Origin of the sequence: Corynebacterium breve (assembly GCF_030252165.1) — a bacterium.
In the GTDB taxonomy this organism is placed as follows: domain Bacteria; phylum Actinomycetota; class Actinomycetes; order Mycobacteriales; family Mycobacteriaceae; genus Corynebacterium; species Corynebacterium breve.
The window spans coordinates 1891559-1949229 of the sequence record NZ_CP126969.1 but is presented as its reverse complement, the minus strand read 5'-3'; the positions used below and the strand labels follow the sequence as shown (position 1 = coordinate 1949229).

Here is a 57671-nt window from a genome sequence, read left to right as displayed (position 1 = left end):
GGATTACTTCGTCGGTTACCAGGTGGAGGTCAACTTCATCGACGAGGTGACCTTTGAGAAAGAGCACACTGGAATGCCACACGGTGGACACGTGATTACTACCGGCGATACTGGCGGCTTCCACCACATGATCGAGTACACCCTTGAACTTGATCGCAACCCAGACTTCACCGGTGCGGTGGCAATTGCGTACGCTCGTGCTGCGGTTCGTCTCCAAGAACAGGCAGCTCACGGGGCTTACACCGTCTTGGAAGTCCCCCCATACTTGATTTCACCTACCCCGCTGGATGAACTCATCGCACGGGATGTGTAATATCTCTTCGAGTGCTGGAGTGGCGCAATTGGCAGCGCAACGCACTTGTAATGCGTCGGTTGCGAGTTCGAGTCTCGTCTCCAGCTCGGAGAAACCCCCTTCACCTGGTCAAACAGGTGGAGGGGGTTTGTTTTTGGGCCGGTGGCGCTGCGGGGAAGACCGTAAGGTGAATTTGATCAGGGCCACTTGCGCCCGCGCACCGCGCTAGTCGAACTTGATCGGCTGGTTGATATCGCCTGAGTCCGCCTGTTCGGTGCGTACCGGGTCGCGGACTGGGATGATCAGGATGGCGCCGATGAGCAACACCATGACGATGCCGATGATGCCGGCGCGGTCGTCGGCACCTGCAATACCGATGAAGGTGGCAAAGAGGAGCGGAGTCAGCCACGACACTGCACGGCCGGTGGTGGTGTACAGGCCGAACATCTCGCCTTCCTTCCCAGGAGGGGACACGCGCGCGATGAAGGAGCGTGAGGAAGACTGTGCAGGGCCAACGAAGAGACACAGGATCAGGCCGAGGACCCAGAAAGAGGCGGGGCCTTCCGCGAAGAGCATGATGAAGCCAGTGACGATCATGCTGATGAGGGACACCATGATGATGATTTTGGGGCCAACGCGATCGTCGAAAAGCCCACCGATGATCGAACCAAGGGCTGCGGCGATGTTCGCCGCGACACCGAACAGGAGGATCTCGTCGGTTGGAACACCGTAGACGGAAACGCCGAGAATCGCTCCGAAGGCGAAAACACCCGAAAGGCCGTCGCGGAAGATCGCAGAGGCGGCGAGGAAGTAGAGGCCGTTCTTATTGGTGGTCCAAAGGACGCGGATGTCGTCGAAAAGCCTTTTGTAAGACTGCACGAAGCTGTCGTTAAACTCCGGGTTGGTCGCCTGCTTCTCTGGGATGCGGAACATGAGGGGGAGGGCAAAGCCGAAGAGCCACAGCGCGGCGAAGATCGCGACTAACCGGATGTTGAAGCCTTCTTCGATCGGTAGGTTGAGAAAGCCTCGCGTATCTCCATCGCCGGCGACGAAACCTGCGTAGCACAGCAGCAACAAGACGATGCCGCCGATGTATCCCGCCGCCCAGCCGAAACCGGAGACGCGACCAACCGTTTCTTTGGTGGAAACCTGGTTGATCATGGCGAAGTAGGACACCTCTCCGAATTGGATCGTGATCGCGCCCATGCCGATGAGGAATGTTCCCAGCCAGAAGTACTCCACGCTGGTATTACGGACGAAAAAGAGGGAAGCCATGATCAGCGCGGTGACGGTGGTCCAGATGACTACCGAGCGCTTGCGGGTGCCCTTTTCGTCGGCGCGATGTCCGATTACTGGAGTGACCAGCGCGATGGCGACTCCGGCTGCAGCCATGGTTGCGGAGTACCACTGCGATGCCGTGAATGGTCCGGAAACGTGGAGTCCGACGGAATCGACTAGGTAAACGGAGAAGATGAAGGTAACTAGAACTGCGTGAAAAGCAGCGGAGCCACAATCCCACAGCGCCCACGAAAAGACCGATACTGGGTCGGTGCGCTGCTGTGTGGACGACTCTGGTGTGTGATCGGCCATGCGTTGATAGTAATCATTGCTGATCAACCCTGCTGAGTAGCGGGGTCGTGGTGCCCCGTAATAGTGCCCCCGGTAAGTCAAATATCACTTACAGCTAACGTTCAGCAAACGTACAGTGGAGGGGAGTTGACTAGTCTGAACGCAACAAGAAGGTGGAATCAAAACTCATGCCAGAAACCCAGAACCCACAAGGTTTGAAAATCCTCGTTGTCGATGATGAACCTAACATCGTCGAACTTTTGACGGTCTCCCTGAAATTCCAAGGCTTTGAAGTCGAAAGTGCAAGCTCCGGGCAGGAAGCGCTGCGCATCGCACGCGACTTCGCCCCAGACGCCTACATTCTCGATGTCATGATGCCGGGCATGGACGGGTTCGAGCTGCTGGGCAAACTCCGCGCAGGAAGCCTCGACGGCCCAGTCCTGTTTCTGACCGCGAAGGATGCCGTGGAAGACCGCATCCACGGCCTGACCATCGGTGCCGACGACTATGTGACCAAGCCGTTCTCTCTCGAAGAGGTCATTACTCGTCTGCGCGTTATCTTGCGCCGTGGCAACGTCACCGAAGGCGATCGCGAAGACTCAACGATCCGCTACGCTGACCTCACGCTGAACGACGAAACCCACGAGGTAACCAAGGCAGGCGAGATCATCGATCTTTCCCCAACCGAGTTCAACCTGCTGCGCTACCTCATGCTCAACGCTGAGGTTGTGCTGTCCAAGTCGAAGATTCTGGACAACGTGTGGCACTACGACTTCGGCGGTGACGGAAACGTTGTAGAGTCCTACATCTCCTACCTGCGTCGTAAGATCGACACCGGCGATGTGCCACTTATCCACACCGTGCGTGGCGTCGGCTACGTTTTGCGTACCCCGCGCCAGTAAAAGCGCGCGGATAAAATCACGCGGAATTCTTTCAGCAAAGTTTAGGCAGTTTCATGGCAGACAAGGGCACCGACGAGGTCGCCGCAGACATCACAGACGGAGCCGCGAAGAAGGGCAAGTCAAAGCTCTCAACTCCGCCGTCACGCGCGCTTCCCATGCGCACGTGGCTGGTTGTGCTTACGGTGATGATCTCCGCGTTTGGTCTCGTCGGCAGCTCCGTGGCCGTGCATGTTTTGATGCGTGAGGTGCTGTTCTCGCGTGTCGACGAAGACCTCGCGATGGGCATCGACACATGGGCGCGGTCAGTCCAACTCAACCGCGGCTCGTCGGTCACGCCGATGCCATCGGAGTTCTGCCAGATCACGATCAGCCCGACCGGCTCGATCCGCACCGTCAACGATCAAGGCAGCCCGCCCGATTTCCACCAAATCACAGAGCTGGGCACACCGGTGACCATCGAGTCAACAGCAAATTCACTCGAGGAGCGCGATTGGCGCGCCATCGCTATCCAGGGTGATGACGGAACTACCACCATTGTCGCGCGCTCCTTGGAGCCGGAACAACAACTCATGGCTGGCCTCGGCGCGATCCAGGCGATCATCGCAGCCATCGTCTTGATCTTGATGGGCCTTGCGTCCTACTACTTCGTGCGCCGCGCGATGGCGCCGCTGCGCGAGGTCGAATCCACAGCACTGGCCATCGCTGAGGGCGACCTCGACCGACGCGTTCCCGAGTGGTCGCGCGAAACCGAGGTCGGGCAACTGTCCTACGTGCTGAACAAGATGCTCGGGGAGCTGCAAGACTCCCTGGAAGAAGCCCAATCCAAAGAGGAGCAGATGCGTCGCTTCGTCGGTGATGCTTCCCACGAGCTGCGTACGCCGTTGACCAGTCTGCGTGGCTACACCGAGCTGTACCGCCAGGGCGCAACCGATGATGTCGACTTCGTCTTGACCAAGATCGACGACGAGTCCAAGCGCATGAAACTCCTCGTTGAGGACCTTCTTGCCCTGACCCGAGCCGAAGGTACACGGCTTTCGATGAAGCCGGTCGATTTGCTCGAACTCACCTTATCGGTGGCAAGTTCCGCCCGCGCTGCATTCCCGGGCCGCGCCATCGAGGTTGATAACTCCACCGCGGCGATCCCTGTGGTCTCCGGCGACGCAGACCGACTCCACCAAGTCCTTTTGAATCTCGTGGTCAACGGCCTAAAACATGGCGGCGAAGAAGCAACCGTGCACATCGAACTGCGCTATGACGAAGACAACGTCATCGTTGTCGTAGCCGATGATGGCGAGGGCATGAGCCCCGAAGCGGCGCAGCATATCTTCGAACGCTTCTACCGCGCAGATACCTCGCGCTCCCGCGGCAGCGGCGGCTCGGGTTTGGGCCTTGCCATCACAAAGACGCTTGTCGAGCAACACGGAGGCACAATTTCCGTGGTCAGTGAGGTGGGCGTTGGCTCGGTATTTACCATCGTCTTGCCGCGCCTGAAAGAGGCAGAGCTTCCGAGCCAGGCAGATGACGAGTAATGTACTTGACCTTTCCCCTGCGGCAAGCTCCAAGCTATAGGGCATGACCGAATCTACTGAGTACTCCATCGGCGAAGCTGCCCAAGCCCTCGGCGTTACAACCAAAGCTTTGCGCCACTGGGACGACATCGGCTTGCTGAGTCCGACCTGGCGCACCTGGTCTGATTACCGGCTCTATACCGACCGTGATCTTGAGCGCGGCGCAGCAATCGTCCTCTACCGCAACGCTGGAATGAAGCTGGCAGATATTCGCACACTTGTCGACGACCCATCGTCGTCGACAATTACCCGTGCGTTGAAATGCCATCACGCCGAACTTCTGCGACAAAAGAGAAGCGTGATGCAGCAGCTGGAAGCGGTCACCGAACTCATCGGCAAAGCAGAAAAAGGAATGGAAATCATGGACGACATGACAAAGTATCTTGGCGGAAACATGCCTGCATACCAAGAAGAAGCACGTCAACGCTGGGGTGATTCCCCGGAGTGGGCACAGTCGCAAGCCAAGATGGAAACGATGAAAGAGGCCGACTGGGCCAACGTGAAGGCCGAGCAGCAAGCCTTCGCCGCTGATCTAGCGCGGGCGAAGGTCCGTGGAGTGGCGCCGGGATCACCGGAGGCGCTGGTGCTCGTCGACAAGCACCGCGAGATGATCGGGCAATGGTACAAGGTGACGCGTTCGCGCCAACTCATTCTCGCGCGCATGTACACGCAGGATGCGCGTTTTAGCGCTGCCTACGGTGGTGCAGAAGGTTACCTGCTTGAGCTCGTCGACACGCAAGCGAAACTAGAGGGGATCGACGAGCCGAGCTGGGACTAAATGATGTAGCCGTTGTCGTCGGTGCCCAGGATGGCGCGCAACTTCGCTGCGGCTTCGTCCATCTTGGCTGGGTCGGTGGCATCGGCGCGCATGGCGGTGGAGAGGTCGTAGCCACCCATGTCGTTTGCCGGGAAGATGTGGATATGAGCGTGTGGAACCTCGAAACCAGCGATGAGGTACGCGGCGCGCTGTGAACCGAAGGCCTCGATGCAAGCGCGACCGACGTTTTGGGCTACCTCGTTCATTTGCTTCCAGGTGGATGGGCCGATGTCTGTCCACTTGTCGATCTCTTCGACAGGAATAACAAGGGTGTGTCCGTAGGCGACAGGCTCGATTGACAAGAAGGCAGCCACCTTGTCATCGCGATAGACGAACCGGCCAGGAAGTTCTCCGTTGATGATCTTGGTGAATACGCTAGACATAGGAACAATGCTACCTGGCATAACGCTATTATGAGTGACATGCGCATCCTAGTGATTGGCTCCGGCGGCCGCGAACACGCTCTGATTAAAGGCCTTTCCGGCCACGAACTTTTTGTTGCCCCAGGTAACGCAGGCATCGCCCAGCACGCGACATGTCTCCCGTGCGAAGTGGACGATCCCTCCAGCGTGGTCGGCGTGGCACGCCACATTGAGGCAGACCTAGTCGTCATCGGCCCGGAGATTCCGCTCGTCGCAGGCGTTGCAGATGCCCTGCGTGAAGCAGGTTTTGCGGTCTTCGGCCCCAACCAAGAAGCAGCAGCCTTGGAAGGGTCCAAAGCGTTTGCCAAAGAGGTGATGGCCGCAGCGGGCGTGAAGACCGCCCATGCACAGCGCATCACCGATCCAGACCAGATCGCAGAGGTTCTCGACCAGTTCGGCCCACAGTTCGTGGTCAAAGATGATGGCCTCGCGGGCGGCAAGGGCGTTGTGGTCACAACCGATCGTGCGGTGGCAGAAGAACACGCGCGCGCAGTGATTGCCGCAGGTAATCCCGTGCTGGTTGAGTCCTTCCTCGACGGTCCTGAGGTCAGCTTGTTCTGCCTAGTAGACGGCGAAACTGTCGTCCCCCTGCTGCCAGCACAGGATCACAAGCGTGCGTACGACAACGACGAAGGCCCGAACACAGGTGGCATGGGTGCGTACGCGCCTTTGCCGTGGCTACCGGAAGACGGCGTGCAGCGCATTGTCGACGAAGTAGTAAAACCTGTGGCGAAAGAAATGGTCAGTCGGGGAATCCCTTATTCCGGCTTGCTCTACGCGGGTCTGGCATGGGGTGCGGAAGGCCCCGCCGTAATCGAGTTCAACGCCCGCTTCGGAGACCCCGAAACCCAAGCAGTACTTGCGCTTCTTGAAACCCCATTGGCCGATGTTCTCAATGCCACCGCCACTGGTACCCTTGCCCAGTTGCCTGCACTCACGTGGCGCGACGGCGCGGCGGTCACTGTCGTCCTGGCTGCCGAGAACTACCCGGCATCGCCACGCACGGGAGACGTGATCACTGGTGACATCGTGGACGATGTTATCCATGCCGGCACCAAGCGCGACGGCGAAGGGAACTACATCTGTGCAGGTGGCCGCGTACTCAACGTCGTTGGTGTGGGTAAAGATCTTGCTCAAGCCCGTGAGGATGCCTACCGTCAGATCGAACAGATCAACCTCGAAGGCTCGTTCTACCGCCGTGACATCGGACAGCGTGCATTAGACGGTCAGATCACGGTTTAAGCTAGAACCTATGAAGGTTTCACAACGAGGTCAGGCCCAACCATTCCGAGTCATGCAAATGCTCGACCTTGTCCAGCGCCGCAAGCGTGAGGGCAAGGACACCATCATGTTGTGCGCTGGCCAGCCATCTACTGGCGCGCCTTCGCAGGCGCTTGATGCTGTCTCGCAGGTGCTTTACGACGACACCCTCGGCTACACCGAAGTTGTCGGCGATCGGGAACTCCGCGAGATCATCGCAACGTGGCACTCCGACACTTATGGGGTGGATACAAAGGCTGACAACGTCATTATCACCACGGGTTCCTCGGGCGGTTTTGTTAACGCCTTCATCGCCTGCTTGGATGCCGGTGACACCGTGGCGATCTCGCGACCCGGTTATCCGGCGTACCGCAATATCCTCGAAGCGCTGGGTGCCAACATCGTCGACATGGTCTGCGATCAGTCCACACGGTTTCAGCCCACCGCAGACATGTTGGACGAGCTGCAGCCCAATGCCGTCATGATCACCAGTCCAGGCAACCCGACCGGCACGATCATCGACCCAGAGGAGCTAGAGCGCATCGCTAGCTGGTGCGACGCGAACAACGCGTGGCTGATTTCGGACGAGGACTACCACGGCATGAGCTTCGGGCGCCCCGAGGCAACCGCGCGGCAGTTTTCTAGCAATGCCATTGTCGTCGGCACGCTGTCGAAGTATTACTCCATGACCGGCTGGCGCGTCGGCTGGCTGATCCTGCCCGATGCGCTGCTGGAATCCGTGGAGAACCTGCAAGCTTCGCTCGCGCTGTGTGCACCGGCGGTGTCGCAGGTGGCAGCGAAAGGGGCGTTTACCGACGAGGCTCGGACAACACTTGATGCATACGTGGATGACTACCGCGCAGTGCGCGAGGTGTTCATTAACGAGCTGCCAAAGATCGGCCTAGGAACCTTTGCCGATCCCGACGGTGGCTTGTATCTCTGGCTCGACGTTTCTGAGTACACCCAGGATTCCGAGGCTTGGTGCCACAAGCTGGTCGAAGACATCGGTGTGGCGTTTGCGCCGGGTGTCGATTTTGACCCGGTTAATGGAAACACCTGGGTACGCTTGAGCCTGTGTTCCACCCCGGAGCTAGCGCGTGAAGCGTGCGCCCGCCTAGACGAATACCTGAACAACTAACAGAAAGAACTGATCCCCCGTGGCCGAAAAACCTGTGATCGCTAACGTTTTGTCCTCCCGCTACGCATCGCCGACGATGTCCACGCTGTGGAGCCCGGAACACAAGATTGTCCTTGAACGCCAGCTGTGGATCGCGGTGATGCGTGCGCAGAAGGATTTGGGCATCGATATTCCAGAAGATGCGATCCAGGCCTACGAAGCTGTTATTGATCGTGTTGATTTGGCATCCATCGCGGAGCGTGAGAAAGTCACCCGCCACGATGTGAAGGCACGCATCGAAGAATTCAACGCATTAGCTGGTCATGAGCACATTCACAAGGGCATGACCAGCCGCGACCTCACAGAGAATGTCGAACAGCTGCAGATCTATCGTTCGTTGGAAATCGCACGCGACAAGGCTATCGCGATGCTCAAGGCCATCGGTGAGCGCGCTGCCCAGTACCAGACCATGGTCATGGCGGGCCGCTCCCACAATGTCGCGGCGCAGGCCACCACCATGGGCAAGCGCTTTGCTACTGCCGCCGACGAGATCTTGGTCGCAGTGCGTCGCATCGAGAACCTCCTAGAGCGCTACCCACTGCGCGGCATCAAGGGCCCGATGGGCACCTCCCAGGACATGTTGGACCTGATGGGTGGCGACGAGGCCAAGCTGCAGTCGTTGGAAACCTCCATCGCTGACTACCTGGGCTTTTCCAACATCTTCGATTCCGTCGGGCAGGTGTACCCGCGCTCCCTCGACCTTGACGCCGTGTCTGCTTTGGTGCAGCTTGGTGCCGGCCCGTCCTCACTTGCGACGACCATCCGCCTTATGGCTGGCAACGAGACCGTGACGGAGGGCTTCAAGGAGGGCCAAGTTGGCTCCTCCGCGATGCCGCACAAGATGAATGCACGCTCGTGTGAGCGCGTCGGCGGTTTCCAGGTCATCCTGCGTGGCTACCTCACCATGGTCGCTGATCTCTCCGGCCAACAGTGGAATGAAGGCGACGTGTTCTGCTCGGTAGTTCGTCGAGTTGCATTGCCGGATGCTTTCTTCGCCATCGACGGCATGATGGAGACTTTCCTCACCGTCCTCGACGAGTTCGGAGCTTTCCCCGCGATGATTAACCGCGAGCTCGATCGTTACCTGCCGTTCCTAGCAACCACGCGCATTCTGATGGCTGCGGTGCGCAAGGGCGTGGGACGCGAAACCGCCCACGAAGTAATCAAGGAAAATGCCGTGGCGATGGCGTTGGACATGCGCGAGAACGGAGCCGAGCAAAATCTCATCGAGCGCCTTGCCGCCGACGAGCGACTGCCAATGACCGTCGACGAGCTGGAGGCGGTCATGGAAGACCGCCACGCCTTCATCGGCGCGGCGGAATCCCAGGTGGATAGTGTGCTTCGTCGCATCCAGGATCTGGTCAACGCGTACCCGGATGCCGCGAATTACAAGCCAGGTGAAATCCTCTAGTAGAAGTACAGGCGGGTCTCCTCAAAATCGGTGTTGTGGTCGCCCCCGGTTACTTCAACACCGTCTGCGTCTAGACCGCCAGAGACTGCGACCCACGACAGGGCTGCAGTTTTGTACTCGGTTCCTTCCTTGAGGTCGTCGAAGCCGGTGGGGACCACCTCGCTGTCGTGGATGCCGCAGGCGGTTTCTTCCGGCAGCATCGAGATGCGATTGGCGCTTTGGCCCTGTTTGCTCACCGGTTTGACATCCGGCGCAGCAGAGATTGTGGCATCGCTTTCACCCGCGCCGAGGTACTTCAGCGTGACTTCGTGGCAGACGAATTCTTTGATCTCCTCGGGGTTTTCTACTGTGCCGTTGGCATCGGTTTCGAGTTCTTCCAACGTCAGGGTCTGGGGTTCGGCCACGTTGACCTCCCAGAACTGTGGCTTGCCGGATTTGAAGTCGGTGGTCACGATGTAACCGGTGTCGCCGAACGAGAGTTGTTCACCGTCCGCTGAGGGAGTGAATCCGGCCGGCAATTGGTCGGAGCTTGGGTTTTCAGGAGCCTTGGTGCTCGACGGGGATTCGGACTTCTCGGAGGTTTCCGCGGGGGCAGGGGCGTTGGTGGTTTCTTCTGCTTGGACATCGACTGGCTCTTCGTCCTGTCCGAGAAACGGCAGGTCTAGGCTGGTGCAGCCGGTGAGTCCGAGGGCAGGAAGGGAGATGGTCAGGGCAAGCGCGGCGCGCAGAATCTTGGTCTGTGTCAGAGTGTGTTTCATGCCTTTTGAATGATGGATGGGGCCGAAGTGTTCCCGCCAGGCTGGAATCTCCATCGAAAGTTTCAATCTTGCGGATTGAATTACCCAACCCGTGGTGCTGGGTCTACACTGTGATTTCATGCGACCAGAGCTGTCAGACTACACCCACCTTTCTGCAGGTAAAGTACGTGAGATCTACGAGATCGACGACGAAACCCTGCTCATGGTGGCAACAGACCGTATTTCTGCTTACGACATCTCCCTCGAGCCTGAGATCCCCGACAAGGGGCGCGTGCTCACCGCCACGAGTGTGTTCTTCTTCAACCAGATCGATTTCCCGAACCACTTGGCCGGCGACATCGATGACGAACGAATTCCAGAGGAAGTTCTTGGACGTGCGCTCGTCGTCAAGCGGTTGAAGATGCTGCCTTTCGAGTGCGTTGCGCGTGGCTACCTCACTGGATCGGGGCTGAAGGAATACAAGGAATCCGGCACAGTCTGTGGCATCAAGCTGCCGGAAGGGCTCACTGAGGCATCGAAGCTGCCTGAGCCGATCTTCACCCCGGCGACGAAGGCGGAGCAGGGCGACCATGATGAAAACGTGTCGTATGAGGTCGTCGTCGACAAGCTTGGTGAGGCTCGAGCAAGCCAACTGCGCGACGCGACACTGCAGATTTACTCGCAGGCTGCTCGCATCGCCGAGGAGCGCGGTATCATCCTGGCCGACACCAAGTTTGAGTTCGGTTTAGACACAGATGGCACGCTCGTGCTTGCTGACGAAGTCCTGACCCCGGATTCCTCCCGCTACTGGCCAGCGGACTCCTACGAGGAAGGAAAAGTGCAGCCGAGCTTTGATAAGCAGTACGTGCGCAACTGGCTGACCAGCCCGAAGTCCGGCTGGGAACCAGGTGGCACTGTAGCCCCTCCAGAGCTGCCGGGCTCGGTAGTCGAGGCCACCCGCGAGCGCTATGTCGAGGCGTATGAGCGTTTGAGCGGCGAGAAGTTCTGCGAATGGCTGGGCACCTGCGTCTAATCGACGCTGATGTGCAACACAGGGTTAGGATGGGCGGTTATGAATACCGTCCAGCCTGACCCTGCTCAGCTTTCTGCACCAGTTGCTCCGATCCACCCGACCAACCGCGAATTTCACGGGCGCACCTTTGTCGATGACTACGAATGGATGCGCAACAAGGAGTCCCAAGAGACCTTGGACTACCTAGAGGCGGAGAACGCGTACACGAAGCAGCAGACGGCTAAAAACGAATGGCTCCAGGACTCGATCTTCCAAGAAATTAAGTCCCGCACCAAAGAGACTGACATGTCGATCCCACAGCGCGCGGGCGATTTTTGGTACTACGGCCGCACCATCGAGGGCAAGAGCTACGGCGTGAGCTGCCGCGTGCCCGTGGCTGAAGGCGAGGATCCATGGACCCCGCCCGTGGTTCCTGAGGACGGATCCGGATTGCCAAACGAGCAGATCATCCTCGATCTGAACGAGCTCGCCGAGGGCCACGAGTTCTTCTCCCTCGGTGCGTCGAGCGTAACCGTGTCTGGTCGTTACCTCGCGTACTCCGTAGACACCGAGGGCGATGAGCGTTTCACCATGCACGTTAAGGACCTCGAGACGGGGGAGCTTCTCGACGATCGCCTAGACGACGTCTTCTACGGCGCCACCTGGGCTGGCGAGGACTACCTCTTCTACCAGCGTGTTGATGAGGCTTGGCGACCAGATTCCGTCTGGCGCCACAAGATCGGCACCCCAGCGGCGGACGACGTGCTGGTCTACCGCGAGGACGACGAGCGTTTCAATGTCGGCGTTGGTGCTGAGCGATCTGAGCGATTCCTCATGATCGAGTCCGGCTCCAAGATCACTACAGAGACGCGCGTGTTGGACATTACCAATCCGGAAGGGGAGTTTGAGGTGCTCTGGCCACGCGAACAGGGCGTGGAGTACGGAGTGGACTATGCCTTGGTCGCCGGCCGTGAGCACTGGGTGGTTACCCACAACGCGCTGGGACCGAACTTCTCGGTGGGGCACTGCGAGATCGGCAATCTGCCACCGCTTCGCGAACTAACCGAGCTTGTCCCACACGATGACAAGGTACGCATCGAAGGCATTGACACCTACCGCGACTTTATGGCCATGGGATACCGGCGTGGCGGCATTGGCCAAGTCGCATTCATGCAGTTCACAGAGGCAGGGTTCACCCAGTTCGAGGAGCTTTCCTTCGAGGAGGAGGTCTACACCGTCGGCGTCGGAGGCAACCCCGAGTGGGACGCCCCAGTTGTTCGCCTGAGCTACGTGTCTTTTACTCAGCCGGCGAAACTGTTCAACTACACCGTTGCCACCGGGGAGCGCACCCTGCTGAAAGAGCAGGAAGTCCTGGGCGGATATGACCCGCAGGAATACAAGGCGTATCGCATGTGGGCCACCGCGGAGGACGGGGTGCAGATTCCAGTTTCGGTGGTGCACCGTGCCGATTTGGTCGTCGATAAGCCAAATCCGACGCTGCTTTACGCCTACGGTTCCTACGAGCACAGCATCGACCCGGGCTTTTCCATCGCACGGTTGAGTCTGATGGACCGCGGCATGATCTTCGCAGTCGCGCACGTGCGCGGCGGCGGCGAGATGGGGCGCACCTGGTACGAGGACGGCAAACTACTGCGCAAGAAGAACACGTTTACCGATTTCATCGCGGCCGCTGACATGCTTATCGACGAAGGCCTGACCACCCCGGCGCAGCTCGTCGCCGAGGGAGGATCCGCTGGTGGCATGCTGATGGGCGCGATTGCGAACATGGCTCCCGAGAAATTCGCGGGTATCCAGGCGATTGTGCCATTTGTGGACCCGCTGACATCGATCCTCATGCCGGAACTGCCCCTGACCGTGACCGAGTGGGATGAGTGGGGCGACCCGTACCACGACCCTGAGGTGTACGACTACATGGCCAGCTACGCTCCATATGAAAACATCGAGCCGAAACGGTACCCGAATATCCTGGCCGTGACCAGCTTGAACGACACCCGCGTGCTGTATGTCGAGCCTGCGAAATGGATCGCGAAGCTGCGCAAGATGGCCACAGGAGGCGAATTCCTCCTCAAGTGCGAGATGTCCGCGGGCCACGGTGGCGTTTCGGGACGCTACGACCGCTGGAAGCAGACCGCTTTTGAATATGCGTGGACACTGGCTACGGCCGGGGCAGTGAAATAGTTCGCAGCCTCTCAGCCCCGGCGGGCGCGGGCGTCGCTCCTGTGAGATAATCACTCCCATGAATGGCCACCTCCTTGTCTCGATTTCAAGCATTTTCGACGAGACCCGTAAGGACGTGGCCAAGCTCATTTCTCACCTCGACCGAGAAGAGATTCCCGTATCCCTGCTGGTTGCGCCCCATATTGACGGCAACTGGCACCTAGTCAAGGACTCAGCGACCAAAGAGTGGCTCCTTGAGCAGAAGTCGGCAGGCCGCACCATCATTCTGAATGGGTTCGATCAAGCGGTGCAGGGGCGTCGCGCAGAATTCGCTACGTTGGATTCGCACGAGGCGCGGTTGCGCTTGAAAGGTGCTACTCGACAGATGGAATCCATCGGTTTTGCTACCGACATCTTCGCCCCTCCACGCTGGCGACTTTCCGACGGCACTCTCGCTGTCTTACCAGAGTTTGGATTCAAAATCGCAGCCTCCACCAAGGGGTTGTACCAGTTAGATACCGGTGAATTCCTGGCAGCGCGAAACCTCTCTGTCGGCGAGGGTTTCGGTGCTGCGAAATGGTGGCGACGAAACATTATCCGCGCAGCGCAGCGCGGTGCATCGAAGGGAAACTCAATCCGCCTTTCGGTGTCCGGGCGCAATTTGGCAGACAAGAAAGTTGCGCGTGATTTCGTCGCGGCGGCTATTGCGGCTGTAGAACAAGGTGCGACTCCGGGGCACTACGAGTTGCTTCGTCGGTAACCTGGATGTCATGACACTTCGTGATACCGAAATAACACTCAACGACGGAACAACGACCACTCTCAACGAGATCGCGGGAGATAAGCTCATTCTCTTAGTGAACACCGCCTCTCAATGCGGTCTCACCCCGCAGTACCAGGGGCTTCAGAATTTGCAGGACACTTACCAAGATCGCGGTATGACCGTGATTGGTGCGCCGTGCAACCAGTTCAACGGCCAGGAACCGGGCACCGACGAGGAAATCGCCGAGTTTTGCGCTGCCAAGTTCGATGTCACCTTCCCACTGCTGTCTAAGCTCGAGGTCAACGGTGAGGGGGCTCACCCGATTTATCGGGAGCTCACCCAGGTTGCGGATGAAGACGGTGAAGCCGGTGATGTGCAATGGAACTTTGAGAAGTTCCTCATTTCACCCGAAGGCAAGGTAGTAAAGCGCATTCGTCCTCGCACAGAACCAGACGATCCGCTGGTCATCGCCACAATCGAAGACAATCTTCCAGCCTAAAAAGCTTAACGACGACCAAGTCGCCGCGAGTATCAGCAAAAGCGTCTGGAAAACCAGACGGATTTGTGGAAGGTAGAAAAAGCGACCTTCCACAAACCCGTACCATGGGCGGTACGCTTCTGCGGAAGGAAGAAAAAACCACCGTCCCGGTAGCATTCCGGGGCGGTGGTTTCGTCGTTAAGCGAAGGTTTAGCGGCTAGAACCGGAGCTGAATGCGCCCGGCAGCTTGACCCCAAATGCTGGGAAGAAAAGCTTGACTAGGCGGTAGATCGCGGTGCCCAAGCCTGCAACACCGAACAGGGTGCTAAAGAGCTCGGCGAAATTCGAGGTGCCACTGCCTGGAGTGGTTGGCTCTTCGGTTTCTTCGGGATCGGTTGGTGTGACTGGAGCCTCTCCGTCAGTCGATTCGGAACCGAGTGTGAATCCGACCTTGATTGGGTCATGGTCGGAGGAGCGGAACGGAGTCTCATCGTGGAAATCGATCGTGTTGTAATTGCGACGGGAGTATTCGAAAGCGATCGACTCGTCGGCGTTGATGTTCCACACTGCTGCGTCGACAACGCGGGTCATCGCGGCTTCATTGCCCAGTGCGTGATCGAGCGAGCCCACCATGCCACCGAATTGATAGGTCGGGGTGGAGCCAGCGTGGGACTCGTTGATGTTGGTGAATCCCTGCTGCTCAAAGGCGCGGACCGCGTCCTCTTGGGAGTACGCGTTCAGGTCGCCGATGACGAAGACCGGTGCATCTGCCCAGTCATCTTGTGCGTCGAGGTGCTCGATCAGTGCAGCGGCCTGCGCCGCGCGCAAATTGGCGTTGTTGCCCTGGCCGTCGCCGGTGTCAGCATCACCGTTTGCTACAGAACCCTTGGACTTGAAATGGTTGACCACTGCGACGAAGGATTCGCCGCCACCTGCTGGGCGGAATTCCTGAGCCAGCGGCTGGCGGGCAGTGCCGGTGTAGACTGCGTCGTCGAAAATGCGCGACTCGCCAACGGTTTCAATCTTCGCTGGCTGGTAAATGAAGGCGGTGCGGATGAAATCCTCATCCGTGCCCAGCTTGGTCGGGGACTCAACGTATGCCCACTTGGTTTCACCTGCTGCTGCGTTGAGAGCCTCGACAAGCGCTGCGAGGGATTCGTCGCGGCGGGTGACATCGCCGGTGACGGTCGCGGTGTTCTCGATCTCCTCTAGACCTACGACGTCGGCATCGAGCTGATTGATCGCGTTGACGATCTTCACCTGCTGGTCAGCGAATGCCTCAACGGAGTACGCGCCGCGCACGTTGCAGTAGTTCGTAGCCACAGGATTGCCGTACATATCCTCGTAGTAGCGACACCCAGCCTCATCCTGGCCCAGCGAGGTGAAGTAGTTCAGCACGTTGAAAGATGCAACAGTGTATTCACCTTGCACTGAGCCAGGAACCGCGAGCTCGGCGGTGCGGGATTCTTCCCACGAGATTGGCAGCTCAGCCTGCAGGTTCGCACCGGTAATTGGCGTCTGCGGCTGGAAGCGCCACATGTCGTGGCTGTAGTGAACAACGACCGGGTTGTCGAAAGCTACTCCATCACCCGTGCGGATCGGCTTGATGCCTCCATCTTCAGTGTGAAGATACGGAAGTGGGGTTGTTTTGTCGGAGTTCATGTAGTTGCGGGTGCGACCGTCGTCCAGTGTGACCAACAGAGCGTCGATCTCAGCCTGCAGCGCGATGGCCTCCTGTCCAGGAAGCACAACATCGGTCGGCTGGCGGAAAGCCTCAGTGCCCGGAGCCAGTCCGATCTCGCCGAAGGTGTTGAGGGCGTAGTTGTTCGTCACGGTGTACGCGTCGGTAGGGATAACGAGCATGGACTCGTATGCCTCACGAGCCTCCTCACCTGCAGGGAGGTGGTCGATGGCAACAGGGGTGACCGGCTGCAGTGGCTCGTCGAGAAGCTTTACAGTTGCGTTTGCGATCTGGGTCACTTCGAAATACTCGGTAGCGGTACCGCTGACTTCGACGGAGTCGCCGATCTGTGGGTACGTTGCGCTAGCGCCCAAGTAAACGAAAACGCCGTGCGATGCGTCGGTAGCAGCCTGCAAGTCGCCGCCGGTGCCTTCGGTTTGAATGTAGAAGCCGTCGCGGCCGCCTTCGTCGTACACGCCAGTGACAACGCCTTGGGTGGTCACGGCCTGTCCCTCAAGTGGGGTAGCAGGGCCTGCGCCTTGAATATCGGCGATAGGGGTAATTTCGCCAGCAGGATCAACAGGGTCTACAGGGTCTACAGGGTCAACTGGATCAACCGTGCCACCGGAGTTCTGCGGGGTCGGCGCATCCACGGTGAAGTCGGTCGCGTTGTTGTCGGTGTCTACGCCGACCTCGACGCGCTGGATCGAGGTGGAGTTCGAGGTTCCGCCTGCGGGAGCACCCTCGAACGCGCTGGCGCCGCCCCAGCCGACGAGATCGATGATGGTGGAGGATTCGTCGACAAGCTCGGCGATCGCGCCGGTTCCAGAAAAGTTGAATGAGCCGGTTCCGTCAGCGGTGGGCAAAACGCCAGTGTCATTGGTGCCCTTGAACCCCTCGACGAGGAAGTAGGACTTCGCAGGTACTGCGCCAGACAGTGTCGCTGTGCCACCGACGCCCCCTCTGGTGGACTTCTGGACGATCTTCCATCCGGTCACGTCGATAGGCGTGTCGGTTGGGTTGTACAGCTCGACGAAGTCGTTGGAGTAGACGGATCCGTTGTTACCGCCTCCACCGTAGACCTCATTGATAACGATGTTGCTGCCATCCGGTGCGGCGTTTGCAGTTGGTGCGACTACAGACACAGCACCAGCTGCCAGGGCGATGGCAAAGGCTGTAGCGCTGCGGGCGCGCGAAAACGTAAACATGAAAATCCTTCTGGGAAAAAGGGGAATATAGTGTGCCCTTTTACTCATAGCTCATTTCCAGGTTGTTTTACGGTGCAATTTACAAACTCAACTGCACGTTTAAAGTGAGGTAATCAAGAATTCATTTTGCATTCAGAGCGAAGTAAGACGCATTTTGCTTGTCGACGATCCCTGTGCGCCGCCCACTCACCGACTAGCGGGGTACGTGGGGTGCGGGGTCGTCGAAAAGCCTAGCGTTGCGCGTCAACCTACTTAGGCGTAAGTTACGTGACCGAAGGTTGCTTTACGACGAAAGGCCTAAGCGGTGCGACAGCTCGAAAGAACAATCACATACGTAGACAGGGGCCAACGCCCAAAGGTTCGCGGATGGTTCCACTTTGTCGCGGCGTTTTTGGCGATCATCTCGGGCAGCGTGCTCGCGACATTCTCCTGGATGACTTTGAACTGGTGGCAAGCGCTCGGAGTCACGGTCTACGCCGTCGGATTCTTCCTGTTATTCGCGATTTCCGGGCTGTACCACCGCGGTCGCTGGCGCACGGCTGATCAAGTGCAGTTGTGGCGTCGCGCCGACCATTCCACGATCGCAATCTTTATCGCATCGACCTACACGCCGCTTGCCCTGATTGTTTTGGAATCGCGACAAGCCTTGTGGCTCCTGCTCGTGGCCTGGGTAGGTGCACTGGCTAGTGTCGTCATGAACCTGGTGTGGATCAACCATCCGCGGTGGCTGTCCGTACTGATCTACCTCGTCCTCGGCTGGCTGGTCGTGCCATTGATCCCACAGTTGTGGCAGTCGGCTGGCCCTGCCGTGGTGTGGCTGCTCTTCGCTGGTGGGGTGATTTATTCTCTCGGGGCGCTGGTTTACGGCTTTCGCTGGCCGGGTAAGAACGCCCAATTCTATGGCTACCATGAGCATTTCCACACCGCGGTCCTCGTAGCCGCGATCGTGCATTTGGTCGCGGTGTGGATGGTCGTGGTCTAACTTCAGGTCTAACTTCAGGTCTAACTTCAGGTCCAGCCGATGAACTAATCTGTGATCTGTTTTGCAGCCTGAAGTGGAGTGAGGGGCAGCGGGGCATACTCGGCACGCAATTCCTTGAGTGTGAGTGCGTGCTGGGCTAGGCGCTTGTCCTCCGCGGTGGCAGGGATGAACTGGCGCGCGCCGATCGGGTCGCCGTCCACGCTGATGCCGATGTAGGTAAACGTCGCGTGGATGGCGTTCTTAAGGTTCTCGCGACCGCCTCGAGGGTCGCCCGAGCGGACGTGGACAGAGATATGCATGCTGCGGGCATCGGTACGAGTCATGCGGGCATCCACCTCGATGAGGTCGCCGATAGAAATCGGTGTGTAGAAGCGAATGCCGCCAGCGTACACAGCCACGGTGCGCTCGCCCGACCACTCCATGGAGCAGGCCAAGCCGGCCTCATCGATCCATTCCATTGCGGTGCCACCGTGGACCTTGCCTCCCCAGTTCACGTCGGTCGGCTTGGCCAAGAAGCGGTGGATCACTCGTGGTGCCTCAGACTCGCCGTCGTAGGTCTGGTGCAGCATTTCCTCCTCGATCGCCTTGCGCAGCTCGATGCGAGACTTTGCAGCTTCCTCAACGCGCTTTTCCTCGTCGGTAGTCGGCGTGAATTCAGGTACCGGGGTGGATTTGCCGGTTGCAGGGTCCTTAGCGACGAAAATGACCAAGCAATCGCAGGCGCGGGTGAACACTCCTTCACGTGGGTCTGCGGACAGGACCTCGTTCACGATGTGCATCGAGCTGCGCCCGGTCATCGCGATACGAGATCGAACCTCAACCATGTGCCCCGACGGAATCGGGCGAGTGAAGTGGATATGTCCCACGTAAGCGGTAACGCAGTACGTCGATGACCACTGCACCGCGCAAGCGTAAGCTGCCTTATCGATCCATTCCAGGACGCGACCGCCAGAGACACCATGGGCGCCGGCAACGATGACGTCGGTCGGCGCAGCCATGAAGCGCAGGGTGACGGAAGGCGATTTGGTCGTCGGCACTGGAGTGTTCGGCATGCGGGCTACCTATGTCTTTCTCTTAACGGCGTGAGGTCTAAAGATACGTTCTACAGTTGTGTTCCTAGAATAGTGACTATGGTCTCAAAACATGATCCCGCCGAGACGCGTCGGGCCGTCGAAGCGGTGAAGGACTGGATTCTAGCGCCGGAAAACACTGAACGACCAGCGCGTGGGCTGCTTGCCAACGCGGTGCGTCGCACAGTGCGTGCCGTAGAGGCAGAACTGCCAGGGCATACTGTAGAACTTCGAGTACCCCCGTTTGTGGCGATTCAATGTGTTGAAGGCCCCCGACATACGCGTGGCACACCCCCGAACGTTGTGGAAATGGACCCCCAGACTTGGCTGCGCGTGGCAACCGGGCAAGTGAGCTTTGAAGATGCCCTTCACGCTGGGAAAATCGATGCTTCGGGCAGTCGTGCTGCAGAAATCACGCAGGCTTTGCCGGTGATTAGTTTCTGAGTGGGCATTAATCCACTAAGGTAAAGAACGTGCACAACACCGATGTCATGGCTAGTGGTGCCCCTTTGAACGATCAACCTGAATCAGAACCACGCGAAGAATGCGGCGTGTTCGGTGTTTGGGCCCCGGGCGAAGAGGTTGCCAAACTCACGTACTTTGGGCTTTTCGCCCTCCAACATCGCGGACAGGAAGGCGCCGGCATCGCAGCCGGTGACGGCGACCGCATCGTTGTTTTCAAAGACACAGGATTGGTTTCGCAGGTTTTCGACGAGCCAACCCTGGGCGCTTTGCAAGGCAACGTAGCAATCGGCCATACCCGTTACTCCACGGCAGGTTCCACCAGCTGGGAAAACGTTCAGCCGATTTTCCGCTCCGCAGTCGACGGCACCGATATCGCCCTCGGCCACAACGGCAACCTCACCAACTACGTTGAGCTTCGCGACGAAGCCATCGAGCGGAAGCTGCTGCGCGACACAGGTGTCGATGGGCAGGGCTCATCGTCGGATAGTACGGTGCTCTCGGCGCTCCTCGCGGCCGACATTGACCACGACAAGACGCTTTTCGACGCCGCCCGCAGCCTGCTCCCGCGCCTGCGCGGCGCGTACTGCCTAGTCATGACCGACGGCCACACCCTTTACGCCGCCCGAGACCCGCACGGCGTGCGTCCGTTGAGTCTGGGCAAGTTGGAGAACGGCTGGGTCGTCGCTAGTGAGACCGCAGCGTTGGATATTGTTGGTGCCTCTTTCGTCCGCGATATCGAACCGGGCGAGCTCGTTGCAATCGACGAGGCGGGGGTGCGCTCGGAGAAATTCGCCGACCCAACCCCTGCAACGTGTGTTTTCGAGTACGTTTATCTGGCTCGTCCAGACTCGGTTATCGCTGACCAATCGGTCAATGCCACCCGCATCAACATTGGTCGTCGTCTAGCGCGCAGCCATCCTGCCGAAGGTGACCTTGTCATGCCCGTCCCGGAGTCAGGAACCCCGGCGGCTGTGGGATACGCCCGCGAATCCGGCATTCCATTTGGCCAAGGCCTGATGAAAAACGCGTACGTGGGTCGCACATTCATTCAGCCATCGCAGACGTTGCGACAGCTAGGCATCCGACTAAAGCTGAACCCAGTCCGCGCCGTGATTGAAGGAAAGCGCCTCATTGTTGTCGATGACTCCATCGTGCGTGGCAACACTCAGCGCGCGCTGATCCGCATGCTGCGAGAGGCGGGCGCTGCCGAGGTTCACGTTCGTATCGCATCCCCGCCTGTGAAGTGGCCGTGCTTCTACGGCATCGACTTTGCAAGCCCAGGTGAGCTCATCGCGAATAATGGCGACGCCACCGATGAAGAATCGATGATTGAATCCATCCGCCACGCGATCGGCGCGGATTCACTCGGCTTTGTCTCCTCCGAGGACATGATCGCTTCCACCAATCAACCAGGCGATTCTTTCTGCTCCGCTTGCTTTGATGGCCACTACCCGCTGGGCCTTCCAACGGGCAACCCAAATGCTGACGCAGTCCGCAGGATCAAGAAAGGCAACTAGTCTCAATGACCACTCCTAAAAACTCCGATCAGGGCGCTTCCTACGCAGCAGCCGGTGTGTCTATCGAAGAAGGCGACCGTGCAGTCGAGCTGCTCGCGCAGCACGCGAAGCGCGCAACTCGTCCCGAGGTTCGCGGCGGCATTGGCGGTTTCGCCGGCCTCTTCGCACTTGGAAAGTACCGCGAGCCACTACTGGCTGCGGGTTCCGATGGCGTGGGTACCAAGTTGGTCGTGGCCCAAGCAATGGATAAGCACGACACCATCGGCATCGACTTGGTGGCAATGTGCGTGGACGATTTGGTAGTTTGTGGCGCCGAACCGCTGTTCCTGCAGGATTACATCGCGATCGGCAAGGTTGTCCCTGAGAAGATCGCAGAGATCGTCTCGGGCGTGGCCGAGGGCTGCGTCCAGGCTGGTTGTGCACTCCTCGGCGGCGAGACCGCCGAGCACCCTGGCGTAATGGGCGAGGACGACTACGACATCTCTGCAACCGCGGTCGGCGTGGTGGAAGCTGACGAACTGCTCGGCCCAGACAAGGTCCGAGTTGGCGACATCATTATCGGCATGGGCTCGTCCGGACTGCACTCCAACGGTTATTCACTGGCCCGCCACGTTCTGTTCGACCAGGCTGGTCTTCCGGTGGATGCATACATGGATGAACTCGGCCGTACCCTCGGTGAAGAGCTGCTCGAGCCGACCCGCATCTACGCCCAGGACTGTCTCGCCTTGGTTGCCGAGTGCGAGGTGCGTACTTTCTGCCACGTCACCGGCGGTGGCTTGGTCGGCAACATGGAGCGCATCATCCCAGAGGGAATGGTCGCCGAGATGAACCGCGCAAGCTGGACCCCACAGCAGATCTTCCGCACCATTGAATCGCTGGGCAAGGTCGAACAGCTGGAGATGGAAAAGACCTTCAATATGGGCGTCGGCATGGTTGCTGTTGTCTCGCCGAAGGATCGCGACCGCGCACTGGCGATGCTTACTGCGCGCCACGTTGAGTGCTGGGAGCTGGGCCAGGTCCGCTCTGCCGAAGAGGGCGAGGACTTCCGAGCCATCCTCACCGGGCAGCACCCGAAGTACTAAAAGCGAAAGAAAGCACTTCACCCCGCCTCCCAGGAACGGGAGAGGCGGGGTGAGCTATTTTCAGGTACTAGCAGCTAGCGACGACCAGTGTCGTCTTGATCGGGGTCCCAATCCGCATAGTCTGCGTATTGTTCATCAACCCCGTACTCCTCTTGGTCGTCATCATCGTCCCAAGAACGAGCCGGTGCTTTACCGGCAAGCTCGCGTTGGAGCGAGTCTAGGTCCATCTCGGGTGTGTTGTACTTTAGCTGGCGTGCAACCTTGGTCTGCTTTGCTTTGGCGCGTCCGCGGCCCATGGCGTGACCCCCTTGAGGTGTGTGAGGGCGCGCCAGGGAATTCGGGGCGCCCCATCTGCTATCAATTCAGTGTGTATTCCTGTCACTTACAATAGCGTGAAACGTAAAAAAATTCCTCCCCCACCCTTGAACAGCGGAAATGGGTTTAGTTCTGACCTCTCAGCTTAGCGATAGCGTCTCTTCCGGCTTTTGTTGATTCTTCATCAGGCAGAAAGTCGGCATCGACCTTCGCTGATACTGGAGATTCCCCACTAATTGCCAGTTCATCGGCCTCAATCGCCGAACGCTTCAACAATGCCAACGCGATCGGACCGTAGTCACAATCGTGTACGACAGTCCCCAGACGACCTATACGGCGACCCCCATAAGTAACGTCCGATCCCGGCGCTGGATCTTCCGGCGCAGACCCATCAAGCTGCAACAACACCAGCAGCCGAGGGGAGCGACCCAGGTTTTCCACCCGAGCCACAGTTTCTTGTCCGCGGTAGCACCCCTTTTCGAGGTGGACCGCCCTCGTTTTCTCTCCACGATTAATCCAGCGCGGAATCTCGTGTGGGATAGACCGCTCATCCAAATCGGCGCGCAGCTCCGGTTCGCCCGCTCGCACTCGCTCGGCTGTAAACGCCATCAGGCCAGCCAGCTTCGCGCCACGCTGTATAAGCTTGTCGACGACCGCGTCGAGGTCACCGCGCGCCACAGCGAGATCGATGCGCGCCACTCCGTCCCAATCGACCACGCGGGAGTATGCGGCGGGAAGGTCGTCGATAAGCGGACGCTCGGTGCCTAACAAGGTGAGGATTCCTAGATCTTTCTCTGTGATGTCAACCTGGGACCAGAAAATCATCTTCTGTAGAAAGTCCACGAAAGGCTCGAAGATGTAGGAGGGCATATCTAGATAGAAAGTGTCGCCCGCGCGAGTCACGGAGCACTGGTGCAGGATATGACCCTGGATATTGAGATCGAGCGCATCAGCGGAGAATCCGTCGGCGGCATTGTCGAGCTTTTGGGTGAGCAGGTTGTTCAGGAAAGTAGCGGCGTCGTCGCCGGTAATGGCGACAACGCGTCGGTGTGACCGGTCGATGACTGCCGCTCCACCGTCGATTGCGCGCTGTTCACCCAGGGGATCGCCATAGTGCCAGGCGACACCCTGGGAATCGACGAGGGAGTCGTCGGCAAGCGGGGCGGCTCCTGGTCGCTTCAAAAGGGGAGATGTATAGGACGGGGTTTGAGAGATCGAGTTGGTCACAGGTTCGATCGTAGCCCGAACAAACTAGGAAGAACTAGGCATAATAGGGGGTCATGGGCATAAGTCAGCTTCCTCCGCAGCCAGTCATCTACATCATTGAGCCTTTCGGGGGATCCGTGCGCAGGCAAAACGCCAACCTGCCTCATATCTTCTGGGACGATGCCGCGGTGACTCGGGGCGACGGTGTATTCGAGACCGTGCTCGTCCGAGGTGGACGCCCCGCAAATCTAGACGCGCATTTTAAACGGTTCGCCCGGTCGGCCCGGTTGCTCGACTTGCCGGAGCCGAAAAAAGAACAGTGGATCGATGCCACTCGGGAAGCGATCAATGATTTCATCCACGACCGTGGGATCTCCCAAGGAAAGGAACTGCCTGATGCAAAATGTACGTGGACGTACACGCGCGGTCGGCAATCGACCGGTGTGCCCACTGCCTGGCTGACGCTTCGCGACATTGATGCGGAGGTTATCGATCAGCGCAAACGCGGAGTCAAAGTGATGACAGCTCCTCGGGGATATTCGATCACGCAGGATGTCTCCGAGGCGGGGAAGTCGTCGGAAAGCGCTCCCTGGATGGCCGTGGGAGCCAAGACTTTGAACTATGCGGCAAACATGGCCGCGCTGCGGTGGGCAAAGCAGCATGATTTTGATGATGTGATCTACATCGACCCGAAAACGAGCCAAGTCCTTGAGGGTGCGACGTCGACGGTGATCGTGGTGAAAAAGGGCGAACGGCTACGCACTCCAACTGCAGGGGGCCAAGTGCTTCAAGGTACAACTCAGAAAGCGATCTTTGACTACGCCACTGAAAAGGGCTGGCGCTGCAAGATGCGCGACGTGTACTTGGATGACCTACTCAAAGCAGAGTCGGTGTGGTTGGTCAGCTCGGTGCGCATGGCGGTGCGGATGACGCGGATCGACGATGAAAAAATGCCCGCACCCAGCAATGAAGCAGAGATACGAGCACTGATCAATGCCGCTATGGACGCGAAGCTGTCCTAGGCGCCATCCAGCCTAGCCCGCGATGCGTTTGAGTTGGGCAGACATATATGGGGTGAGCTCGCCGTCGACTACGCGCTCGTCGACCCAGCCGAGGCTGTTATCTGGCATCAAGCCGTAGAGTCGCTTGCCAGGGCCGTGGGCTTCGGGGCCGGACGCTGTCACAATGGTGGAAGCGCTCTCGAGCTGCCAGGCGCGCTCATTCATCGGCTCGCCGTAGAGGATCTCGACTAGACCGCGAGTGTTAGTCAAGGTGACCTCGATTTCATCTTTGAGGTTGATGCGCCAGAATCCGGTTTCGCGCTGGTCGGCACCGGTGGAGGCGCCGTTATCGTCCATCCGCCAAATGCGGGAATCGAAGCGCAAATAGTTCTCACCGTCGTGGGCGATCACAAGTTGCTGGCCAAAGGAGTAGTCCTTGCCGTCTTCGTTGCCCTGACCGGTACCTTGCCATACGCCTACGAGCGGAAGGAGGGCTAAAAGGCCGTCATGCAGGCTCGGGCCTTGGCGGAGGTTTGCAGTGTCGTCGTGCAATGGAAGCTCGTCGAGACCCAGTGCGGGGATGTTGCGATGTGCAGTGCCCTGGGATTGCTCGGCGGCGAGGTTGACGGCGTCATTTCCATTCAAGGGTTGGGATTCGTCAGAAGTATTGCTTGTTGTTCCATCACTCATGTTCACTAGCGTAGTCGGTGAACTCAGAATGCCCAGTTTCCACCGGCGTTAAATCGCTCGATTGCAATGTGACGTTGCGTCGCTCTGCTTCAAATTTAATGGAGCCTCCTGAAAGCTCGACTAAGCTTGCCTTTGTGGCCAATGGAAGCTCACGGGTATCGAACTCCAGCGTGTAGCCCTTCTGTACTAAGCTGGCGGGCTCTTCAGACTCGACGATTTCTACCGGCTCCATCCTGAACTTTGAGCCATCGAGACGCAGCGTCACGATGACTGTTGACTTCGTGTTGGTGCCCGGCAGCGTACCCGCTAGTTGTGCCTCGCTAGCAACGCCACCACCTGGGGAAATATCGTACGGATTGGAGATATCCAAGTCTGTCATACCCAGAAATTGACCCATAGCCACCCCATCGAGGCTAATTGTGCGTTTGATCAGCTCCGCCTGGCGTCCGACGATATCGCCAGCGTATGCCTTGGAAGCGGGGATGTCCACGTTATAGATCGAGGTAGAGGCATTGACGATTCCCAAGTCCTTAATATCAACGTCCAGCGCATCGACGCTAATATTCGGGATCTTGTTCGTCAGCAGCACCTGGGCAAAGGGGTGCCCGCCCACATAGACCTTGGGCGTGGCTACCAGCTGCGAATCCTCTACGACGGACTTGGCCAGGCGAGACTCCACTCGAGCAGCTGTCACACTATCGACGAGCCACAGCGCGCACACTACGACTACTACGGTCAAGAGGGTTCCGTAGAAGCGCGCTGATCGACGAAGGAATGTTTCTGGCTTCACTCTTCTATTTGTACCGTAACCTGGGTGCATGACGAATTCCGAGATCCTTTCCCTTCAGCTTCCGCAGCATGCAGATCAGCGTCAGCGGGCTCTCGCGCTCATTGAACGGGCGGAGTGCCACGATAAGGTTGCGCCCTTTTCCGAGGCGTTTTTGCGCGGGCTTGGCGACGAAGCGTTGGCCCACCAGCACCTTGTGGTAGAAGACAAGGCCGTGGCGGCCCTCGCACCGGATGGGGGAGTGGAGCTGGTAGTCGCGCCTGATGCTCGTCGTCAAGGCCTAGCGAGTGAGATCCTTAGTCGGGTGCTGGAACAGCGTTCCGATGCTTCGGTCTGGGCGCACGGCAATTTGCCGGCTGCTGCGGCGACTGCTCGTAAGCATGGGCTCGAAGTGGCACGACGATTGCTGGTTATGGCAGTTGACGGCCCCGCATTCGACGCGGCAGCAGAGATGCCCGGACTGTCCGATGGTTTTGAAGCGCTTGACTATCCCGCGGCAGTCAAACGGTGGGGCGTGGAGGCCGTGGATAATGCCTGGTTGAATACGAACAACGAGGCATTCTCGTGGCACCCGGAACAAGGTGGCTGGGATATCGCGCGCCTGCACCAAGGGATGGACACTGACTGGTTTGATCCTCACGGTGTCCTCTTCCTCTATCAGGGTAGCGAGTTAGCGGGATTCCACTGGACAAAGCAGCATCCAGGTGGTGTCGGTGAGGTGTACGTTGTGGGATTGTCCAGCGCCTTTCGGGGGAAAGGGCTCGGGGATCCGCTGTTGCGAATGGGCTTGAGTCATCTTAAAAAGGATGGGGCAACGCGAGTGATTCTCTATGTTGAGGCCGACAACGCTCCGGCGGTCGCGCGCTATGAAGACTTAGGCTTCAAGATTGCGGAAGACCATGTGGCGTATCAACTAAATGCGTAACAATTTCCACACTAGTAACCAAATGCCCCCGAAAATCACCCCCAAAACCTATGAATAATATGTGAAAATAGGGGCGGGGGGCGCTTTCGCCACTTCGGTTACCTACCGTGCTTCGGGTGTGCAAGCTGGCTTTTCGGTGACACTGCAAAAAAGTTAACCAGTTGTTAACCTCCTTGGACACGTACGGTTCATGTCGCTCCCGTAGCTTTGCCCATTGTGAGCAATCGGACGGTTGTGTCTGTGGCCTGAGCGGGCGATAGCAAGACCTCCTCCCGAGCTGGGAACCGATGCTCAGACTTTAATCTGACAACTGCACCGGAAAGGTTTCCCGTGATCCGTAATTTCAAGCGTTCTTTCGCAATCCTTGGCGTCGTAGCCGCTACCTCCGCAACCCTGGTTGCTTGTGGCGACTCTGGCAATGAAGAAGGCACCACCACCGAGGGTGGCGACAACGGCGCAGTCGCAACCGACGGTCTGTCTGGCACCGCTGGCGAGCTCGTCGGCGAGGGTGCATCCTCCCAGAAGAACGCAATGGAGTTCTTCGGCCAGCAGTACTCTGCAAACGTAGATGGCGCATCCCTGGCATACACCTCCTCTGGTTCCGGCTCCGGCCGCAAGAACTTCATTGCAGGTCAGGTTGACTTTGCAGGTTCTGACTCCCCACTGTCCGACGATCAGGTTGAGCCAGCTAAGGAGCGTTGCGAGGGCAACGACGCATGGCACCTTCCATTCGTCATCGGCCCAGTTGCAATCGCTTACAACCTTGAGGGCGTAGACGAGATCAACCTCTCCGTTGACTCCGTCGTCAAGATCTTCAAGGGCGAGATTACCAACTGGAACGACGAGCAGATCGCTTCCGAGAACGAGGGCGTAGAGCTTCCAGACCAGGAGATCGGTGTTGTTTACCGCTCCGACGAGTCCGGTACCTCCGACAACTTCCAGAAGTTCCTTGCAGCTGCTTCTGAGGGCGCTTGGGAGACCGAGGGCCAGCAGTTCCCACGCGAGGTTGGCGAGGGTGCTGAGGGTTCCGGTGGCGTTTCCACCCAGGTTTCCAACGTTCCTGGTGGCATCACCTACGTTGAGGCTGGCTACGCAGATCAGCAGGGTCTGGGCATTGCAAACATCGACTTCGGTGCAGGCCCAACCGAGCTTTCCAAGGAGACCGTTGGTGCAGCACTGGACGCACTCGAGTTCACCTCTGAGGGCCACGACATGGTTGTCGACGCTGACGCACTGTTCTCCCAGAACCAGGAAGGTTCTTACCCACTGATCCTCACCACCTACGAGATCGTTTGCTCCGCAGGTTACGACGAGGAGACCAAGAACCAGGTTAAGGACTTCCTGAGCGTTGCTCTGGATTCCCAGAACGAAACCCTTGAGGGCCTCGGCTTCATCCCAGTCGAAGGCACCCACGCTGAGCGTCTGAAGGAAGCTGTCGACGCAATCGCGTAAGCACTCCACCCAGTGTAAGTAGCTGCCCCCGAAAGTCTTGCAGATTGTCGGGGGCGCTCTTATGCACCGGCGCACTTTTGCGCTGTCAAGCAGTAGCGCCACTTAGCGCTAACCCGCTTCCGGGCACCATCATCTTCAAAATCACTAAGGATTCGTGAAATGGCTAGCAACAACTTGCCTGACGCAGAGCAGGAACAGCTCCACGCAGGGGTAACCACGACATCCGATGCACCTGAACCTTCTTCTGCGGGCATCCCAGTTTCCGCGGGTGATGATAAGGCAACTGCGACAACGACACCAGCAAAGGGCGCCGGCGTAAAGCGTCCGGGCGACCGTGTCTTCGAGTTCCTTTCCGTTGCATCGGCGACTTTGATCACCATTCTGATTGCTGCGATCGGTATCTTCCTTCTGATCCAGGCAACCCCACCGTTGATGCGTAACGAAAACGGCATCCTCGGCTTCTTCACTTACCGTGGCCCATGGCAGACCAACGACTTGGAGAACATGAAGTTCGGTATTCCGAACATGTTCATGTCCACTCTGACCATCTCGCTGATCGCTTTGATCATCGCGATGCCGATCGCTCTGGGTATTGCAATCTTCCTGTCCAACTACGCACCGAAGCAGCTCGTCCGCCCGCTGGGCACCCTGGTCGATATGCTCGCCGCGGTTCCTTCGATCGTTTACGGTCTGTGGGGTTGGCAGGTTCTGGGTCCATTCCTTTCGCCACTGTACGAGTGGATTCACTCTTGGGCTGGAAACTTCTTCCTGTTCGCGACCTTCTCCAACACCCCTTCGTTTGCAACCGGCCGTAACATGCTCACCGGTGGCATCGTGCTTGCAGTGATGATTCTCCCGGTTATCGCCGCTACCGCACGCGAGGTTTTCGTGCAGACTCCTCCGGGACAGATCGAGTCCGCTCTGGCGCTCGGCGCAACCCGTTGGGAAGTTGTTCGTATGACCGTTTTGCCGTTCGGTCTTTCCGGTTACATCTCCGGTTCCATGCTCGGTCTTGGCCGTGCGCTGGGTGAGACCATGGCACTGTACATGGTTGTATCGCCTTCCTCGGCGTTCCGTGGATCCCTGTTCGACGGTGGTACCACCTTCGCAACGGCGATTGCTTCCGCGGCCGCAGAGTTTAACAACCCAATCTCAGCAGGTGCCTACATCGCTGCAGGTCTGGTTCTGTTCTTGCTCACATTCATCGTCAACTCGATCGCTCGTGCGATCGTGAACAAGAAGTAAGGGGAAGGAGCGAACAATGACTACTGTTACCCCTACTAACGAAAAGGTCTCCGGCGCAGGCGAGCCGATCTTCACTCACATCTCCGGAAGCCGCAAGACCACCAACACCGTCATGTCGGTTCTCATGTGGACCTGCATGATCGTGGCAATGATTCCACTTGTCTGGGTTCTCTGGACAGTAATTTCCCGAGGAATCGGTCCAGTCCTGTCTCCTGAATGGTGGACCATGGACCAGTCTTCCACCATCGCACTGCTTCCTGGCGGTGGCGCCGCACACGCCATCATCGGTACGTTGATGCAGACCCTGGTTGCATCCATCATCTCGATCCCGGTGGGTATCTTCACCGCCATCTACTTGGTTGAGTATGCACACGGCTCCAAGTTGGGCAAGATGACCACCTTCATGGTTGACATCCTTTCCGGTGTTCCTTCCATCGTTGCTGCACTGTTCATCTACGCACTGTGGATCACCATCCTCGGCCAGGGCCGTTCCGGTCTTGCCGTGGCATTGTCCCTGATCCTTCTGATGATCCCGATCGTTGTTCGTAACACCGAGGAAATGCTCCGCGTTGTTCCGATGGATCTTCGTGAGGCGTCATATGCACTTGGCGTTCCTAAGTGGAAGACCATTGCACGAATCGTTCTGCCAACCGCCCTTTCCGGTATCGTCACCGGCATCATGCTGGCAGTTGCTCGTGTCATGGGTGAATCCGCACCGGTACTGATCCTGGTGGGCTCCACTTCTTCTGTGAACTGGGACCCAACCGGTGGACCACAGTCCTCCCTTCCTTTGATGATGCTGGACATGTACAAGTCCGGTACCGCACAGCCAATTATGGACAAGCTGTGGGGCGCTGCTCTCACTCTGGTGATCCTGGTTGTCGTCATCAACCTTGTAGCTCGTCTCATCTCTGCCCGCTTCGCGATTAAGAAGTAAGTCGCCACACCTACTCACTCTGAGGAGAATCTAATGTCTAAGCTCGTACTCAACGACGTTGATATTTACTACGGCGACTTCCACGCCGTTCAAAGCGTTAACCTTGACATCCCAGCACAGGCTGTGACCGCATTCATCGGTCCATCCGGCTGTGGTAAGTCCACCGTTCTTCGTACCCTGAACCGCATGCACGAGGTCATCCCTGGTGCTTCCGTCAAGGGCGAGATCCTGCTCGACGGCAAAAACATCTACGACCGCGACGTCGATCCAGTGTCGGTTCGCAATACCATCGGCATGGTTTTCCAAAAGGCAAACCCATTCCCAACCATGTCCATCGAGGACAACGTTGTTGCAGGCCTGAAGCTCTCCGGCGAGAAGAACAAGAAGAAGCTCAAGGAAGTTGCAGAGAAGTCCCTCCGCGGCGCAAACCTCTGGGAAGAGGTCAAGGACCGTCTGGACAAGCCAGGTGGCGGCCTCTCCGGTGGTCAGCAGCAGCGTCTGTGCATCGCTCGTGCGATCGCAGTTGAGCCAGAAGTTCTGCTCATGGACGAGCCTTGCTCCGCTCTTGACCCAATTTCCACCCTTGCAGTCGAGGACCTGATCCACGAGCTGAAGGAAGAGTTCACCATCGTTATCGTGACCCACAACATGCAGCAGGCTGCACGTGTGTCCGATAAGACCGCGTTCTACTCCCTCGAGGCAACCGGCAAGCCGGGTCAGCTCATCGAGTTCAACGACACCCAGAAGATCTTCGAGAACCCTGACAAGAAGGAAACCGAAGACTACATCGCGGGTCGATTCGGCTAAACGCCATTTTCAACGAATCCTTAAGTTGGCCCCCTCGCTGCAAGGTGAGGGGGCCAACTTCCTGCCTTGGCAAGAAGCCTTCTGGCATTGACGACGAAGCCTCACCACAGGGAAACCCAGTGGTGAGGCTTATCGGTGTCTCCAACGCCTGCTATTCGGGGCGGAAACCTCGGCGGAACTGCCGTTCCAATGCCTCGAAACGCTTCGCGAGCTCAGCCTCCTCACGATCAGACTCGCGCTTTCGCAGGTACTCCTCCGGCTGTAAGCCAGTGGTGAGGTACACGATTCGAGCAGCCACGTTGACACAGTGGTCTGCGTAGCGCTCGTAGAAACGAGTGAGTCCAGCAAGATCTACCGCCTGGCGGATCGAGTGCTTCCACTCGCGCTGAGTCATCAACTCAAGAAGGAAACTGTTGAGGTCGTCAACGGCATCGTCATCCTCATTCAGAATCATGGCTACGTCAGCGTCAGGGTCGACAAGGAGATCGTGAGTCTTCTCGCCCATTTCCTGAACCAAGCGAGCCATCTCCTCGACGTACCCCACCATGTCATCAGACAGGACTGGATCTGGGTGACGGCGTCGCGCCGTATTCGCAACGTGCATCGCCAGGGCAGCCATGCGGTTGAAATCCTCAACGATATAAATCGACGAGACAACCTGGCGCAAATCAGATGCCACAGGGTTTTCTAGCGCCAATAATTGGACAGCGCGCTCTTCGCAACGCACACGGATTTCCTCGAGTGGGTCAGCCAAGGACAAGGCATCCTCGGCTTTCTCCAACGAAGTGGTGAGAAGGGCTTCGGATGCCTTATCCATGATCGATCGGACGGAGTCGCACATGACCAACAGATCGTGCGCGAAAGCGTCAAGATGTTCACGGTAGACAGTTCGCATGCGAGCAATCATAGGGCACGGACAAGAAAATTGCGCAACATGTGAAACTACAATGGCCAAACAAATGGTTAACGTGAAGGAAACTAGCCGCCGTTATTCTCTATCTCTGCACCTACTGGAACGGTCTCATCTTCAGGGTCGTCGAGCCAGCCGTCGGGGAGTGCCACTTTCGACGAAGAACCCTGGCGGCCCCGGGCCCCGTCCGAGTCGTCCGCCAAAACCTCAGAGTCTTCCCAAGGCGCCAGTTCGTCGGCAAGCTGCTTGAGAGTTGACACCTTTGCTAAACGCGCACGGAGCTCGCCGCCTACTGGGAAGCCGCGCAGGTACCAACCAGTGTGTTTGCGAAGTTCGCGGCATGCCCGGTCCTCGCCGTCGTGCTCTGCGAGCAATTCGGCGTGACGGTAGATGATGCGGGTGACCTGCCCAAAAGTAGGCTCGGGAGGCACCGCCTCACCACGCAGCTGCGCGCCGATTTCCGCGAAGAGCCATGGCCGGCCGAGGCAGCCACGCCCCACCTGCACGCCTGCGCACCCTGTCTGTTCCATCATTGCTTGGGCATCAGATGCTGCAAAGATGTCGCCATTTCCCAATACTGGGATGCCGGAGCCATCCATGTGCTCGACGAGGCGAGTGATCTCATCCCAGTGAGCCTCGCCGGAGTAGCGTTCGGCAGCGGTCCTCGCATGCAGCGTAACGGCGGAAGCTCCCTCTTCGGCAGCAATCCGGCCGGCATCGAGATGGGTGTGGTTGTCGTCGTCAATGCCGATGCGGAACTTCACCGTGATCGGAATGCCGGAACCTTCCGCGGCGCGCACGGCGGCAGCAACGATGTTTGCGTAGAGGCGGCGCTTGTAGGGGATCGCTGAACCGCCTCCGCGACGAGTCACCTTGGGTACTGGGCAGCCGAAGTTCATGTCGACGTGGTCTGCCTTGTTTTCATCGACGATCATTTTGACGGCTTTATATGTGTACTCGGGGTCCACAGTATAAAGCTGCATCGAGCGCGGGTTTTCAGACTCGGCGAAGGTAGTCATGTGGAGAGTTTTCTCGTTGCCTTCGACAAGTGCGCGGGCGGTGATCATCTCACACACGTAGAGCCCGGAGGTTGTGCCCGTTAGCTCCTGTTCAATCTCGCGACACAAAACGCGAAACGGCATGTTTGTTACGCCAGCCATGGGGGCGAGGATGACTGGCGAGGAAAGATCCATGTTGCCGATGCGTAGACGAGGTTGATTCACGCACGCCATTGTCCCAGTAGGAGTAAAGAACTCCAAAAAATGAACGGTTCACGTGACGGGGGTGACTGGAGGGGGTGAAAGTACAGGCCCCTAGATTGGGGTTTGTGGAGGTAGTGAACGCAGGACTGTCTGATTTAACCTGCAAAATTAACATCGTTGCGAAGATCGTCCCCAAGGACCGTGAATCTTGTGGCGTGCAATAGATTTTTGGGCCACAATATGCTGGAACACACATTTATTGTCCTACGTAATAGAAGGTGAATGAAAGCATGAGCGAGCGCATCGCAAAAGCTGACCTGAAATCCAAGGTTATGACCGCGGCAGAGGCCGCTGAGTTTGTAAACAACGGCGACAAGGTCGGCGTTTCCGGCTTTACCGGCTCGGGCTACCCAAAGGCACTGCCAACCGCCATCGCTGAAAAGGCGAAGGCTGCTCACGCTCGCGGCGAAGAGTTCGCAATCGATGTGTTCTCCGGCGCATCCACCGCTCCTGACTGCGATGGCGTCCTCGCCGAGGCGGATGCAATCCGCTACCGCATGCCATACCAGTCCGATCCGACCATGCGTAACAAGATCAACGCTGGCGAGATGAAGTACCAGGACATTCACCTTTCCCAGTCCGGTCTCTACGTTGAGCAGGGTTTCTTCGGCAAGGTCAACGTTGCAATCGTCGAGGCGATTCGTATCGACGAAAATGGCAACATCGTGCCGTCCTCCTCCGTGGGTAACTCCGTCGAGTACATCAACGCGGCTGACAAGGTCATCGTTGAGATCAACAACTGGCAGTCCCTGGATCTTGAAGGCATGCACGACATCTGGTCTGTGCCGGCGCTGCCGAACCGCGTTGCCGTGCCGATCAATAAGCCTGGTGATCGCATCGGTGTCGGGTACATCGAGGTTGACCCAGCAAAGATCGTCGCAATCGTCGAGACCGATGAGGCAGACCGCAACGCACCGTTCAAGGAGCCAGACGAGGTTTCCAAGCAGATTGCTGCCAACTTCCTCCAGTTCCTCGAAGACGAGGTTGCTGCTGGTCGCTTGAGCTACGACGGCTACATCATGCAGTCCGGTGTGGGCAACGTTCCAAACGCAGTGATGGCCGGTCTGCTGGACTCCAAGTTTGAGAACATCCAGGCATACACCGAGGTTATCCAGGACGGCATGGTCGACCTGATCGATGCCGGCAAGATGACTGTGGCTTCTGCAACCGCGTTCTCGCTGTCTCCTGAGTATGCAGAAAAGATGAACGACGAGGCGAAGCGTTACCGCGAGCACATCATCCTCCGTCCACAGCAGATCTCGAACCACCCAGAGGTCATTCGCCGCGTGGGTCTGATCGCGACCAATGGCATGATCGAGGCCGACATCTACGGCAACATCAACTCCACTCACGTCAACGGCACCCGCGTGATGAACGGCATCGGCGGTTCTGGCGATTTCACCCGTAACGCCTTCGTCTCATCCTTCATCTCCGGTTCGGAGGCTAAGGGCGGCGCGATCTCCACCATCGTTCCTTTCGCTTCCCACATTGACCACACCGAGCACGACGCAATGGTCATCATCACCGAGCGTGGCTACGCCGACCTCCGCGGCCTTGCTCCACGCGACCGCGTGGCGAAGATGATCGAGATCGCTCACCCGAACTACCAGCCAGCTCTGCAGGAGTACTTTGAGCGTGCACAGTCGGTACAGCCGCATCTGTCCACTCCTCATGATCTGAAGACCGCGTTCGACTTCCACGTTCGCATGCTGGAAAACGGCTCCATGATGCCATAGAAGCGGTTTTTCGCTTAACGACGAACTCTCTGCCCCAGTTTCAGACTGGGGAAGGGGAGTCAAGGGCCCGGCCCCGATATTCCATCGGGGCCGGGCCCTTTTTGTTGTCTTTGGATACGGAGATCGGACATGCGTAATTCCGTAAGACGGAATCATGCTAGTCGCCACATTCCGCAAAAGGCCCATTGTGGAAGTAAACGGGCATCCAATTTTGAAACTTTGCAATCATTATGAATGTTTATAAAAGGCGATGTGACCAGCGCCATTGTGGGGCTGCGGGGAGTGGAAGGGGTGTTAATGGCTGTTAATGGTCAGATTTCCGCCCCTGTTGGGGGGTAATTCTCTGCGGAAACGTCTAAACCATTTGTTTGTAGTCTGGCTCACGTATAGCGTCCATCTTGTAACGCCGAACACAACTCGGCGCTAAAGGCGTATTAGGACACGAATCCCCAAGGAAGGGGCGGACGCAATGACAAGCACTGTTAACGACATGATTAACCAGGTCAACGAGGCTGGCCAGGTTAATGAACCAAACGCGGCGGAATCCAAGTGCCCATACCTCAACGGTGAGAACACCTCTCTCACCCGCGAAGAGGCTCTCGAGATTTTCGGCACCCCGGGCGAAGGCGCAGACGCGAACTTCGACTTCTTGGGCCAAGAGTTCGTAGATGATCCATGGAAGCACTCCGAGTGGGCATTCGAACACCAGCCCGTGTTCTACTCTCACAAGTCCGGCTACTGGGTAGTTACCCGCTACGAAGACTGCCTAGCTGTTTTCAAGGACCAGGAGAACTTCACCGCTCATACCGCTTTGGAGAAGGCAGTTCCAATGTCCCCTGAGAACCAGAAGGTTCTCGACGACTACGGCTACGACTTCCGCGACACCATCGTCAACACCGATGAGCCAATCCACAACCCACGTCGCCGTGCACTCGAGCAGCCATTCATGGTTGACGAGCTGCGCAAGCTGGAAGGCACCGTCCGCGACACCGTAGATTCATACATCGACAAGTTCATCGATAAGGGCGAAGTAGACATCTTCCGCGAGCTGCTCTACATCTCCCCGCTGACCGTCGCGCTGCAGTTCATGGGTGTTCCAGCGGACGACATGGAAAAGATCCACCAGTTCTCCATGGGCCACGCAACCGCTACCTGGGGCAAGACTACCCCTGAGACCCAGGCGAAGGTCGCCGAGACCAACGGTAAGTTCTGGCAGCACTCCCAGCGCGTTCTGAACAAGCTAATGATGGCTGAAGAGACCGAGCCAGGTACTGGTTGGGTACCTCACTCCATCCGCGCGCACCGCGAAGACCCAGAGTCCGTCCCGATGTACTACCTGCGCTCTAAGACCATGTCTGCGGTGACCGCAGCGCACGACACCACAGCGAACTCGGTATCCAACCTGTTCATCTACCTGTTCACCGAGCGTCCAGACATCTGGAACCTGCTCAAGGACAAGCCAGAGCTCATTCCGAACGCAATCGAAGAGTCCTTCCGTCTTAATGGTGGCTCCCACGCATGGCGTCGTCGCACGCTTAACGACGTAGAAATTCGCGGCGTGAAGATCCCAGCTGGCGAGCGCGTTCTTTTGGTCACCTCCGCTGCTAACCGCGACCCAGAGGTGTTCCCGGATCCACACACCTTCGACCTGTACCGCGATAACGTCACCAAGCACCTGCTTTTCGGCTACGGCATCCACCAGTGCATGGGCCGTAACCTCGCTCGTCTGCAAATGCAGATGATCTTGCAGCAGCTGCTTAAGCGTCTGCCACACATGGAGATGGACAAGACTCAGGACTTCGGTCGTCTGCCTTCCGTTTCCTTCCGCGGCCCTCAGACCATCAAGGTCACCTGGGACCCAGAGAAGAACCCTGAGCGTCTTGGCGAGCTGCCAAAGGACAACCCAGAGATCATCTACAACGGCCCATCCCGTGAGCTGAAGACCCGTCAGATGAAGGTTGTTACCGCTGAGAAGGTCACCGACAAGGTTATGAAGATCGTCCTCGAGCCAGTCGAAGACATCGACCTGCCACAGGCTTTCGCAGGTGCCCACATCGAGATCAGCGCCGGCGACCTGAACCGCCAGTACTCCCTGGTCCGCATGACCCCACGTTCCTGGGAAATCGCAGTCCAGCTCGAAGACGAGTCCCGTGGTGGCTCCAAGTGGATCCACGACAACGTCCACGAAGGCGCAATTATCGATGTGCGTGGCCCTCGCAACAACTTCCGCTTTGACAAGGATGCAAAGAAGCTCATCCTGGTCGGCGCAGGTATCGGTATCACCCCGATGCTCGCAATGGCGGACGAAGCCAAGCGCGAAGGCATCGACTACGAGCTGCATTACTCCGGTTCTTCTAAGACCAAGATGAGCTACCTGGAAGAGATCGTGCAAAACCACGGTGCCAATGCTCACCTGTACATTTCCGACGAGAAGAACCGCATGGATATCTCCCAGTTCGCGGATCGTTACGAAGAAGGCGTGCAGCTGCTCACCTGTGGTCCAGACCGCTTCACCAACGAAGTTCTCGAGGTCACCAAGGATTGGCCAGAAGACACCGTTCGCCGTGAGTCCTTCACCGCGTCCACTCTGCTTGACCCATCCAAGAACGATGAGTTCAAGGTGAAGCTCAACTCCACCGGCGTTGAGTACGACGTTCCTGCAACCATGACTCTGCTAGAGACCCTGGAAAACGCTGGCGTTGACCTCTACGCCGAGTGCCGCGAAGGTCTTTGTGGCACCTGTGAGGTTGGCATCATCGAGGGCGAAGCGGAGCACCGCGACCAGGTTCTCACCGCCAAGGAAAAGAAGGCACAGACCTCGATGATGGCGTGTGTCTCCCGTGGCTGCAAGGGCCAGACCCTGGTTCTTGACGTCTAAGAACCGTCCCACTACATCTACTTAAAGGAGCACCACACCATGGCACACGTTGATCTCTGGGACATCTTCAAGGACGTTCCACAGGAGAAGCTCGTCGGTCACTTCAAGACCTACATGGCTGATCAGCCAGACAACAACCTCATCGAGAACAAGTCCACCGAGGAGCTCGCTGAGCTTCTAGTCACCGCTTCCACAGGTGCTGAGGACGACTTCTGCGTCACCAAGGTCTTTGACTACGCGATGAAGTTCATCCGACACGACGGCTAACCTCATCCTGTTCAATTGCCCCCGCCGAGCACGCTAGGCGGGGGCAATCGTCGTTAAGCGCGGCTTGCAACACCTACTGAACCTCGTAGCCCACAGGCCCATCAGTATGAGACACGACGATGATAGTGCGCTCCGGCTTCGGGCCTGGCAAGGGGGCGTGCAAAAGCATGTTCAGGATCTCGTCGGCGGCATCGGGGGAGAGGTGTTCGGTGGGTTCGTCGAGAAGCAGCACGTCGGCATCGCTGCAGAGCGCTCGGGCGAGCAGTAATCGGCGGCGCTGCCCCGACGAGAGCGAGTCGGCACCGTCGGCCAAGAGGAAATCGAGGTCGAAATCAAACCCGACCGCTTGGAGCACCTGGTGCATCATCTCGTCGGTGGCGCAGGGTGATGCGACCCGGATGTTCTCCCGCACTGTAGTGGAAAACAGCCAGGCATCCTCGGCGAAGTAACGCGCACCTTCAGGCATGGTCACCTCACCTGCTGCAGGCGGAAGCAAGCCCGCGACGGTGGCCAACATCGTCGACTTTCCGCATCCAGATGGCCCGCGCACGACCATGCGCTCGCCAGGTGCTAGATCGAAATCCCACACGGTATCACCGTAGATGGTGTGCAGGTTATTCGCACGCACCCGAGTTGTTTGCTCGCGATGAGGTGCAGCCTCTTTTGGCTTATCGACGATTTCGCGTAGCCTCCGCGCGGCTAGCTTCGCATCTTCTGCGTGGATTGCGGCGGTGGACAGCGGTCCGTGGGCCTCAAAAGCTGCCAGCGGGATCATGATGAGCATACCCAGCCAGACAGGATTGCCGGTGTAGTTGGTCACCGCGATCCAGGTAACAAACAGTGCGGTGAGACCGGTGGCCCAGGCCTGGATCCCCTCGGCGAGGGCTTCTGGGCGCTGGGCCAGGATGCTCGCGCGGGTGGAGCGGGCAGAGGCATCGATGGTGCGGCGGATGTGATCGTCGTGAAGCCCTGCGGACTGGAATTCTGCGCGGTGCTCCAGGACTGCATCGAGTCGAGTTTGGAACTCGTCGGTCGCTTCGACGTGGCCGGTGTCGCGGTTGGCACGGACGGACAACCGGGGGATCACGATGCCGGTGAGGAGAAATCCGCCGGCCAAAACCACCGCCGCCAAGGGATGGAGTAGTGCCGCAAAGACCAGCGCGGCAATAGACAGCACGACTGCAACACCGGCGGGGACGACGGTGCGCACGATGAGGTCTGTGACGCGCTCGGTGTCTGAAACGAGCCGGACGTGGCCCTCGCCCCGGGAGACCGGCGAGGAAGAGAAAGCCATCGCGTCGTAGACGCGGGCGCGCAGCGTTGTAAGCGCGGTGAAGGCCAGTTTGTGCGAAATCAGGCGGTCAAGGTAGCGAAATACGGCGCGGGAGATACCCAAAGCGCGCACGCCTGTGATGGCTACGGAGAGGTCGAGGACCGGTGGCATCTGCCAAGCGCGGGTGATCAGCCAGCCAGACAGGATTGTGAGCGTCAGTGCCGAAAGCAACGTGATCGAGCCAGCGGTGACCGCCCAGACGATGTCGCGGGTGCGCACGCCGGCAAGCTGCAGCAGATAACGAAGATCTCTCACAGGTGAATCACCTCGTCGGCGATGTCGTAAATACGGCGATCATGAGAGGCAATAACCACGGTGTGGCCAGCGTCAGCCAGCGCAGAGAGCGTGCGCAACGACTGCTCGGTGAGCTCGGGGGAGAGATGGGCGGTGGGTTCGTCGAGAAGCAAAATGTCTTCGTTGGCTGCGATCGTGCGGGCAAGCCCGATACGTTGCAGCTGACCTGCGGACACGCCGGTTCCTGCCGGGCCTACGGCATGATCGAGGGGAACGTCGAGGCCAACGGCAGCGATCGCCCGTGGCGATGCCGCGGCACCGAGAAGTTCCACGTTGTCCTGGACCGTCCCAGGGGTGGTTGCGGGGCGCGCCGGGAGGTAGGCCACCGAACCTCCGACGGCGATAGTCCCGGTGACATCCTTGTCGGGCAGCACCCCGAGGGCCGCAAGAAAGACCGTCGACTTGCCGGAACCATTGGGACCTGCAAGAACAGTGATACGGCCGGGTTGGGCGGTGAAGGTGAGATTGTGGGGGCGGACTCCGTCACGGCCTTGGACCGAGAGGCTCACGGCCTGAATACCCGCTGAAGAACTACGCAGATAAGCGCCGGTGGTGTGGGGAGGATCTTCGAGAAGCTCGAAGATGGTCTCGGCAGATTCGAGACCATCGACCGCCGCATGGAAATTCGTGCCCACCTGGCGCACGGGGTTGAACACCTCCGGGACGATGATCAGCACGACGAGGCCGGCGAGGAGATCCATGTCACCGTAGACCAAGCGCAGGCCAATGTTTACCGCGACAAGGGCCACCGACAAGGTGGCAAGGAACTCCAACGCAAAGGACGACAAAAACGCCAGCCGAAGGACACCCATCGTGGCTTTTTGGTGGCGGGTTCCGGTTTCACGTACTTGGCGCGCGGGCTGCTCGGTGGCGCGTAGTGCCCGCAAGGTCGGCGCGCCTGCCAGGAGGTCAGCGAGCTGATTGCCAAGCCCGGAAGTCACGCGCAGGCGTCGCTCGGTGTGGGCTGCGGTGAGCTTACCGATCAAGATCATAAATGCGGGGATCAACGGCAGCGTGACCAAGGCGAAAATGCCGGAAATCCAGTCGAACACGAAGATGGTGATCAAAGCGGCCGGCGTGGCGATACACAGCGCGACCAAAGATGGCAAAAACTCTGACAGGTAGGGGCGGAAGTCTTCTAGTCCCTTGGTCAAGACGTGGCGCCACGTCGCGGATTGCTCCTGAACCTGGCGCGGGTCGCGTTGCGATAAAGCACGCAAAGACTTTTCACGCAGCGTTTCGATGGTGGCCCCAACGGAGTCGTCGGAAAGCCTTTGCGCAGCCCAAGAAACCGCACCATGCGTGACGACGACCACCGCGAGCGCTACCAACAACCAGGCGTACGGTACATCGCGGCCCTCGACGGCGCTGGCGCCGAGAATACCAATGAGCACTCCGCGGGCGATGAGCAGAGCAGTGGTCAGTCCTTGCGCAACGCCGGTGCGCACAATAAGCGTGCGGACCGGCGGGACGAGCTTGATCAAACGCGGATCAATAGGGGAAGCCAATAGTTAGACTTTCACCCTCTTGCGGAACGACCAGTACGTCCAGCCCTGCGTGATTAGCACGGCTGGGAGGAAGATAACCGCAGCCCACGTCATGACCTTCAAGGTGTACGGGCTGGACGATGCGTTGTAGATATCCCAGCCAGCAAAGGCCGTGCTTGTCGACGGCATCACGTCTGGGAACAGCGAGCCAAACAGGAGCAGGCCAACGCCGAGGATCGTGAAGGCGGTGAGCGCGAATGCCCAGCCGTCGTGTTCCTTGAAAAGCGCGACGATCGCGGCGAGCAAGAACACAACGGTGAGTGCAAGCACGACCCAGGTCCACCCTGCACCCAGTGTTAGCTGTACCCAGATCAGGTACACGGCACCGACAAGGACAGTAGGGACGACCAGCCACTTCTTGGCAAACGCGTGCATGTGGCTGCGCAGTGGATCTTCTGACTTGAAGCCTAGGAACAGCGCGCCGTGCAGCATAAACACGAGCATGAAGGCGAACCCACCCAAGAGGCCGAGTGGGTTGAGCAGGCCGATGAAGCCGTCGGTGAAGGAGTTGATGCGACCGTCCTCGTTCATCGGAACACCAGCAACGATATTGGTAAACGCCACTCCCCAGAGGATCGCGGGGAGGTAGGAACCGAATACGGTGCCGATGTCTAGTTTCTTGCGCCACGCCACGGTATCGACTTTGACGCGCCACTCAATGGACACACCGCGAACAATCAGTGCGATCAGAATCAAAACTAGCGGCAGGTAGAAGCCGGAGAAGAGGGTGGCGTACCACTCAGGAAATGCTGCGAAAATAGCCGCTCCGCCCGTGATCAGCCAGACCTCGTTACCGTCCCAGATCGGACCAATTGTCTTGATGGACGCGGTGCGACGACGGTCATTCGCCTCGGCGTTCTCGCCACCAACGAAAGGAAGCAACATGCCGACGCCAAAGTCGAAGCCTTCCAGGATGAAGTAGCCCACGAAGAAAAAGGCAATAACGAAAAACCAAAGAATGTTCAGATCCATTTACTTGCCCTCTTCTTCGTCGTCAAGCGAAGCAACCTTCGTCTCAGTTTTCACTGCCGTAGTGCCCGTTGCGCTGGCATCGTCGCTAAAAGAGAGCGGGGCAAGCTCGGTGTCTTCGTCCGGGCCGTAAGTGACTTCAGCAACGTTGTCGGCATCGCCTCGCTGGATACCTGGCTGGTCCAGTCCGTGGAGGACGTAGCGGCGCATGAGCCAGAACCAAATCACGGCAAGGATGCCGTAGAGCAGGGTAAACAGCACCATGCTGAGTAGGACTTGCCACGCGGCGTGGTCGGAGACGCCGAAGTCCACGAGCATGTGGATGTTTTGCTCCCCACCTGGTGACTCCGTGCCCTGGTGCGCAGGATTCGGGTGCACAATCCAGGGCTGGCGACCCATCTCGGTGAAGATCCAGCCCGAGAAGTTGGAAATCCACGGCGCGGGCAATGCCAAGAGGGCACCGATGCCGAGCCACTTGTTCGTCGGCACGCGCTTTTTGCGGGTGACCCACAGGGCGACAACAGCCATGATCATTGGGACAACCATGAAACCGATCATGAGACGGAATGCCCAATAGGTGACGAACAAATTCGGGGTGTAGTTGCCGGGGCCATAGAGCAACTCATACTGCGCGTTGAGCTCCATGGCGCCCTGCAACTCGACTCCGGTGAACTTGCCCTCGGCGAGGAACGGCAAAACGTAAGGCACACCGATGAGCTGCACGGCACTTTCACAGTCGTTCATCGTAGAGATGGAAAGGACAGAAAACTTCGGATCCATCTCCGTGTGACAGAGGGCCTCCGCCGAGGCCATCTTCATTGGCTGCTGGACGAACATCAGCTTGGCCAGGAAGTCACCGGTCAGAGACACACCCACCGTAGCCACGAGGATGACCCATGAACCGAAGCGTGTGCACGTACGCCAAATGGTCGCCGCCTCGCCGTTCGGATCGCCCTTGCGGTTCTCGCGGATCATCCACCAGCCTGCAATACCGGCGACGAACGTGCCAGCGAGCATCCACGAGCCGAAGACAGCGTGCGGGAATGCCTGCAGTGCGGTTGGATTAGTGAGCAGTGCCCAGAAATCGACCAGCTCGGCGCGGTCAGTTTCGGGGTTGTACACGGCACCTACTGGGTGTTGCATAAACGAGTTGGCCACGATGATGAAGTACGCGGACAAATTAACCGCCACGCTGACTATCCAGATAGATGCGAGGTGCGCCCACTTGGGGACGCGCCCCCAACCAAAAATCCACACCCCGAGGAAGATGGATTCGAAGAAGAATGCGGCTAAGCCCTCGAAAGCGAGAGGGGCGCCAAACACATCGCCGACAAAACTGGAGTATTCAGACCAGTTCATACCGAACTGGAACTCCTGCACGATGCCGGTAACCACGCCTGTGGCGAAGTTGATCAGAAACAGATTTCCAAAGAACCTGGTTGCACGATACCAGCGTTCATCATTGGTTTTGTGCCACATGGTTTGCATGATCGCAACCATGGGCGCCAAACCAATCGTCATTGGGACGAAAATATAGTGGTAGACGGTTGTGATGCCGAACTGCCACCTTGATAGGTCGACTAAGTCGAGCTCCATGAGAAAGCTCCTCAAACTCTCAAAACCGGATTGCACGGCCCTGGATCGAAAGTAGGACAATAAAAAGTATGCCCTCTCTATCCTTAGTCGGAAGTGGATGAATAAAAGTTCCCCCGACATGAAACGCCCTCAAAAGGGGTGACGAAAGTCCGATTTTTAGTCTGGCGGACATTAGCGCTACGATATTGCGCACGGGCCTTTAGCTCAGTTGGTAGAGCTACGGACTTTTAATCCGCAGGTCGCGGGTTCGATCCCCGCAGGGCCCACAATTTACCCCGCTTACTTAATGTAAGCGGGGTTTTCTTTTTCTCGACGAGGCGTGGAATCTACGGCTGGAGGAAACAATTGCTGCTGCTGCGGCCTTTCACATATAAGGAAAGGCGGTTGTGTTGAATAACTTGGCAACATTAAAACTGCAGTTGCAGGCGCTAGGGGAGGTGAATCTTCATCTAGGGATCCGGTGGGCAGCAGAAATGCTCTTGATCGCTGTGTTTGGTTGCGGAAGTCTGGCATTTGGCGGGGCGATGGCGTGGAATGGAATCTTGGGTAATCTTCCTCAAGACGCGCCGAACCAAGAGGGAGGTTTCGGAATGGCTGAGCGTCCGATGATGGTTCTGATGGGTGCCTTCTTCTTCCTTCTTGGTGTCTTGATGATTTTGGGTTTGGCCCCAAGTCTTCGGCCCTCGTATCTGCGTGCTCATTGGCTGAAGGTGAACTGGACAGGGATTTACATGGCCGGGGTGTTAGTTCCTTGGCAAATGATTCGTGAAATCGATCTCTATCGCGTTTCCCACGGAAGGCTGGATAAGTTGCACATGCAGTTCGTTCTCGCGTCGTCTGAAGAGGGAGTGCAAGCAGTGTGGCCCGACGATACAAGGTACGGGCGAGTCTTAGCGCAAGCAGTTAACGAAAAACGAACTCTGTTTCTGTATACCCACAGTCTCAATGTGCGACCCAAGGTGCTTCTGGCCTTCTTGCTGTGGGTGCAAGAGGCTGTTGGGGATCGCTCAGGGCCCCACGCCTCAGATTCCACGCCGCTATCATGACACCATGAGTGAAAAACCTTCGTCTATCGTCCGGTTTGCTCTCGGGGTTCTACTAATTGTCACCGCCGGAGTCATCGTCTACCTCGGAGAAATCGACGATTCGCCAGGACTCGGAGGGATCGGCCTGATTCTCGGCCTCGTTGCCGCAGCAATGTGTGTCAAGGCAGTGCTTGCTTATCGACGAGCGCACCGTTCCGAACAGTAATCTACGATTTGACCATGCGCTTCACGGCGGCCATCGCTTCGGTGATCTTGTCGTCGGCAAGCTCGCCCCCATCTGCCACTGCATCTGCAACGCAGTGGTGAAGGTGGTCTTCAAGCAGTGCAAGCCCAACGTTTTCCAGTGCTGATGTAATCGCGGAGATTTGGGTAAGAATATCGATGCAATACTGATCCTCATCGATCATGCGGTGCACTCCGCCGACCTGGCCGGCGATGCGGTTCAGTCTGGTGAGGTAGCGAGCCTTGTCGGAGCTGTAGCCGTACGGACCGTGGCAATCGGGCAATGCGTGTGAAGAAGCTTCGTCTGACATGCTTTCATAGTATACCCATTGGGGGTATCACTGATAGAAGATGCGTCGCTTCAAAAGGCGCTGTCTTCCAGCCGTTTTGCCAAAGTGATGGTTGGTCGTATACCTTTAACAAAGTCGCCAGCCTGCTTCGGTAGTCGGGAAGACACGTTCTAGCTCCCATCGTCTAGAGGCCTAGGACTCCGCCCTTTCACGGCGGCAACACGGGTTCGAATCCCGTTGGGAGTACGAAGAGTTTTGCTCTTTCAATCGAATACGGCCCTGTGGCGCAGTTGGTTAGCGCGCCGCCCTGTCACGGCGGAGGTCGCGGGTTCAAGTCCCGTCAGGGTCGCCACGTATTCCTTAGCACCGGTGTTGTTACGCCGGTGCTTTTTCTATTGGTTGGTCTGCTTTTACGTGCCTTGCGCTCAACGGACTTAAGACAAAGTCGATGGGTTGTTGAAGAGCCAGTGCGCAGCAGCAGGGCGCGAAGATGAGAAAGGCGCCACCTTCCCAAGTGCTAGGAAAGTGGCGCCAAGACCCGCGAGAACTATTTGCCAGCCACGTAGCTCACGGCGTTAGCAAAGATGTCCTGCACCGTGACACCCGGGATATTGCGCATGAGACCTTCCCGGAAGCGCTCTGGGTGGCCCATCTTGCCCAAGATGCGTCCGCAAGGAGAGATCACGCCCTCAATTGCATACGACGAACCATTCGGGTTCGCTGGTGCGGCCATGGTCGGCGCGCCGGTTTCATCGACATATTGGAACGCAACCTGGCCCGCCTCAAACAGTGCCCTTGCATCGTCCTCGGAGACGACGAAGCGTCCCTCCCCGTGTGAGACCGGTACCAAGTGGGTCTCTCCCGGCTCGAACGTAGCAAGCCAAGGGGAAGCTGCAGGGCTCGTCGCCATGCGGGTGGTGGCGATGCGTGAAACGTGGCGCAGCTGGCGGTTGTGCGTCAGGGTAGGGGACTCATCGGTCACCTTGGCGGGGTCGCCGTAAGGGAGGAAACCGGCCTTCACCAAGGCCTGGAAGCCGTTGCAGATGCCCAGTACCAGCCCGTCGCGAGCAGTAAACGCCTTGATCGCTTCGGCCACCTCGGCGGAGCTCAAAAACGCCGCCATAAACTTTGCAGAGCCGTCGGGTTCGTCGCCAAGCGAGAAACCACCGGAGAACGCAAGGATCGACGTTGCAGGATCATTGAGCTTATCGACGAACGCCTGCGTATCTTCCTCCAGCATCTCCGGCGTAAGGTTGCGCAGCAGATGGAACTCAGTGGTAGCTCCTGCGGCTTGGAAGGCCTCGGCCATGTCGTACTCGGAGTTGGTGCCCGGGAAGACCGGGAGCAGAACGTGGACCCCGGACACCCCGGCCGCTTCTGTGACCTGCTTGGTCACTGCCTCTCCGGTAGGAAGCGCGGTAGCGAAATCCGGTAGGGACTCAGCCTCTGCGATATTCAGCGGGTACACAGCGCGGTAGCCCGACTCCAGTGCTTCAAGCGCTTCTGCGACTGTGAAGGATTCGAAGCCGAAATCCAACACCGCCGTTTCATTCGTCGTGCCCAGTAGTACGCCACCGTCTACTACTGTGCCTGGCTCAACAGCGACCAAAACAGTACCGATTGAAGCGTCGAACGAATCCTGCGCTGCTGTAGCGGTGAACCCAACTACGTTGCCAAGCGCCATATTCACCAGCGCTGCCGGCAGACCCGACTCGGTCACCGCAGTGGCAGCAATGATCGATTCCGCCGCAGCCATGGCGCGTACGGTCGCGAAATTAGCGTTGAGCTGCTCGTAGTTTGGCTCGCCGGAATCCAGCGGTGTGTGCGCGATGCTGTAGATCTCAAAGGTGCCTGCTGGAAGCGCGGCACTGATGGTCTCGCGGGCATCCATCGCGGCCACGGCGAAAGTGACCAGGGTTGGTGGCACGTGCAGATCGTCTCCGTAGGTGCCGCTCATGGAGTCCTTGCCGCCAATCGCAGCAACTTGGAATCCGTTCTGCGCCTCCAGCAAACCAAGAAGCGCCTGGGTAACCTCGCCCCACAGCTGTGGATTCTGATCGAGTCGCTGGAAATACTCCTGCACGGAGAGCCACGCCCCGCGTGGGTCCGCACCCGTGGCGGTCAGGCGGGCGAGCGCCTCCACTACGGAATAGGCACCCATGAGGTAGGGGGATTCGTCGGCAAGCTGTGGCGAGTAGCCGTAGGACATGACCGAGGCGGTGTTGGTGCCACCGGGTACGGGAAGGGTCTGTACCGATGCGACTTCGTCAGTCTTTTGGGTGCGGCCACCATAGGGCATGAGCACGGTGGAACGGCCGACAGTGGAGTCGAATTGCTCGACCATGCCTTCCTGGGAACCCGCACGTGCATGGGCAAGGGCTTCCAAAATTGAGGCAGGAGCAGCAGGCGCTGCTGCGGCAGGCGCAGCCACCATTTCTACTTCTTGTGCGCGATCGGCACCGTTGGTGTCGATGAACTCGCGAGAGAGGTCGAACACCAGCTCGTCGCCGAGGAACATGCGCATCCGGCCGGTGTCGGTGATCTCAGCGAGTTCGACGGCCTCGATATTCTCGGTCGCGGCGGCATCGATGAACGCCTGTGCGTCAGCATGTCGCACCACAACAGCCATGCGCTCTTGGGACTCGGAGATGGCGATCTCGCGGGCGTTGAGACCGGAGTACTTGAGCGGCACGCGATCCAGGTGGATATCAATGGAATCAGCAAGTTCACCAACCGCAACTGAGACGCCACCGGCACCGAAATCGTTGCAGCGCACGATCATCTGCGCGACCTCGGGGCGGCGGAATAGGCGCTGGATCTTGCGCTCATTGACAGGGTTGCCTTTTTGTACCTCTGCTCCAGACCGTGCCACGGATTCCTCGTCGTGAGCCTTAGAGGACCCGGTAGCCCCGCCAACACCATCGCGGCCGGTGCGGCCGCCCAAGATAATGACTACGTCGCCTGCTTCAGGCTCGAGGCGTTTCACGTTCTCTACCGGCGCGGCTGCTACTACGGCTCCCAGCTCCATGCGCTTTGCAACATAGCCCGGGTGGAAAAGCTCGCGAACGCCGGTTGTAGCCAAGCCGATCTGGTTGCCGTAAGAGGAATACCCTTCGGCGGCTCGGGTGGAAATATCCGCCTGAGGTAGCTTGCCCTCTAGGGTTTCCGAGCGGGGAGTGTTGATATCGCCAGCACCGGATAGGCGCATTGCCTGGTAAACCCAGGAACGACCCGAAAGAGGGTCACGGATTGCTCCACCAAGACACGTAGACGCCCCACCGAAGGGCTCGATTTCGGTTGGGTGGTTGTGAGTCTCGTTTTTGAACATGAGCAACCATTGCTCTTCGCCACCCTTCGCTGGGGTATCCACGTCGACGTACACAGAGCAGGCGTTGATCTCCTCGGATACTTCCTGATCATCCATGACCCCGGTGCGGCGTAGTTCGCGGCCCATGATCGTACCCATGTCCATGAGGCTGCGTGGCTTAGCGGTTCGGCCGTTGGCTTCTCGGAGCTCCTCGTACAACTCCAATGCGCGGTCCAGCTGCGCGCCGAAACGTGGTTCCGAATTTTTGATCGATGTCAGCTCGGTATTAAACGTGGTGTGGCGGCAGTGGTCAGACCAGTAGGTATCCAAAGCGGACAGTTCGACCTCGGTGGGAGTGCGTCCCTCGGCGATGAAGTACTCCTGTGTCACCTTCAGATCGCCCAGGCTCATGGCCATACCGTCGCGCGCGATCATGGCGGCGAGGCCTTCGTCGTCAAGCTCGAGGAAGTCTGGGTACTGCTTGAGTGGTTCGGCTTGGCCGACAGCCGGCTGGCGCAGCACTGCAAGGTCCTTCTCGCAGGACTCCACGGGGTTAATCAGATAGCCACGGATCGCAGCAAGCGCCTCGGTGCTCTGGGACGGCTCAAAGAGATATGCCTGTCCGGTGTAAATTGCGGCCTTAGACTCTGGGCGAAGCAAACGAAGCGCTTGCTCAGCCGCGTCGGCGCGCTGGTCATACTGGCCCGGCAACGGCTCTACGCCCAACGTCGACGACGCCTGTGAGACCACGGCGTCGAGCTCGTCGTGGGTGAGCATGTCGTCGACACGCGCGTCTGCGATGACAGAGGAAGTAAGGGCCCGTGTGTCCTCGTCGGTGGCGTCGAAAACATCGTAGAGATTAATAATCGCGATGGAGTCCACTGCGACGCCATCGAGATTATTAAGGGTATCGCGTAACGCGGTCTCCTCATTGCGGAACTGAAGCTTGCGACGAACGCCGTGACGTGTGTCCATGAAGTTGGTGGACCTTCCTCGAACTAGTGGGACAGAATGCGACGCGAAAAACATGAGCTCCGAAATTACCGTGGTGCTCGTATTGACCCGCGCTGGATTTCCTTGCTAAGTCTATTGCATTCACCCAGCGTTTCCATTTCCGCAAACTTTGCTGGTGTCTAGTAAGCGTCGCGGCACGGCAGCGCTTGGGGTGCGCCGTGAATTGCGCTCGAATCTGAGGCCACGTTATCCGGCAGGAAACACCGCTTGAGGTTGTGATTTGTCGTTCAACGTCCCCTCTGTGTAAGGTATTAATTCGTGCGAAAGACAGCCCGCAAGGGAAGTCCGGAGCATGAGGATAAATCAATAAGGCCCTGTGGCGCAGTTGGTTAGCGCGCCGCCCTGTCACGGCGGAGGTCGCGGGTTCAAGTCCCGTCAGGGTCGCAGAAGCACTGAAAAGCGCTTCTTGGCCAGATAGCTCAGTCGGTAGAGCACACGCCTGAAAAGTGTGGGGTCGCCAGTTCGATCCTGGCTCTGGCCACATCCTCGTAGAACCCCCTTACCCCCGGTAAGGGGGTTCTACACTTTTACACAGGCATCGTTGGAATACTTGGTGACATTCCGAATTCACTCTCACAACCCCCGCAATCGCTGTGGTTGCGGGCGACACCAGGAATGGAGGAGTCGATGTCGGGGAACACTGAAATTGACCACCAGCCAGAGAAGTTGCGTTACATCATCAAGGTCGACGGTCGCGAGGCCGGCTATGCCGAATACGTGCCACTTGGCGACGAAGTCCTGGACTTCAACCACACCGTCATCGACCAGGCGTACCGTGGCCACGGTCTGTCGAGCATTTTGCTGACGGAGGTGCTCACGGATGTCCGTCGCGCGGGCAAAAAAGTACGCCCAACCTGCAGTGCGGTTGAGCGCTTCTTCGAGAAGAACGAGGCCTTCCAGGACCTGCGAGAGCAGTAGCTAGATCTTGTAGTTGCCGGGGTCGACGAGGGGTTCGTTCTCCTCTTTGAGGCGAGGACGGTTCTTCGCCGGGATCCCCATGGCGATGTGATGCGCCGGGACATCCTTGGTCACGACCGCATTCGCGCCCACCGCGGAGCCTTCGCCGATCACGACTGGCCCGAGAATCTTGGCACCCGCCCCGATCGTGACGTTGTCCTCGATCGTCGGGTGGCGCTTCGTCTGGGTGAGCACCTGCCCGCCGAGGGTGACTCCGTGGTAAAGCATGACCCCGTCGCCGATTTCGGTGGTTTCGCCGATGACGATGCCCATTCCATGGTCGATGAAGAACCTTCGGCCAATTTTCGCACCTGGGTGGATTTCGATGCCGGTCAGTGCGCGGTTAATCTGGGCGAGGATGCGCGCGGGGCCCTTGAGCCCTCGGTTCCACAGCGCGTGACACCCGCGATGCAGCCAGATGGCGTGCAGTCCGGAATAGACAAGAGCGTTTTCCAGATCGCCACGTGCGGCGGGGTCGTGCGTCTTGGCGTTGGCCAGATCCTCGCGGATCATCTTCACCAGTTTGATCATGGTGCCAAAGTCTAGCAGCGCTCTTTGGTTTAACCTTTGACAGTTCTGATTTTCATGCGATGTCTCGCTTAACGACGACAAAACCGCCCCTTCCCACGACATTTCTGTGTGGGAAGGGGCGGTCGTCGTTAAGCCTGCGATTAGTCGCGGATGTCCTCGTAGAGGATGGTGGAGACGTAGCGCTCGCCGAAGTCAGGAATGATAACGACGATGGTCTTGCCGTTGTTTTCCTCACGGTTGGCCAGCTCGAGAGCCGCCTTGACGTTTGCGCCGGCAGAGATGCCACCGAGGATGCCGTCCTTCACCGCGAGCGCGCGGGAAGTGGAGATCGCGTCCTCGTTGGAAACGGTGAGGATTTCATCGACGACGTTGCGATCGAAGGTTCCCGGGATGAAGTTTGCGCCGAGGCCCTGAATCTTGTGCGCGCCTGCCTGGCCGGTGGACAGAAGTGGGGAAGCCGCAGGTTCGACTGCGACAGCCTTGAAATCAGCCTTCTGCTCCTTGAGGTACTTGCTGGCGCCGGAGATGGTGCCGCCGGTGCCCACACCTGCAACGAGGATGTCTACCTGGCCGTCGGTGTCGTTCCAGACTTCTGGTCCAGTGGTCTCGTAGTGAATCTTTGGGTTGGCCTGGTTTTCAAACTGGGACGCGAGGATGGCGTTGTCAGTGGTTTCGACGAGCTCGTTCGCCTTGTCCACTGCTCCCTGCATGCCTGCGGAACCGGGGGTCAGGATGATCTCGGCGCCGAATGCGCGGAGCACGACGCGGCGCTCATTGGACATGGTTTCGGGCATGGTCAAGATGACCTTGTATCCGCGTGCCGCTCCTGCGAGTGCCAATGCGATACCGGTGTTGCCCGATGTCGCCTCGACAATGGTGCCGCCTGGCTTGAGATCCCCGGATGCTTCTGCAGCGTCGACGATGGCCTTGCCGATGCGGTCTTTGACCGAGTTCGCCGGGTTGAAGAACTCCAGCTTTGCTAAGACGCGAGCGCCAGCACCTTCGGTGATGCCTTTCAGCTCGACCAGTGGGGTGTTGCCGATTGTTTCGAGGATGTTGTCATACACCTTTGCCATGGAAGGGTGTGCTCCTTTTCTAGTGATTTTCTCTTATCTATGCCTCTTGCGGAGCGATCCGCAATGCTTGACGGCTACTGTACACCGGACAAGTAGACCGTTCAGTATGGAGGGGGTAGACAGGTGTGTTTTAGCAGGTGGGTGCAGATTTTTTCGGGGGTAACTTGGGGGTGGTGGCTTGTCCGGTGTGAACCGAGCGGTTTGCTCGGCGGAAATAATTAGCGAGTTGACTTTTCCCTACCCCCAAAATCAGGGTATGATGCGTATGTGTTTAAGCAGGCCCACGTTGTGGGTGCCCCCCAGCGGGTGCCCTCTAACGGGGTGGTAGTCGACAGGAGAGAAAATGGATTCGCAACGGATCAAAGACGACGATGACGCTATCCGCGCAGCTCTAACGTCTCTGAAGACCGCTACAGGGATCCCGGTAACGATGTACGGCACACTGTTGGCAGACAACCGTCTGCAGGTGACACAGTGGATTGGGCTTCGTACCCCCGCGTTGCAAAATCTCATCATCGACCAGGGTGCTGGTGTGGGGGGTCGTGTCGTTGCCACGCGCCGTGCGGTCGGCGTTTCCGACTACGCCCGCGCGAACGTGATCTCCCACGAATATGACCGTGCGATCCAGGACGAAGGCCTGCATTCAATCGTCGCTGTGCCAGTGATCGTGCAGCGGGAGATCCGTGGTGTGCTTTATGTGGGGGTGCATTCGCCAGTCCGCCTTGGAGATAAGGTCATCGAGGAAGTCACCATGACTGCCCGCACCCTTGAGCAAGATCTGGCTGTGAATTCTGCTTTGCGACGAACCGAGGGCGGCAAGACCGGCGCAAAAACTGGCCGCGTTATGAATGGTGCGGAGTGGGAACAGGTGCGCTCCACGCACTCGAAGCTGCGCATGCTGGCCAATCGGGTCGAAGACGAAACATTGCGCAAGGAGCTTGAGCAGCTCTGCGACCAGATGGTCTCGCCGGTACGCGTGAAGCAGTCGACCAAGCTTTCTGCACGTGAACTCGATGTTCTGTCGTGCGTTGCACTGGGGCACACCAACGTCGAAGCAGCTGAAGAGATGGGCATCGGCGCGGAAACTGTGAAATCTTATCTGCGAAGCGTCATGCGTAAGCTCGGCGCACACACCCGTTATGAGGCTGTCAATGCAGCTCGGCGCATTGGCGCGCTGCCTTAGTCCAAGTTGGGTACCCTGGGGAATGTGAAAGATCGTTTCCTTGTAACAGGTGGAGCCCGACTCGAAGGCTCCGTAAGAGTCGATGGGGCTAAGAACAGTGTCCTGAAGTTGATGGCTGCGTCCCTTCTCGCGGAGGGCACGACCACTCTCAATAACTGCCCAGAGATCCTCGATGTCCCTCTGATGAAAGACGTGCTTGAGGGCTTGGGCTGTTCTGTCACTATCGACGGACCAACCGTAACCATCAACACCCCGGCCGTCGTTTCTTCTCGCGCCGACTTTGACGCTGTGCGACAGTTCCGTGCGTCTGTCGCAGTGCTCGGGCCATTGACCGCCCGTTGCGGCGAAGCGATCGTTGCTCTGCCAGGGGGCGACGCGATCGGTTCTCGCCCTCTTGACATGCACCAATCCGGCCTGGAGAAACTCGGCGCCACCACCCATATCGAGCACGGCGCTGTTGTCGCCCGTGCGGACAAACTTGTTGGCGCTGAAATCAGCCTTGACTTCCCTTCGGTGGGAGCGACCGAGAACATTCTCGCAGCGGCCGTCCTTGCTGAAGGCACTACTACTTTGGATAACGCTGCGCGCGAACCCGAAATCATGGACCTGTGCGACATGCTCAATTCCATGGGTGCGCGCATTTCTGGTGCCGGCACCTCCACCTTGACTATTGAAGGCGTTTCCAAGCTGGAACCAACCACACACACCGTGATCGGCGACCGCATTGTGGCAGGTACCTGGGCCTACGCAGCCGCTATGACACAAGGCGACATTACTGTCGGTGGGATCGCACCACGTCACCTGCATCTTGCGCTGGAAAAGCTCAAGATTGCGGGAGCCGAAGTTGAAACTTACGAACAAGGGTTCCGAGTGCGCATGAACTCTCGGCCGAAGGCAGTGGATTACCAGACCCTGCCGTTCCCAGGTTTCCCGACTGATTTGCAGCCGATGGCAATCGGGATCGCTACCATCGCCGACGGCGTCAGCGTGATCACCGAGAACGTCTTCGAGTCACGCTTCCGCTTTGTCGACGAGATGCTGCGCCTCGGCGCCGACGCAACTGTTGACGGCCACCATGTTGTGCTTCGTGGTGTCGATACCTTGTCTTCGACCGATGTCTGGGCTTCCGACATCCGTGCGGGGGCTGGCCTAGTCCTTGCCGGCCTTGTTGCTGACGGTGAAACCACGGTGCACGATGTCTATCACATCGATCGCGGCTACCCGAAGTTTGTTGAGCGACTCAACGCCTTGGGTGCCAATATTGTGCGACTGACTGACTAGTCATTTTAGTGCCTTGGCCTGGGGGTTTGTGTTGTTGGTTGGTTGTGTGTAACTTTATGTGAGTCAGCGAGACCGACAACGCCCCGCCGAGATGTACCGAGTGTATCGGGTCTGGTGAGATGGTGGTCAGGAAAACTACCGCTGGTCAATCAAAATTGTGATGTTTCTGGTTCTGCGTGTTTGTGGGGCTGGGGGTGTTGCGGGCTGCCTTCCGTGAGGTTAACCGTGGGTTAATTGTGGTGGGTGTGTCAATGTTGTGTGAGAACTCGATAGTGTGCCAATGTACTTTTGTTTGTGGATTGGTGTGTGGCTTTTGTGTGTGCCGGCTGCGTGATCCTGTTGTGGGGTTGTGTGGTGGGTGTGTGCCGGTGATGCGTGCTTTTTCGTGGGGTGCGTGTTGTTTTTTGATAGCGGTACAAGATGCATGATTGTTGCGGACTGGTTTGTGAATGAAGACATTTTATTTTTGTTTTTGTTGATGGACTTTTTAGTTTGTTGATGATTGTTTGCTGGCCCTTTGTTTTGTTCCTCGTCAAGGGATGGGGGTCAGTGTTGTTTTGTAATTTTTTGGACAATTGGCGAATGATATTTTTTGTTGTTTGTCAGTGTTGTTTTGGTTGGGTTTTCGGGCTTTTTGCTTGATGTTTCTTCTGAAATGTTTTTGTGGAGAGTTTGATCCTGGCTCAGGATGAACGCTGGCGGCGTGCTTAACACATGCAAGTCGAACGGAAAGGCCCTGCTTGCAGGGTACTCGAGTGGCGAACGGGTGAGTAACACGTGGGTTATCTGCCCTGTACTTCGGGATAAGCTTGGGAAACTGGGTCTAATACCGGATATTCACGTAAGTGGAAAGCTTTTGCGGTACGGGATGAGCTTGCGGCCTATCAGCTTGTTGGTGGGGTAATGGCCTACCAAGGCGTCGACGGGTAGCCGGCCTGAGAGGGTGTACGGCCACATTGGGACTGAGATACGGCCCAGACTCCTACGGGAGGCAGCAGTGGGGAATATTGCACAATGGGCGGAAGCCTGATGCAGCGACGCCGCGTGGGGGATGACGGCCTTCGGGTTGTAAACTCCTTTCGCTAGGGACGAAGCGTAAGTGACGGTACCTAGATAAGAAGCACCGGCTAACTACGTGCCAGCAGCCGCGGTAATACGTAGGGTGCGAGCGTTGTCCGGAATTACTGGGCGTAAAGAGCTCGTAGGTGGTTTGTCGCGTCGTCTGTGGAAGTCCGGGGCTTAACTCCGGGAGTGCAGGCGATACGGGCATAACTTGAGTGCTGTAGGGGAGACTGGAATTCCTGGTGTAGCGGTGAAATGCGCAGATATCAGGAGGAACACCGATGGCGAAGGCAGGTCTCTGGGCAGTGACTGACGCTGAGGAGCGAAAGCATGGGTAGCGAACAGGATTAGATACCCTGGTAGTCCATGCTGTAAACGGTGGGCGCTAGGTGTGAGGGACTTCCACGTTTCTTGTGCCGTAGCTAACGCATTAAGCGCCCCGCCTGGGGAGTACGGCCGCAAGGCTAAAACTCAAAGGAATTGACGGGGGCCCGCACAAGCGGCGGAGCATGTGGATTAATTCGATGCAACGCGAAGAACCTTACCTGGGCTTGACATATATGAGATCGCCATAGAGATATGGTTTCCCTTGTGGCTTGTATACAGGTGGTGCATGGTTGTCGTCAGCTCGTGTCGTGAGATGTTGGGTTAAGTCCCGCAACGAGCGCAACCCTTGTCTTATGTTGCCAGCACGTGATGGTGGGGACTCATGAGAGACTGCCGGGGTTAACTCGGAGGAAGGTGGGGATGACGTCAAATCATCATGCCCCTTATGTCCAGGGCTTCACACATGCTACAATGGTCGGTACAGCGCGTTGCGACACTGTGAGGTGGAGCTAATCGCACAAAGCCGGCCTCAGTTCGGATTGGGGTCTGCAACTCGACCCCATGAAGTCGGAGTCGCTAGTAATCGCAGATCAGCATTGCTGCGGTGAATACGTTCCCGGGCCTTGT

General features: G+C 58.1%; 48 protein-coding genes, 6 tRNA genes and 1 rRNA gene (2 of these 55 running past the window's edge). 36 read left to right on the top strand and 19 right to left on the bottom strand.

The window, feature by feature from the left end:
* On the top strand, positions 1 to 313 hold the 3' end of the coding sequence (locus tag QP027_RS09490) for a diaminopimelate dehydrogenase (protein WP_284827006.1). It extends 641 nt beyond the left edge of the window; 313 of the gene's 954 nt are visible here — the last part of the coding sequence; its start codon lies off the left edge, out of view; the stop codon is at positions 311 to 313.
* Positions 314 to 326: 13 nt separating this feature from the next.
* Positions 327 to 399, top strand: a tRNA-Thr gene (locus tag QP027_RS09485).
* Between the two features lie 118 nt (positions 400 to 517).
* Here the strand turns inward: QP027_RS09485 and QP027_RS09480 are convergent.
* Entirely contained in the window at positions 518 to 1882 is a 1365-nt protein-coding gene (locus QP027_RS09480; RefSeq protein ID WP_284824346.1) for an MFS transporter, read from the bottom strand.
* Between the two features lie 167 nt (positions 1883 to 2049).
* Here QP027_RS09480 and QP027_RS09475 point away from each other — a divergent pair, with 167 nt between their 5' ends.
* Genes QP027_RS09475 through QP027_RS09465 form a run of 3 tightly spaced genes read left to right on the top strand, consistent with a single transcriptional unit; the run spans position 2050 to position 5109 of the window.
* Positions 2050 to 2763, top strand: a complete 714-nt coding sequence (locus QP027_RS09475; protein WP_284824345.1) for a response regulator transcription factor — start codon at positions 2050 to 2052, stop codon at positions 2761 to 2763.
* A 53-nt stretch (positions 2764 to 2816) separates the two neighbouring features.
* The gene (locus QP027_RS09470; RefSeq protein WP_284824343.1) at positions 2817 to 4292 is read left to right on the top strand and encodes a sensor histidine kinase; all 1476 of its coding nucleotides are present in this window, start codon (positions 2817 to 2819) and stop codon (positions 4290 to 4292) included.
* A 43-nt stretch (positions 4293 to 4335) separates the two neighbouring features.
* Complete coding sequence (locus QP027_RS09465) at positions 4336 to 5109, top strand: MerR family transcriptional regulator (protein ID WP_284824342.1); 774 nt, start codon at positions 4336 to 4338, stop codon at positions 5107 to 5109.
* Here the strand turns inward: QP027_RS09465 and QP027_RS09460 are convergent.
* Entirely contained in the window at positions 5106 to 5531 is a 426-nt protein-coding gene (locus tag QP027_RS09460; RefSeq protein WP_284824340.1) for an HIT family protein, read from the bottom strand. The genes QP027_RS09465 and QP027_RS09460 overlap by 4 nt on opposite strands.
* 39 nt (positions 5532 to 5570) lie before the next feature.
* Here QP027_RS09460 and purD point away from each other — a divergent pair, with 39 nt between their 5' ends.
* From purD to purB, 3 genes are read left to right on the top strand one after another with little or no spacing between them, the layout of a single operon-like run.
* Entirely contained in the window at positions 5571 to 6812 is a 1242-nt protein-coding gene (gene purD / locus QP027_RS09455; RefSeq protein ID WP_284824338.1) for a phosphoribosylamine--glycine ligase, read from the top strand.
* 52 nt (positions 6813 to 6864) lie between these two features.
* The gene (locus QP027_RS09450) at positions 6865 to 7968 is read left to right on the top strand and encodes a pyridoxal phosphate-dependent aminotransferase (protein WP_284827004.1); all 1104 of its coding nucleotides are present in this window, start codon (positions 6865 to 6867) and stop codon (positions 7966 to 7968) included.
* Between the two features lie 19 nt (positions 7969 to 7987).
* A complete protein-coding gene (gene purB, locus QP027_RS09445; protein WP_284824336.1) occupies positions 7988 to 9418 on the top strand; it encodes an adenylosuccinate lyase in 1431 nt (476 codons plus the stop codon).
* Here the strand turns inward: purB and QP027_RS09440 are convergent.
* Positions 9415 to 10176 carry a hypothetical protein gene (locus QP027_RS09440; protein ID WP_284824334.1) on the bottom strand — a complete coding sequence of 254 codons (762 nt, stop codon included), beginning with the start codon at positions 10174 to 10176 and terminating at the stop codon, positions 9415 to 9417. The two genes, purB and QP027_RS09440, sit on opposite strands and share 4 nt — an antisense overlap.
* A gap of 118 nt (positions 10177 to 10294) precedes the next feature.
* Between QP027_RS09440 and QP027_RS09435 the strand changes: the two genes are divergently transcribed.
* Genes QP027_RS09435 through QP027_RS09420 form a run of 4 tightly spaced genes read left to right on the top strand, consistent with a single transcriptional unit; the run spans position 10295 to position 14607 of the window.
* Positions 10295 to 11188 carry a phosphoribosylaminoimidazolesuccinocarboxamide synthase gene (locus QP027_RS09435; RefSeq protein ID WP_284824332.1) on the top strand — a complete coding sequence of 298 codons (894 nt, stop codon included), beginning with the start codon at positions 10295 to 10297 and terminating at the stop codon, positions 11186 to 11188.
* A 39-nt stretch (positions 11189 to 11227) separates the two neighbouring features.
* The gene (locus QP027_RS09430) at positions 11228 to 13366 is read left to right on the top strand and encodes a S9 family peptidase (RefSeq protein ID WP_284824330.1); all 2139 of its coding nucleotides are present in this window, start codon (positions 11228 to 11230) and stop codon (positions 13364 to 13366) included.
* Between the two features lie 58 nt (positions 13367 to 13424).
* Positions 13425 to 14105, top strand: coding sequence for a DUF2334 domain-containing protein (locus QP027_RS09425; RefSeq protein WP_284824329.1), 681 nt, complete (start codon positions 13425 to 13427; stop codon positions 14103 to 14105).
* Positions 14106 to 14115: 10 nt separating this feature from the next.
* Complete coding sequence (locus QP027_RS09420; RefSeq protein ID WP_284824327.1) at positions 14116 to 14607, top strand: glutathione peroxidase; 492 nt, start codon at positions 14116 to 14118, stop codon at positions 14605 to 14607.
* Positions 14608 to 14796: 189 nt separating this feature from the next.
* Here the strand turns inward: QP027_RS09420 and QP027_RS09415 are convergent, their stop codons facing one another.
* Positions 14797 to 17475 (bottom strand): ExeM/NucH family extracellular endonuclease, encoded by a 2679-nt coding sequence (locus QP027_RS09415; protein ID WP_284824326.1) that lies wholly within the window; start codon positions 17473 to 17475, stop codon positions 14797 to 14799.
* A gap of 304 nt (positions 17476 to 17779) precedes the next feature.
* Between QP027_RS09415 and trhA the strand changes: the two genes are divergently transcribed.
* On the top strand, positions 17780 to 18457 hold the full coding sequence (gene trhA / locus QP027_RS09410) for a PAQR family membrane homeostasis protein TrhA (protein ID WP_284824324.1): 678 nt from the start codon (positions 17780 to 17782) through the stop codon (positions 18455 to 18457).
* Positions 18458 to 18501: 44 nt separating this feature from the next.
* Here trhA and QP027_RS09405 read toward each other — a convergent pair whose 3' ends face one another.
* Positions 18502 to 19509 (bottom strand): acyl-CoA thioesterase, encoded by a 1008-nt coding sequence (locus QP027_RS09405; protein ID WP_284824323.1) that lies wholly within the window; start codon positions 19507 to 19509, stop codon positions 18502 to 18504.
* A gap of 78 nt (positions 19510 to 19587) precedes the next feature.
* Here QP027_RS09405 and QP027_RS09400 point away from each other — a divergent pair, with 78 nt between their 5' ends.
* From QP027_RS09400 to purM, 3 genes are read left to right on the top strand one after another with little or no spacing between them, the layout of a single operon-like run.
* Positions 19588 to 19971 carry a sterol carrier family protein gene (locus QP027_RS09400; protein ID WP_284824322.1) on the top strand — a complete coding sequence of 128 codons (384 nt, stop codon included), beginning with the start codon at positions 19588 to 19590 and terminating at the stop codon, positions 19969 to 19971.
* A gap of 47 nt (positions 19972 to 20018) precedes the next feature.
* A complete protein-coding gene (purF, locus tag QP027_RS09395; protein WP_284827002.1) occupies positions 20019 to 21509 on the top strand; it encodes an amidophosphoribosyltransferase in 1491 nt (496 codons plus the stop codon).
* 5 nt (positions 21510 to 21514) lie between these two features.
* Positions 21515 to 22591: a phosphoribosylformylglycinamidine cyclo-ligase gene (purM, locus tag QP027_RS09390; protein WP_284824320.1), complete on the top strand. Its 1077-nt coding sequence runs from the start codon at positions 21515 to 21517 to the stop codon at positions 22589 to 22591.
* Positions 22592 to 22665: 74 nt separating this feature from the next.
* On the opposite strand, the gene QP027_RS09385 is transcribed toward purM, so the two are convergent.
* On the bottom strand, positions 22666 to 22887 hold the full coding sequence (locus QP027_RS09385; RefSeq protein ID WP_284824319.1) for a DUF3073 domain-containing protein: 222 nt from the start codon (positions 22885 to 22887) through the stop codon (positions 22666 to 22668).
* A gap of 145 nt (positions 22888 to 23032) precedes the next feature.
* Positions 23033 to 24133 (bottom strand): CAF17-like 4Fe-4S cluster assembly/insertion protein YgfZ, encoded by a 1101-nt coding sequence (gene ygfZ / locus QP027_RS09380; protein ID WP_284824317.1) that lies wholly within the window; start codon positions 24131 to 24133, stop codon positions 23033 to 23035.
* A gap of 53 nt (positions 24134 to 24186) precedes the next feature.
* Between ygfZ and QP027_RS09375 the strand changes: the two genes are divergently transcribed.
* Positions 24187 to 25134 carry an aminodeoxychorismate lyase gene (locus QP027_RS09375; protein WP_284824315.1) on the top strand — a complete coding sequence of 316 codons (948 nt, stop codon included), beginning with the start codon at positions 24187 to 24189 and terminating at the stop codon, positions 25132 to 25134.
* A 12-nt stretch (positions 25135 to 25146) separates the two neighbouring features.
* Here the strand turns inward: QP027_RS09375 and QP027_RS09370 are convergent, their stop codons facing one another.
* The gene (locus QP027_RS09370) at positions 25147 to 25803 is read right to left on the bottom strand and encodes a heme-binding beta-barrel domain-containing protein (RefSeq protein ID WP_284824313.1); all 657 of its coding nucleotides are present in this window, start codon (positions 25801 to 25803) and stop codon (positions 25147 to 25149) included.
* The gene (locus tag QP027_RS09365; protein WP_284824311.1) at positions 25796 to 26593 is read right to left on the bottom strand and encodes an LmeA family phospholipid-binding protein; all 798 of its coding nucleotides are present in this window, start codon (positions 26591 to 26593) and stop codon (positions 25796 to 25798) included. The genes QP027_RS09370 and QP027_RS09365 overlap by 8 nt, the downstream gene beginning before the upstream one ends.
* 28 nt (positions 26594 to 26621) lie before the next feature.
* Between QP027_RS09365 and mshD the strand changes: the two genes are divergently transcribed.
* The 5 genes from mshD (at position 26622) to pstB (ending at position 31956) form a co-directional block, all read left to right on the top strand.
* Positions 26622 to 27515, top strand: a complete 894-nt coding sequence (gene mshD / locus QP027_RS09360) for a mycothiol synthase (protein WP_284824309.1) — start codon at positions 26622 to 26624, stop codon at positions 27513 to 27515.
* Between the two features lie 330 nt (positions 27516 to 27845).
* A complete protein-coding gene (gene pstS, locus QP027_RS09355) occupies positions 27846 to 28967 on the top strand; it encodes a phosphate ABC transporter substrate-binding protein PstS (protein ID WP_284824308.1) in 1122 nt (373 codons plus the stop codon).
* Positions 28968 to 29126: 159 nt separating this feature from the next.
* Positions 29127 to 30212 carry a phosphate ABC transporter permease subunit PstC gene (gene pstC / locus QP027_RS09350; protein ID WP_284824306.1) on the top strand — a complete coding sequence of 362 codons (1086 nt, stop codon included), beginning with the start codon at positions 29127 to 29129 and terminating at the stop codon, positions 30210 to 30212.
* A gap of 16 nt (positions 30213 to 30228) precedes the next feature.
* Positions 30229 to 31149, top strand: a complete 921-nt coding sequence (gene pstA / locus QP027_RS09345) for a phosphate ABC transporter permease PstA (RefSeq protein ID WP_284824305.1) — start codon at positions 30229 to 30231, stop codon at positions 31147 to 31149.
* 33 nt (positions 31150 to 31182) lie between these two features.
* The gene (gene pstB, locus QP027_RS09340) at positions 31183 to 31956 is read left to right on the top strand and encodes a phosphate ABC transporter ATP-binding protein PstB (protein ID WP_284824304.1); all 774 of its coding nucleotides are present in this window, start codon (positions 31183 to 31185) and stop codon (positions 31954 to 31956) included.
* A 151-nt stretch (positions 31957 to 32107) separates the two neighbouring features.
* On the opposite strand, the gene phoU is transcribed toward pstB, so the two are convergent.
* The gene (gene phoU / locus QP027_RS09335; RefSeq protein WP_284824303.1) at positions 32108 to 32851 is read right to left on the bottom strand and encodes a phosphate signaling complex protein PhoU; all 744 of its coding nucleotides are present in this window, start codon (positions 32849 to 32851) and stop codon (positions 32108 to 32110) included.
* A gap of 83 nt (positions 32852 to 32934) precedes the next feature.
* Positions 32935 to 34098: a tRNA dihydrouridine synthase DusB gene (dusB, locus tag QP027_RS09330; protein WP_284824302.1), complete on the bottom strand. Its 1164-nt coding sequence runs from the start codon at positions 34096 to 34098 to the stop codon at positions 32935 to 32937.
* Positions 34099 to 34358: 260 nt separating this feature from the next.
* On the opposite strand from dusB, the gene scpC reads away from it, so the two are divergent.
* The 3 genes from scpC (at position 34359) to QP027_RS09315 (ending at position 39009) form a co-directional block, all read left to right on the top strand.
* Positions 34359 to 35864 carry a succinyl-CoA:acetate CoA-transferase ScpC gene (scpC, locus tag QP027_RS09325; protein WP_284824301.1) on the top strand — a complete coding sequence of 502 codons (1506 nt, stop codon included), beginning with the start codon at positions 34359 to 34361 and terminating at the stop codon, positions 35862 to 35864.
* A 469-nt stretch (positions 35865 to 36333) separates the two neighbouring features.
* Complete coding sequence (locus QP027_RS09320; RefSeq protein WP_284824300.1) at positions 36334 to 38742, top strand: cytochrome P450/oxidoreductase; 2409 nt, start codon at positions 36334 to 36336, stop codon at positions 38740 to 38742.
* A 39-nt stretch (positions 38743 to 38781) separates the two neighbouring features.
* A complete protein-coding gene (locus QP027_RS09315) occupies positions 38782 to 39009 on the top strand; it encodes a hypothetical protein (protein ID WP_284824299.1) in 228 nt (75 codons plus the stop codon).
* Between the two features lie 73 nt (positions 39010 to 39082).
* On the opposite strand, the gene cydC is transcribed toward QP027_RS09315, so the two are convergent.
* The 4 genes from cydC to QP027_RS09295 are packed head-to-tail and all read right to left on the bottom strand — an operon-like array spanning position 39083 to position 44748.
* Positions 39083 to 40597, bottom strand: a complete 1515-nt coding sequence (gene cydC / locus QP027_RS09310) for a thiol reductant ABC exporter subunit CydC (protein WP_284824297.1) — start codon at positions 40595 to 40597, stop codon at positions 39083 to 39085.
* Complete coding sequence (locus QP027_RS09305; protein WP_284824295.1) at positions 40594 to 42144, bottom strand: ABC transporter ATP-binding protein/permease; 1551 nt, start codon at positions 42142 to 42144, stop codon at positions 40594 to 40596. The genes cydC and QP027_RS09305 overlap by 4 nt, the downstream gene beginning before the upstream one ends.
* Before the next feature lie 3 nt (positions 42145 to 42147).
* Positions 42148 to 43155 carry a cytochrome d ubiquinol oxidase subunit II gene (cydB, locus tag QP027_RS09300; protein WP_284824293.1) on the bottom strand — a complete coding sequence of 336 codons (1008 nt, stop codon included), beginning with the start codon at positions 43153 to 43155 and terminating at the stop codon, positions 42148 to 42150.
* A complete protein-coding gene (locus QP027_RS09295) occupies positions 43156 to 44748 on the bottom strand; it encodes a cytochrome ubiquinol oxidase subunit I (RefSeq protein ID WP_284824292.1) in 1593 nt (530 codons plus the stop codon).
* A gap of 193 nt (positions 44749 to 44941) precedes the next feature.
* On the opposite strand from QP027_RS09295, the gene QP027_RS09290 reads away from it, so the two are divergent.
* From QP027_RS09290 to QP027_RS09280, 3 genes are all read left to right on the top strand, one after another.
* Positions 44942 to 45014 (top strand) — tRNA-Lys (locus tag QP027_RS09290).
* A gap of 120 nt (positions 45015 to 45134) precedes the next feature.
* The gene (locus tag QP027_RS09285) at positions 45135 to 45794 is read left to right on the top strand and encodes a hypothetical protein (protein ID WP_284824290.1); all 660 of its coding nucleotides are present in this window, start codon (positions 45135 to 45137) and stop codon (positions 45792 to 45794) included.
* A gap of 4 nt (positions 45795 to 45798) precedes the next feature.
* Positions 45799 to 45999, top strand: coding sequence for a hypothetical protein (locus QP027_RS09280; protein ID WP_284824289.1), 201 nt, complete (start codon positions 45799 to 45801; stop codon positions 45997 to 45999).
* Between the two features lies 1 nt (position 46000).
* Here the strand turns inward: QP027_RS09280 and QP027_RS09275 are convergent, their stop codons facing one another.
* Positions 46001 to 46327, bottom strand: coding sequence for a metal-sensitive transcriptional regulator (locus tag QP027_RS09275; protein ID WP_284824287.1), 327 nt, complete (start codon positions 46325 to 46327; stop codon positions 46001 to 46003).
* Between the two features lie 152 nt (positions 46328 to 46479).
* Between QP027_RS09275 and QP027_RS09270 the strand changes: the two genes are divergently transcribed.
* Together QP027_RS09270 and QP027_RS09265 are read left to right on the top strand one after the other, a co-directional pair.
* A tRNA-Glu gene (locus QP027_RS09270) sits at positions 46480 to 46552 on the top strand.
* A 29-nt stretch (positions 46553 to 46581) separates the two neighbouring features.
* Positions 46582 to 46658 (top strand) — tRNA-Asp (locus QP027_RS09265).
* Positions 46659 to 46853: 195 nt separating this feature from the next.
* Here the strand turns inward: QP027_RS09265 and QP027_RS09260 are convergent.
* Positions 46854 to 50588 carry a phosphoribosylformylglycinamidine synthase gene (locus tag QP027_RS09260; RefSeq protein ID WP_284824286.1) on the bottom strand — a complete coding sequence of 1245 codons (3735 nt, stop codon included), beginning with the start codon at positions 50586 to 50588 and terminating at the stop codon, positions 46854 to 46856.
* Between the two features lie 349 nt (positions 50589 to 50937).
* Here QP027_RS09260 and QP027_RS09255 point away from each other — a divergent pair.
* The 3 genes from QP027_RS09255 to QP027_RS09245 all read left to right on the top strand — a co-directional run bounded on the left by QP027_RS09255 (position 50938) and on the right by QP027_RS09245 (position 51545).
* Positions 50938 to 51011 (top strand) — tRNA-Asp (locus QP027_RS09255).
* A gap of 24 nt (positions 51012 to 51035) precedes the next feature.
* Positions 51036 to 51108, top strand: a tRNA-Phe gene (locus QP027_RS09250).
* 146 nt (positions 51109 to 51254) lie between these two features.
* Positions 51255 to 51545, top strand: coding sequence for a GNAT family N-acetyltransferase (locus QP027_RS09245; protein ID WP_284824284.1), 291 nt, complete (start codon positions 51255 to 51257; stop codon positions 51543 to 51545).
* Here QP027_RS09245 and epsC read toward each other — a convergent pair whose 3' ends face one another.
* On the bottom strand, positions 51546 to 52115 hold the full coding sequence (gene epsC / locus QP027_RS09240) for a serine O-acetyltransferase EpsC (protein WP_284824282.1): 570 nt from the start codon (positions 52113 to 52115) through the stop codon (positions 51546 to 51548).
* A 140-nt stretch (positions 52116 to 52255) separates the two neighbouring features.
* The gene (gene cysK, locus QP027_RS09235) at positions 52256 to 53191 is read right to left on the bottom strand and encodes a cysteine synthase A (protein ID WP_284824280.1); all 936 of its coding nucleotides are present in this window, start codon (positions 53189 to 53191) and stop codon (positions 52256 to 52258) included.
* Positions 53192 to 53534: 343 nt separating this feature from the next.
* Here cysK and ramA point away from each other — a divergent pair, with 343 nt between their 5' ends.
* The 3 genes from ramA to QP027_RS09220 form a co-directional block, all read left to right on the top strand.
* Complete coding sequence (gene ramA, locus QP027_RS09230; protein ID WP_284824279.1) at positions 53535 to 54374, top strand: acetate metabolism transcriptional regulator RamA; 840 nt, start codon at positions 53535 to 53537, stop codon at positions 54372 to 54374.
* Between the two features lie 24 nt (positions 54375 to 54398).
* Complete coding sequence (gene murA, locus QP027_RS09225) at positions 54399 to 55655, top strand: UDP-N-acetylglucosamine 1-carboxyvinyltransferase (protein WP_284824278.1); 1257 nt, start codon at positions 54399 to 54401, stop codon at positions 55653 to 55655.
* Between the two features lie 660 nt (positions 55656 to 56315).
* Positions 56316 to 57671, top strand: a 16S ribosomal RNA gene (locus QP027_RS09220); it runs 148 nt beyond the window's last position.

Excerpts from the sequence above, each read along its gene's own strand:
- QP027_RS09480 (WP_284824346.1), bottom strand. The coding sequence starts at position 1,882 with ATGGCCGATCACACACCAGAGTCGTCCACACAGCAGCGCACCGACCCA.
- QP027_RS09475 (WP_284824345.1), top strand. The coding sequence starts at position 2,050 with ATGCCAGAAACCCAGAACCCACAAGGTTTGAAAATCCTCGTTGTCGAT.
- QP027_RS09470 (WP_284824343.1), top strand. The coding sequence starts at position 2,817 with ATGGCAGACAAGGGCACCGACGAGGTCGCCGCAGACATCACAGACGGA.
- QP027_RS09465 (WP_284824342.1), top strand. The coding sequence starts at position 4,336 with ATGACCGAATCTACTGAGTACTCCATCGGCGAAGCTGCCCAAGCCCTC.
- QP027_RS09460 (WP_284824340.1), bottom strand. The coding sequence starts at position 5,531 with ATGTCTAGCGTATTCACCAAGATCATCAACGGAGAACTTCCTGGCCGG.
- purD (WP_284824338.1), top strand. The coding sequence starts at position 5,571 with ATGCGCATCCTAGTGATTGGCTCCGGCGGCCGCGAACACGCTCTGATT.
- QP027_RS09450 (WP_284827004.1), top strand. The coding sequence starts at position 6,865 with ATGCAAATGCTCGACCTTGTCCAGCGCCGCAAGCGTGAGGGCAAGGAC.
- QP027_RS09440 (WP_284824334.1), bottom strand. The coding sequence starts at position 10,176 with ATGAAACACACTCTGACACAGACCAAGATTCTGCGCGCCGCGCTTGCC.
- QP027_RS09435 (WP_284824332.1), top strand. The coding sequence starts at position 10,295 with ATGCGACCAGAGCTGTCAGACTACACCCACCTTTCTGCAGGTAAAGTA.
- QP027_RS09430 (WP_284824330.1), top strand. The coding sequence starts at position 11,228 with ATGAATACCGTCCAGCCTGACCCTGCTCAGCTTTCTGCACCAGTTGCT.
- QP027_RS09425 (WP_284824329.1), top strand. The coding sequence starts at position 13,425 with ATGAATGGCCACCTCCTTGTCTCGATTTCAAGCATTTTCGACGAGACC.
- QP027_RS09420 (WP_284824327.1), top strand. The coding sequence starts at position 14,116 with ATGACACTTCGTGATACCGAAATAACACTCAACGACGGAACAACGACC.
- QP027_RS09415 (WP_284824326.1), bottom strand. The coding sequence starts at position 17,475 with ATGTTTACGTTTTCGCGCGCCCGCAGCGCTACAGCCTTTGCCATCGCC.
- QP027_RS09405 (WP_284824323.1), bottom strand. The coding sequence starts at position 19,509 with ATGCCGAACACTCCAGTGCCGACGACCAAATCGCCTTCCGTCACCCTG.
- QP027_RS09400 (WP_284824322.1), top strand. The coding sequence starts at position 19,588 with ATGGTCTCAAAACATGATCCCGCCGAGACGCGTCGGGCCGTCGAAGCG.
- purF (WP_284827002.1), top strand. The coding sequence starts at position 20,019 with ATGGCTAGTGGTGCCCCTTTGAACGATCAACCTGAATCAGAACCACGC.
- purM (WP_284824320.1), top strand. The coding sequence starts at position 21,515 with ATGACCACTCCTAAAAACTCCGATCAGGGCGCTTCCTACGCAGCAGCC.
- QP027_RS09385 (WP_284824319.1), bottom strand. The coding sequence starts at position 22,887 with ATGGGCCGCGGACGCGCCAAAGCAAAGCAGACCAAGGTTGCACGCCAG.
- QP027_RS09375 (WP_284824315.1), top strand. The coding sequence starts at position 24,187 with ATGGGCATAAGTCAGCTTCCTCCGCAGCCAGTCATCTACATCATTGAG.
- QP027_RS09370 (WP_284824313.1), bottom strand. The coding sequence starts at position 25,803 with ATGAGTGATGGAACAACAAGCAATACTTCTGACGAATCCCAACCCTTG.
- mshD (WP_284824309.1), top strand. The coding sequence starts at position 26,622 with ATGACGAATTCCGAGATCCTTTCCCTTCAGCTTCCGCAGCATGCAGAT.
- pstC (WP_284824306.1), top strand. The coding sequence starts at position 29,127 with ATGGCTAGCAACAACTTGCCTGACGCAGAGCAGGAACAGCTCCACGCA.
- pstA (WP_284824305.1), top strand. The coding sequence starts at position 30,229 with ATGACTACTGTTACCCCTACTAACGAAAAGGTCTCCGGCGCAGGCGAG.
- pstB (WP_284824304.1), top strand. The coding sequence starts at position 31,183 with ATGTCTAAGCTCGTACTCAACGACGTTGATATTTACTACGGCGACTTC.
- phoU (WP_284824303.1), bottom strand. The coding sequence starts at position 32,851 with ATGCGAACTGTCTACCGTGAACATCTTGACGCTTTCGCGCACGATCTG.
- dusB (WP_284824302.1), bottom strand. The coding sequence starts at position 34,098 with ATGGCGTGCGTGAATCAACCTCGTCTACGCATCGGCAACATGGATCTT.
- scpC (WP_284824301.1), top strand. The coding sequence starts at position 34,359 with ATGAGCGAGCGCATCGCAAAAGCTGACCTGAAATCCAAGGTTATGACC.
- QP027_RS09320 (WP_284824300.1), top strand. The coding sequence starts at position 36,334 with ATGACAAGCACTGTTAACGACATGATTAACCAGGTCAACGAGGCTGGC.
- QP027_RS09315 (WP_284824299.1), top strand. The coding sequence starts at position 38,782 with ATGGCACACGTTGATCTCTGGGACATCTTCAAGGACGTTCCACAGGAG.
- cydB (WP_284824293.1), bottom strand. The coding sequence starts at position 43,155 with ATGGATCTGAACATTCTTTGGTTTTTCGTTATTGCCTTTTTCTTCGTG.
- QP027_RS09295 (WP_284824292.1), bottom strand. The coding sequence starts at position 44,748 with ATGGAGCTCGACTTAGTCGACCTATCAAGGTGGCAGTTCGGCATCACA.
- QP027_RS09280 (WP_284824289.1), top strand. The coding sequence starts at position 45,799 with ATGAGTGAAAAACCTTCGTCTATCGTCCGGTTTGCTCTCGGGGTTCTA.
- QP027_RS09275 (WP_284824287.1), bottom strand. The coding sequence starts at position 46,327 with ATGTCAGACGAAGCTTCTTCACACGCATTGCCCGATTGCCACGGTCCG.
- QP027_RS09260 (WP_284824286.1), bottom strand. The coding sequence starts at position 50,588 with ATGGACACACGTCACGGCGTTCGTCGCAAGCTTCAGTTCCGCAATGAG.
- QP027_RS09245 (WP_284824284.1), top strand. The coding sequence starts at position 51,255 with ATGTCGGGGAACACTGAAATTGACCACCAGCCAGAGAAGTTGCGTTAC.
- epsC (WP_284824282.1), bottom strand. The coding sequence starts at position 52,115 with ATGATCAAACTGGTGAAGATGATCCGCGAGGATCTGGCCAACGCCAAG.
- cysK (WP_284824280.1), bottom strand. The coding sequence starts at position 53,191 with ATGGCAAAGGTGTATGACAACATCCTCGAAACAATCGGCAACACCCCA.
- ramA (WP_284824279.1), top strand. The coding sequence starts at position 53,535 with ATGGATTCGCAACGGATCAAAGACGACGATGACGCTATCCGCGCAGCT.